Consider the following 57,671-nt stretch of genomic DNA (forward strand, 5'->3'; position numbering starts at 1 on the left):
GAATGTTTTGGCAGGCAGCGGTTCTAAGTCGGTGCTGTATGCCACGGTGCTTGCGACCACTGTGGCGTTTTTGATGTTAGTGACGCAAGCTCGGTTTACCCATAAGCAGGTGCTAGATGAAGGGTTCAAAGGCATGGGCGAGTTATTGCCCTTGGTGACTATTTTACTGTTGTCCATCGCGTTAGGCGCCAGTGTTAAACAGCTTGGAACCGGCGTGTTTATTTCGGGTTTGGTAGCAGACTACCTGCCGTTATTCATGGTGCCGGCGATCGTTTTTATTGCTGGTGCGTTTGCGTCATTCACCACTGGTACTTCGTGGGGCACGTTTGCGTTACTCGTGCCGATTGCCATGCCCATTGCATTGAACCTAGGTTTGCCACCATCCTTAATGTTGGCCGCAGTGCTCGGTGGTGGTATTTTTGGGGATCATTGTTCGCCGGTCTCCGATACCACAGCGGTATCGTCTTTGGCGGCAGGCTGCGACATTCTTGAGCATGTCAAAACGCAGTTGCCGTATGCGCTGGTGGCGGGAGCCATCACTGTTGCGGCGTATTTAATTATTGGCTTATTAGTTGTTTGAAAATATGAAATATAGGCAGCAGTCAGTTGGTTTTTCTTTGCTTGAATTGATGGTGGTGATTGCAATTATCGCGATTCTAGCAACCTTAGCGATGCCGTCGAATGTTGGGCGAATTACGCAAAAGCGCATGGTCGAAACTATTGAGCTAGTCGAGCCCTACAAAGCCTATGTCGCGGCCTCCTATTTAGCCAATAGCGGGACGTTCCCCGCAGATAATGCGGCGGCGGGCATGCCCGATCCAGACAAAATCAAAGGCAATTACTTGCGCAAACTTGAAATCCGAGATGGCGTAATGCACCTAACATTAGGTCAAAAATTACCGGCCAGCTTGCATGATAAAATTTTATCTATTCGGCCAGTCTACGTTAAGGACGAACCCAGCGCGCCGATCTCTTGGATTTGTGGCAACGAAAAAGTTCCGCAAGGGATGTTTGCGGCAGGTACTAATCTAACCGACCTTGACGTGAGCTTTCTGCCAGGGCGTTGTCGCTAACGTTTCGCACTAAGCCGGGTTGCGGTGATAATTGACACACTGTCGATTACTCTGTTTGTTAAGATTAATGCTACGACTTATTTTTTCCAGAGCTGTTATGTTTAGAATTGTACTAATTTGCCTTACGCTGGCCACGACCTTGGTCACATCAGCGGTGGTTTATGCCGTCGACGATGCGCCGTCTGCTCGTCATGTTGAATACCCAACCTACACTGCACACGCAAACGGTATTAGTCTCGCGTATCAAGATTTCGGCGAACCACGCGAGGGTACAGTTTTGTTAGTCATGGGCTTGGGCGCTCAGCTGGTTGCGTGGAACGATGAGTTGGTATTTAGCTTAGTTGATGCGGGATATCGGGTGATACGCTTTGATAACCGTGACACGGGCTGGTCTGAGAAATTCTATGACGCGCCCACACCTAACTGGCTGACTGGTATCCGCTTTAAGTTCGGCTGGTCGATGAATCCGCCGTATTTACTTAGCGACATGGCGGCCGATGCCAACGCTTTGCTTGAGCACCTCGGAGTTGAACAGGCTCATGTAGTGGGCGCTTCGATGGGCGGAATGATTGCGCAAATTATGGCGGCTGAATACCCGCAGCGAGTCGCCTCATTAACCTCGATTATGTCTACTAGTGGCGCCGCAGAGTTACCGCAAGGCAAGGTGCAGCTGGATTTTTCATCGGATGCTACAACACGTGATGAAGCGATACAGGCCACGGTGCAGCTGGTGAAACAGTTTGGCGGGCGTACCGCTGACATCGGCGACGAGGCGTGGACTAAACGGTTATCTCGATTTTACGATCGCTCACATTATGCGCCAGGCACTGCGCGTCAGATATGGGCTATTATTGCATCAGGCGACCGTGTTGAATTACTGCAAACCATAGAGCAGCCGACGGTTGTCATTCATGGTTCTGATGACGCTTTAATACCATATCAAGCTGGCGAGCACACAGCACAACTAGTGCCGGGCGCTAAATTCGTGTTGCTCGATGGCATGGGGCATCATATTGATGCCGAGAGCTTGCCGATTATTGTTGACGAAATTCTATCCGTCGCGCAGCGAGCCAAGTAAGTCAGAGCTAAACCTAGCAGAACTTACTTGGCTTGTTAGGGACTAGGCCTTAACTGTCTTCCAGTTCTTCCCAGCGTGAATAGGCTTGCTCGAGTTGGTCTTGCATTTCTTTGAGTTCGCCACCGACCTTGGCGATTGTTTGTGCGTCCTGCTGATAGAATTCAGGAGCGGCCATCGATAGTGTGAGTTTCTCTATTTTTTCTTCTAGTCCGCTAATCACGGCCGGTAGTTGGTCGAGTTCGCGTTGCAATTTATAACTGAGTTTCTTGGGCTTGACGATCGGCGTAGGAGCGCTAGGTTCTTTTTTATCTGACTTAGTTTGTTGCTCTTTGGCATCGCTGCGTTTTTGTCGTAACCAGTCGTCATAACCGCCAATATATTCAAATACTTTGCCATCACCTTCAAACGCAATGGTGGAGGTCACCACATTGTCGAGGAAAGTTCGGTCATGGCTAACCAGCAACAAAGTGCCCGAATAATCCATTAGTAACTGCTCGAGTAGCTCGAGGGTTTCGTAGTCTAGATCATTAGTCGGTTCGTCTAAAACTAAGAAGTTGAATGGTTGAGTGAACAGCTTGGCTAGCATTAAGCGATTACGTTCTCCGCCGGATAACTTGGCTGCCGGTGCGCGTGCTCTGGCAGGACTGAACAAGAAATCTTGTAAGTAACCCATGATGTGTTTGCGCTGACCGTTAATCTCAATCTCGGTATTGCCGGAGACGTTGTCTTGCACGCTTAGGTCGTCGCGGATGGCTGACCGATGTTGGTCCAAGTAAGCGATCTCTAAGTTGGTGCCAATCTTGATCTTGCCGGACTGAGGCGGATTCTCGCCCGTGAGCATCTTGATCAAAGTTGACTTGCCGCAACCGTTAGGGCCGATAATTCCAACTTTGTCGCCGCGTAAAATACGGCAGCTAAAGTCGTGCATAATCACTTTGTCGTCGAATTTGGCTGATAAGTGCTCCGCCTCGATGACGATCTTGCCCGATTTGCCACCTTGGTTTAGGTTTATTGATGCGGTGCCTTGGCGTTCGCGTCGTTGTCGACGTTCTTCACGCATTTTTTTAAGGGCTCGCACTCGACCTTCATTACGCGTACGTCGTGCTTGAATGCCCTGACGAATCCAAACTTCTTCTTGTGCTAGGCGTTTATCGAACTTTGCGTGATGCTTTTCTTCGTCTTCTAGTGCTTTGGCTTTGGTGGTTAAATAGCTGGTAAAGCTGCCTGGATACGACGTGATGATGCCGCGGTCGAGTTCGATAATGCGAGTACACAAGGAATCAATAAAACTACGGTCGTGCGACACAATAATAAGCGTGACGTTTAATCCGAGTAATAAGTTCTCAAGCCAGATGATGGTGTCGATGTCCAAATGGTTGGTCGGCTCGTCGAGTAATACGATATCCGGTTCATCTACTAAGGCGCGGGCCATCAATACCCTTCGCTTCATACCGCCAGATAAGTCAGAGAATGACATCTCTGGGGTTAAATCAAATTTTGAGCAGAGTGTTTGCACGCGTCGATCCAATGACCAACCGTCGAGCTCGGTGAGCGCTTGTTGTACGTCGAGGTCTTCTTCGCCATCTAAGTAAAACTTAGCCAGTGTTTGACCGCTTTCGGTATTACCGAGCGCAATCACGCTACGGATATCGTAGTCCAGATCATTCGGCACTTCTTGGATTAGCCGACCAGTACGCGTGCCCTGCTGGATCATCAGCTCGCCTTCATCCGGTAAAATTTCTCCGTCGATGAGTTTGAGTAAGGTGGATTTGCCGGCCCCATTTCGGCCAATTAAGCCAATACGCTCGTTTGGTTCGATTACCAGATCGGCTTGGTCTAGAATGGCATCAGCACCAAAACTGATGCTCACCTGCTTTAATGAAATTAACGACATGGCGGATGTGAGGGATGAAAAAACGGTGTGCAGTGTATCATCAATAACCTTAATTTGTGCCGAGAGAAACCATGTTAGTCGAACAGATAGCCGTCAACAATAGCCTTAGAAACTACATGTACTTGCTTGCGTGTCCGGAGACTCGTGAAGCGGTGGCCATTGATCCGCTGGATCATGCTGTCTTATTGCAGCGTGCTAACGAGTTAGGCTGGTCGATTCGAGGCGTTATTAATAGCCATGAACATCACGATCATATTGGCGGTAATGGGCCGGTTATTTCGGCTACCGGTGCGACGCTCTACGCTCATCATCAAGCGGTAGATAAGATCCCAAATGTAGACGTAGCATTACGCGCAGGTGATGCCATTCAAGTTGGAACCTCCGTCGAGTTGATTGCACTGGATACGCCTGGCCATACCTTTTGCCACTCGTGCTTCTATTTTCTTGGTAATGACCAGCAGGCACCAGCGTTATTTAGTGGTGACACATTATTTAATGCAGGGGTTGGTAATTGTCATAATGGCGGTAATCCTCAAACCTTGTATCAAACTTTTGTTCAGCAAATATTTGTGTTGCCGGATGAAACTATGGTGTATCCAGGCCACGATTATATTGAGAATAATCTCGAGTTCACTCTCGATCGAGAGCCCAATAATGCCGCAGCCCAAAGCCTATTAGCAGCGATTAAACAGTGGCCAGGCGATAAACACTTTATTTCCAATATTGGCATGGAGCGTCTGGTAAACACTTTTTTCCGATTACAGAGCGAAGAATTGATCGCTCGATTGCGCAGCCAATTTCCTAATCTACCAAATGATGATCCGGAGGCGGTATTTGTTGGGTTACGCGAATTGCGGAATAAGTGGTAGGTATGAAGTATTGTCAGAGATTTGCCTTGTTGTTCGCGCTGGTGATGGCGGCTTCGGGCGTAGTCTTTGGGCAGAACAACATTGCTAGCATTCCGGTGCCGACTGGTTATCAACGTGTTCCGGTTGCCGCAAATAGCTATGCTGAGTATCTTCAGCAGCTTCCACTCAAGCCCAGTCACAGTATCGATTTGTGGAATGGCGATGTGCTGAGCGATGACGCATATGAAATACTAGCCGTAGTTGATGTGCCGTTGTTGTTTAAACAAGATTTAGAACAATGTGCGGATTTTGCTATGCGCTTTTGGGCTGAGTATCTCAATCACAACGATGCGCTTAGTGAGCTCAGTTTGTATGATTTTAATGGTCGAAAGAAATCATTTACGACGTCGCAGAAAACCTTCCGCGAGTACTTAAAGTGGCATATGGCCTATTCGAATTCATACTCAATAAAACGTGGCGGAGCAAAAGTCCATATGCTGAGCGAATTGGAGTCAGGCGATATGATTGTTCAGAATAATGGGCAAGGTGGCATTGGCCATGTCTCAGTGGTGGTCGATGAGGCTGCGAGTGACTCGGGGCTTAAGGTGTTTCTAGTTGGCTATAGTTATATGCCTGCGCAGCAGTTTCATATTGAGCAAGCGAGCGATGAATTTGGTGCGTCTGGTTGGTTTACCGCAGAGGGATATATGCGGTACGCACAACGCGTGTTTGGCACGTTTGGAAAGCCGGTAATTCGACGATTTGAGCGTGTAAGAGCGGACTAATTTTTTAGACTCCCAGCAAAAGCGAAGCTTTAAAGTTGACTAATATTACCCGCCTCATACGACTCGAGTCGGTTCTCGCCCCAATAGTTCTTTGAGCCGATTTGGTTTGGGTATATTGTCGCGACAGAGTAATTCCCAATGACCAAACGAGAACGGGCTGAAATGCAACACATCACAGATATGCGCACCTAAGCGCGCTAGTGTTCCAGGAATCGGCACACACCAAGCTCGCTTGTCGGTATGACGTAGGCGCAGGCCTCGAATGTATGCTTCAAACCCCAAAGGCTGTTCTCCGCCCAACTCAAACACTCGATTTTCTGCCAGTTGTAAGGTTTGCTCGGAGCCGACGCACAACTGACTCAAAGCCATGCCTGCATCGTCAGCAGTGAGTGCCGCAATCTTCCCTTTTGCAGAGGTCGGAATAATAAACAAGGGGAGTTTTGCCACGCCCCTCAGCCACGTTGCGCCGTACCCGCCTTCGCCGTCCAGCAGAGATATTTTGGCGATGATCCAATCTGAGCCAGAACTTGAAATTGCCTCTTCGCCACGATGTTTAGAGCTAAGAAAGCGGCTCTTCGCATTTGCCGATAGCCCGAGCGCAGATACATGCACAAAACGAGTGCCGGCGCGTTGGCAAGCCGCGGCAATTGCCATCGGTGCTAAATGGTGTACTGCTTCATAGCTTTCGCCAATGCGCTGCCGCAGAATGCCAACGCAGTTCAGCACCGCGTCGTATTGCTGAGCTGTTTCTAACCATTCGTCTGCGGTTGTTGCGCGATGCAGAAGATGTTGTTCTTCAGTAATTGACGGCTGACTAACTTTGACTGTGTCTTGGCGTTTGTCGTTCTTGGGGGAGCGTGTGCCCACCGTAACATCGCAACCGAGTGCCGTTAAACTCGCAACAGCATGGCGACCAATAAATCCTTTGCCACCGAGTACCAATACCTTTTTGTTAACCATTGTTGCTGTCAGCTCTATAATTTTTGTCTGCGCTTAGTATGACATTATGGGCGGTTATCTGGGTTAGGTTATTTATGCTGGCGCTGGCAAGATATGGTGAACTAGACATATCTAAAGTTAGCCAATAATTCTCACTCATGTTTAGCTGAGAAACTTAAAAGGGTAACGATACCAAGTGTTATCAAGCCGGATGAAGATAAAACATCGAGGCTTTATAATGGGTTTAAAATCATGAGGGCTGGTCAACTATAGGAATAAACTTTACACAATGAACTACACGTATTATATCTGCGACGTTTTTACAACTAAGCGTTTTAGTGGGAACCAATTGGCGGTTTTCCCTAGCGCGGATGGGCTGACCGACAAACAAATGCAGAGCATTGCGCGCGAGTTCAATTTCTCCGAGAGTACTTTTGTGTTTTCACCGAGCAAGGACAATACGCGAAAGGTTAGGATCTTTACACCATCCATCGAGGTGCCTTTTGCTGGGCATCCAAATATTGGCACTGCATTCGTATTGGCCGTTACAGGTGAAATTGAAGAGTTTGAAAGTTCTACAGAGATTACGTTTGAGGAAAAGGCTGGATTAGTTCCTATCGTCATACGTAAGCAAGACCATCAAATATGGTGTGAATTCCGAGCGCCAGAAAAGCTTTCATTTGGTGAGCTCGTGACAACTAACTCAATGGCCGCAGTGCTGTCACTTAAAGAAAATGAGATCGTTACGAGTACGCATTATCCGCAAGTCGCCTCGGTGGGATTGCCTTTTCTGATTGTCGAGCTACGTGATCGAGCAGCGTTAGCGCGCGCTAAAATAAACCTGCGTAAGTTGGAAAAACTCGCTGAGCGAGGTGTGACCCCAGATATTCATGTTTATATAAAAAGTGACGACGAGTTTGATATTCGTGCGCGTATGTTCGCGCCGCTTGATGGCGTACCTGAAGATCCAGCCACTGGAAGCGCAAATTGCGCTTTAGCAGCATTGCTCGCACATCATGACTCATCCAATTCCTCGATTTTGGAGTGGCGAATTGCTCAAGGTTGTGAGATGGGGCGCCCAAGCATACTTAATGCGCGCACAGAAAAAATAGCGGGGAAAGGCACGTTCACTTACATTGGTGGTGAGAGTGTGATGGTTAGCCAAGGTACTCTGTATTGTGGTTAGTCTTGTGCTCAGCAGGCGTTCTCTATTTCGTCTAAAAATCGTTTGGCGAGGTCTATTGCATTTGCTCGATGATGATTTTTGGTGTTTCCCCATTCTCTACAATACCAACAAATCCGCGCGGCAACCGTGCCTTCAGACGGTTCATCTAGTTTTAGTTTGAGCGATAAAATTTGTGCTCCGAGTTCAATTAACTCTTCCGTGCGGCTATCGGTTTTATGTTTCAATTGGCGAAACGGGTTAAATGCTGTTACACAGAACACCAAGTCATTCCCTCCATTCGCGGCTAGAGTTAAGTGAGGGACGAGACCTTCTAATAACTGAGCTTCGAGCGAGTCGAGCTGAGCATAGAGTTTGGCTTTTGATACCATAGTTATTAGCTATTGAGCTCGTTTCTCAAGTCAGTTTAAATGCCGCCTAGAAAGTAGTTTGTTGGCACATTTTATTGTTTAGATTGCGTTACCCATTGTGATCATAGGGCCGTAGATAAAACCAATCAAAAACACTAAGCAGATCAGTGATGTTACTAGGCTAAGGTATTGATATTTGCCACGCAGAAAAAGTGGTGCGTAACCCACAGCCATGCAGAATTGCAAGCCAAGCCACCAATACTGAGCCGATTCGAAAAGCCAATTGCTGATGGCCGGCGGTGTAGCGCCAAAGCTGCTGTAGGTTTGTTGGAATTGGCCTGCGCCACCGTTATCAAGCGCGTACAGCAATAACCCGCAAAACGTCAAAATGATGGTTGTGGCTATAAAAAGAAGCATGGTTTTCATGGTGAATATGCCTTTAGTCGCTCACTATGGCGCTATGTGCTAAATGGGTTGCTGGTCAAGTGTTTGGAGTCTAAAGCGGAGCGCCTTGGCGGCTATATCTTAGCAATTAGATGCTTTGCTAAATTATCACAGACATCTCTCTACGGCGCCATTCTAATCGATTTGCCTTATCGATTGGTAAGCTATTCGCTTTGACAGGTAGTACCGTGGTTATGATGTGCTTCTACTGAACTAATGGAAAAAACTAGGCTTAACGTATGACTTCGTATTGGCTCCGACGACTACTATTGACGCTCTGCGGCTGTGTGTTTTGGGGCAGCGGTGTCTGTCAGAGTATTCAGACCTCAATTATTAAGTCTGACGATGGTGGTTGGAGCATTACCTATAGTGCGAGTAAGCCGGTCCAGCGAATCGCGTTTAGCCGCAACCCAGATGATTCTCGAACACGACGTTGGCGGCCGGTTGATAGTGGTTTTGAGGTGCGCTACGCCAACGGCGAAGAGTTTGTGGTGAGGGCAGATAAACAATCTTTTTCAAGAGTTACGCTTGCGCTAACGCCAAGTTATCGGCATTTAGTCAAAGATTACGCGCCATTTTCACCGTTTTCAGATGGTGGAATGTTAATCCATAGCGGGCGATTTTTTGCCTGTGCGGAAGTGTGTAATGACGATTTAAATCAGTGGGCATTCAAGCTTTCGGTGCCTGAGCAAGATCATATTTTATTGCATGGCGGCAAGCATTTATCGACAGTGCAGTGGGTCGATTCCAATGACGGCACTAATGTCTATGTTGGACAGCAAGAGCCAATACGATCGAATGGATTCTTGGTGATGATCGATGCTGGTTTGCCGGCCGCGATTCATGATTCTCTGCTGACGGATATTCCTAAACTTACCGCGTATTTTGAGATGAAAATGGGTGCTATCGGTGCTCCCACGGCACCGAGCTTGTTTGCCTCGTATGCCAATGTGCCGGGAACCTCGGTACAGGGCGGTGTATTGCCCAACCAAATATTTATTCATTGGAATAAAGACAACTTGGAGCAAGTTGCCGACAATGACAGGTTTAAGTTTGACCTGCTGTGGACCTTTGCTCATGAAGTTGGGCATTACTACCAGGACGTCGGTTCGCAGCGGATTAAGCCCGGTGAGTCATGGATCCACGAAGGGCATGCCGAGTTTCTTGCTTATGACGCACTAACGGTGTTGTATCCAGCTGCTGGTTCATACCTCAAAAATAAGGTGGCGGGTTTTAGTACCGAGTGTTCTGAGTCATTGGCAACCACATCGTTGGATCATGCGCATGAGAATTCCCAGTTTGGTGCCTATTACTCGTGTGGATTTTTGATATATCAGGCAATTACGCGAAGTACTCCCTCAAACAGTCAATCGGTAACGAGTGTCTATACAGTTTGGGATCTGTTTAAGGCGGCGGTGCGAAATGACAACATCTCTGCGACAGCTGCATTTATGTCGGTTATTACGCAGCGGGTCAGTGATACAACTGTCGAATCCATTAGTAACCTTGTGTACGCTGATTGTTCGACGTCAAAATGCGCATTAGCGCCGTTATTGAAACCTTGACTCGTGTCAAATTAGAACGTGGCTTTAGATTGGTTTAGCGCTAGAATAATAATGCAACTAATTTAGCATAGAGCGAAAAAATCGCCGTTACACAGCATGGATGGATCGTTACAGAGGCTCAAAGCAGATTTTGAGAGAGAGGGTTTTGTGATTCTCGACTCGGGGATTGATGAGTCGATTCTGGACGCGACAGTCGGCGATTTGCAGAAGCATTTTGGCAATGACAGGGATATACCCGTTCATGTACCTTACTCCGACCCTTGGCGAATTCAAGACGCATGGCATATCAACCAAAGTGTATTAGCTATTGCCACGGCGCCGTCTGTTTTAGAAGTTTTGCAGTCGCTGTATCAAAAGCCTCCGCAGCCATTTCAAACGCTTAATTTCTACAAGGGCACGCAACAGCCGGTGCACTCTGACAGCATTCATTTCAACTCGGAGCCGTTTGGTGCTATGTGCGGTGTGTGGATGGCGCTTGAGGATATTGGGCCAGATCAAGGCCCGTTAATTTACTATCCGGGAAGTCACAAACTAGCTGAGATGAACTACGCCGACTTAGATTTAGAAGCCTGTGAAGCATCATATCCGCAGTACCTTGAAAAAATTCAAGGTTTGATCAATGAGCATAAATTTCAACCGGAATATGGGTTGCTGAAAAAAGGGCAATGTTTGATTTGGTCCGCGAATATTCTGCATGGTGGGGCGGTTCAACACGACCGTGAGTTAACGCGCAAATCTCAAGTGACGCATTATTACCTTGGTAAACCTAAAGCGTGGCGACCGGTGCAAAGCGCCGCAGGTCGCTTTTACTTCGAGCCGGAAGTGGTGAGAGATGTTAGCGGGGAATCGTACAAATATCCCGAGGCGGTACCGACAGTGACGTTTGTTGATCGTGTGAAAAGTGCGATTAGGCGTCGTGTTTTGAGGCTGAGCGAGTAGGTGTTTAGTGCTTGTGATGGCATGGTTGTGCGGCGGCATGCTCTTTTCATTCAAGCTGTTTGTAACTAGGTACTGCCATTGACGGTTTTACATTGCTTGGTTTGCCAGGCAATTTTGAGCGAGATCGATTCTATTTGGGGTTTTTAATCTTAATGATAATGATTCGCATTTACATCAGTAGAAAACTCTGTTAGTTTCTCCACTTCTCCAGTGGGCAGCGTTGTGCGCTTGCTGTTTTTTATGGTTCGTAAGCAACTAAGTGAAGAAGGTAAACAATGAGTATTGAAACGGGTAAGCAGAATAAGCCGTTGAGTTTGAGAGCGCGGAACACAGGTTCAAGTTTCGCCCAAAGTGCCGTGGCACTGGCGATCGGTGTGGCTGGTTCAGGTGTGGGCAGCGTGTCTGCGCAAGAAAATCAAGACGACAGCAGTGTGTCTGATACTAACGCGATTGAGTTAATCGAGGTTTACGGACAGCGAACAGCCCCTTATAAAGCTTTACGCTCCGGTGATGAGCGTCGCGGTGCTGCATTAGCAGATACTCCGCAAACGTTAACTATTCTTACTCAGACCCAAATCGAAGACTCGGGTAAAACGGATCTTAAGGAAATTCTCGCTGCTCAATCTGGCATTACTTTGGGTACCGGTGAAAATGGGAACGCATTTGGTGATCGATACATCATTCGTGGCCATGAAGCCCGCAGCGATGTGTTTGTTGATGGTGTGCGTGATCCAGGCATGACGACTCGTGAGAGCTTCGCCACTGAACAAATTGAAATTACCAAAGGCCCGAGTTCAACCTTTGCTGGCAGGGGTTCGAGCGGTGGTGCGGTGAATGGCATCAGTAAGCAAGCTAATGCGCAGCAAGATTTTTCTATGGTTAAAGGTGGTGTGGGGTCAGATGGTTATCATCGTGTCACGCTCGATTCGAATCATGTCATTAATGACCGAGTAGCCGTGCGCGCAAACCTTTTGCATGCAGAAGAAGAGGTGCCTGATCGCGACCCAGCAAGTAAAGAGCGCATCGGTGGATTGTTATCAGCAAAGTTCCAAGTTACCGATCAGTTTAGCCTGCTTGCCGACTACTATCATTTGGAAGCCAATGATGTTCCTGACTTAGGTAGTTACTTTGATCAGGCAACACGTAAGCCTGTTTCAGATATCGCTGCGTATTCACAAGATAGTGATTTTCTTGAGACGCAAGTCGACGCGTTTACATTTAAAGCGGATTATCAGTTTACCGATAATTTGCGGCTACAAAATGCCACTCGCTTTGGTAAAACCGACAACGGTTATATCGTAACCGGTCTGCGTGGTACTGCGCGTTCAGAAGGGGATCCAGTTGCGCCTGGTGTCGCGACCGCAAGTTTGAGTACTCATCAGGGCTGGCAAGAGGTTGATTACACGGTCAATCAAACCAACTTGTTTTGGGATCTTGCGCAAGGCGATGTCGAGCATAAATTGGTTTTCGGTTTCGAGTATTCAGATGAGCAGGTTGCTAACGGCGTATTCAATACCGAAAATACCGGCGCCACTAACTGTGTGGTTAGCGGGCGTGGTGGTGATTCAGAGGGCTATTGTGCAATCGACGCAAACGGCAATTATGTGACCAACTTAAATAGTCTGCTTGGGCGTACCTTTGAGCGCGGCAGTCAAGATTCTGATTTTAACGTAGAAACTATCTCAGCCTATGTGATGGACAGTGTCATGTTGAACGACCGATGGTCTGGTTTCTTCGGCGTGCGCTACGACGACTTCGATTACAGCAATCGCGTGGTCAGTCGAGGCAATGAAACAGAGTATGACTATTCAGACGGTATGTGGAACGGTCATGCGGGCATCGTGCGTGCTTTAGGTGATAACGGGAACGTGTATTTGACATACAGTACGGCGACTAACATCAATGGTGGTGAGTCGGATGTAGGCGGCAGTTGCGGCTACGGTGGGCTGTGTGGTGATCCCGATCAAGTCGGGTTATCGGATCCAGAGCAAGTGACTAACTTTGAGCTCGGCACCAAATGGGAGTTATTCGACGATCGTTTGTTAGCCACCGCGGCTTTGTTTAGCATTACCAAAGATGATGTAATGGAAAGCGTTGGTGACTCGTATTCCACACTGGGTACGCTGAATACTGGTAAAAATCGCGTGCAAGGTATCGAGCTGTCGTTAACCGGTGCGATTACCGAAAAGCTAAGCGCTCAGTTCAATGCTGCGTTTATGGACTCTGAGGTGCTCGAGGCGTTTAACCCAGAGCAGGTTGGTCTAGCGTTAAGTAACTTCGCTGATAATCACGCGTACCTGCAACTACGTTATGATGCGACTACGCAATTTTCATTTGGCGGCGCAATTACGTACAAGAGTGAAATGTATGGTGGTCAACCTGACACCGCTGCCGGCTTCAATCAAGAGATCGGCGATTACTCTATCGTGGTACCGTCTTATCAAGTGGTAGATTTGTTTGTGAATTACTACCCAAGTGAGAAAGTTAATCTAAAATTGAGTCTCAACAATGTGACCGATGAAGAGTACTGGACCGCGGCCTACCGTTCGGGTGCGTTTATGTATCTCGGTGAAGCGCAAAGTGTACGTGCTACATTGACTTACAATTTTTAAATCACACTCGACTTAATTGCTGCCCTTGGGCGGTGTCTAATCGCCATCAGTACCCTTCAAACGGGTGCTGGTGGCTTTCGCATATTTGAAACGCTATGTTAGTAACCATTGATAAATTTCTAAACGCTGACGAACTAAGTCAAATGCATGCTCATCTCGAAAGTGGTGAATGGAACGATGGACGACTAACCGCTGGCGGTTTAGCGGGTAGCAAGAAGAATAATCAGCAGCTTGATGATCATTCTGATCTGGCGATTAGCTTAGCCAATTTTCTGTTAGAAAGGCTTGGTAACCATCCTCAATTTGTATCAGCGGCGATTCCGCATCGAATTCATCCGCCAAGATTCAATCGCTATGCTGGTGGAGAGTCATATGGTGTGCATGTGGATGCGCCGATCATGTCGATGCCACACTCCAATGAAGTGCTCCGTAGTGACGTGTCGGCCACGCTTTTTCTGAATAATCCAGAAGACTATGATGGTGGTGAGTTGGTGGTCGAAACCGAATTTGGTAGTCAGCAGGTCAAGCTTAATGCTGGTGATATGGTGTTGTACCCGTCGAGCAGCTTGCATCAAGTATTGCCAGTGACTCGCGGTGAGCGTGTGTGCGCTATCTTGTGGGCGCAGAGTATGGTGCCGGATGTGAGCGCGCGTGCCATATTATTCGATTTAGACCAGTCGATTCAGGCTCTTACTGCCGAGCAGCGGGTTGATCAAGACGAGCTGATGCGCTTAACCGCGGTGTACCACAACTTGGTACGTCGCTGGGCGCAGGTGTAGGCAGCGACTAGGTGGCGTCAGTCGAATTATCTTGATGATTAAAAGTGTGATTCTGCGGGGCTATTGCTGGATTAAATAAGTCGCGAGATTTTCGACACTTTTGTAAAAAAAAACGGTCATATTTTGAGCAAAGCCTTATAATTGCCGACCACGCGCTGTTTATGGCGCTTTTTTATGGCGGTAATTCCGCACAGAAACTGAAATTTCGGAGATAAGGCAATGTCGTTTGATGATCGTGATGGTTTCATCTGGATGGATGGAGAATTTGTAGATTGGCGCGAGGCGAAAGTCCACGTGTTAACACACACATTGCATTACGGGGTTGGCGTCTTCGAAGGTGTCCGAGCCTATGCAACAGACCGCGGTCCAGCGATTTTTCGGCTTAATCGTCATACTGAACGTTTGCTGCAGTCAGCCAAGATAATGGGCATGAATATTCCATTTTCAGCCGACGAGATCAGCGCTGCGCAGTGCGAAATTGTGCGTAAGAATGGTTTGAAATCTGCCTATCTGCGTCCGATGGCGTTTTATGGGTCGGAAGCCATGGGTTTGCACGCTAAGGGGTTAAAGGTTCACCTGAGCATCGCGGCTTGGGAATGGGGCGCCTACTTGGGCGACGAAGCGCTTGAAAAAGGCATTCGAGTTAAAACCTCATCGTTCAATCGTCATCATGTCAACAGCACCATGGCGAAGTCAAAAACCAATGGGCATTACACTAACTCTATTATGGCCTTGCAAGAAGCTGAGAACGCAGGTTATGACGAAGCATTGATGCTCGACACTACGGGTTATGTGGCTGAAGGTAGCGGTGAAAATATCTTTATTGTGCGACGTGGCAAAGTGTATACGCCGTCGCTCACGTCAGCACTGGAAGGCATTACGCGCGATACCATTGTGCAATTGTTGCAAGAAGATATGGGGTTGGAAATTGTCGAGAAGCAAATTACGCGCGACGAGGTCTACACTGCCGATGAAGCCTTTTTCACTGGCACGGCGGCTGAAGTGACACCGATTAACTCATTAGACGATCGAATCATTGGCGACGGTAAGCGTGGCCCCGTGACAACCGATATTCAACGTCGTTATTTTGATGTGGTTAATGGCCGTAACCCAGATCGTTTAGACTGGCTGACGGTAGTTTAACTAACTCGGTGTTCGCGCCGATTTCTCGGCATGTCCGATTCGATTAAAAAGTATCTGATCATCGGCCCATCGTGGGTCGGTGATATGGTAATGGCTCAGAGTCTGTTTATTGATATTAAGCAGCGTGAGCCACATGCGCATATTGATGTGTTGGCACCGGCATGGACGGCGGCTATCGTCGACCGTATGCCGCAAGTTAGTGAGTTGGTGGCGGCGAACTTTAATCACGGTAAGCTAAGTTTGGCGGAACGCTTTTGTCTCGGTAAAGCGTTACGCAGTAAAGGCTACACGCATGCTATTCTGCTGCCCAATTCCCTCAAGTCGGCGATTGTGCCTGCGGTTGCTAGAATTCCTGTACGAACCGGTTGGTTGGGCGAGCAACGTTGGGGCTTGCTGAATGATATTCGACGTTTAGATAAGCAGCGCTGGCCTATGACCGTGCAACGCTTTATCGCGCTTGGGCTGGCCAAAGACGATCCGGTTCGGCCGATTTCTGAGGTGCCGGCCCCATTACTCGAAGTCGATGCTGAATCGGTAGCGCAGGTCTTAAAAGCGAATGCCTTGCATCGTGACAAGCGGATCTTGGTTTTATGCCCAGGCGCTGAGTTTGGGCCCTCTAAGCAATGGCCCGCAGAGCATTATGCTAGCTTGGCCAGACACTATTTAGGTGAAGGTTGGCAGGTATGGTTAATGGGCTCTGATAAGGACCTGCCGACGTGCCAGCAGATATCGCTCGCGAATGAGAATCAATGTGAAGTGTTAGCCGGCAAGACTACCTTGCCTCAGGCCGTAGATTTGATGTCATTGGCATCATTGGTTGTGAGTAATGATTCGGGCTTGATGCATATAGCGGCGGCGTTGCAGAGGCCGTTAGTGGCGATTTATGGCTCAACTGACCCAGGGCATACTCCACCGCTCAGCGCTAACCATGTGGTGGCACGCCTCGGTTTGGATTGCAGCCCTTGTTTTAAGCGCGAGTGTCCATTGCAGCATTTAAATTGTTTAGTGCAACTATCTCCTGAGCATGTGATAAAGCTCAGTGCGGCGGTATAATGCGCGTTCTGGTAGTTAAGCTCACGTCGATGGGAGATGCCTTGCATTTGCTGCCGGCGTTGACTGATTTGCAATCGCATCACGCTGATGTGACGGTCGACTGGATGATCGAAGACAGTTTTTCCGAAATTCCACGATGGCATGCAGCCGTGGATCGAGTTATTCCGGTAGCAACGCGTCGTTGGCGCAAATTTAATTTAGCTTCGGTGCGTGAGTTTTTGTCGTTTTGGCGTGTCTTGCGTGGGCAACACTACGATGTCGTTATTGACGCTCAAGGCTTAATGAAGAGTGCCGTATTTGCGCGCTTTGCCAAGCTTGCTAAAGGCGGTGTGCGAGCGGGTTTTAGCGGTGATTCTATCAAGGAATCGCCGGCCGCTAAGTTGTATCAAAAACGCATTGCAGTGAAGCGTGAGCAGCACGCGATTGATCGCTTGCGAGCGTTATTTGCTGGCGTGTTCGGGTACACCGTTAAGTCTGCTCATCTCGATTATCAACTTGAGCTTGGGAGTCCGCCTGCTGCACCGCGGCAATCAGTGATGCTGCTGCATGGCACCACGTGGTCGACCAAGCATCTACCTGATGCTGTGTGGCGAGAGCTGGCGGATCTTGCGGCCGATGACGGTTACCAAGTGCAGCTTGCTTGGGGCAATGAAGTTGAGCGCCAACGGGCAGAATGGATCGCCAAAGGTAAATCGAACGTTACCGTGTTAGAAAAATCGAATTTAACCGAGCTGGCACAGGTATTGCGTACCGCGAGTGGTGCGATCGCGGTCGACACTGGCTTAGGTCATCTCGCCGCAGCGTTGGGGGTTCCATGTGTATCGGCTTATGGCGCCACTGATGCAAATCTAACGGGTACACGCGGTCAGCATCAAGTTCAATTGCAAAGTAGTTACCCTTGCTCTCCTTGTTTATTAAAAACCTGCCCCAAACTAACTGCTCAGGTACTGACTCCTCCTTGCTACCAGCAACTGGATGCTGACCGGTTGTGGCAGGCCCTCTATCAGCAAATTGTCTAATCTGCTTAATAATTAAGCGTATAATTCGTCTAACAGACTATTGAAAAACACTATGCACTTCGCGTTTTGCCTATATAAACACTTCCCATACTCTGGGCTTTCTCTGGATATGCTGCGTATCGCTAATGAGTGTACCCAGCGTGGTCACAAAGCGACAGTGTTTACTGGCAGCTGGGAGGGCGATGTTCCCGACGGTCTAGAAGTCGTGATCATTAAGCATTTTGGCTTGACCAATCACACGCGCGCGCACACCTTCCACCGTAAGCTTAAACGCTTACTTGCCGAGTACGAGTTTGATGTGGTGGTTGGTTTCAACAAAATCCCCGGTATGGATATCTATTACTGCGGTGATTATTGCTATGTCGGGCGATCCTTTTTAAGGCACTCATTTTTTTATCGATTTACGCCGCGTTTTCTGTATTTTTCCAGTTTCGAGCGCGGTGTGTTTGATGCGTCGTCTAAGACTAATATATTGTCGTTGTCGAATCGTGAGAAGCTGATTTACCAGCAGTATTATCTGACTCAGGATTCCCGCTTCTTGTGCTTGCCGCCAACCCTTGAGAAAGAGCGTTGGGCGAACCTGGCGGACTTGCCTGACCGTCAATCTTTGCGTACCTCGCTGGGTATTAAACAAGACGAAAACTTGGTGTTGCTGATCGGCTCCGGCTTTGCCACCAAGGGTCTTGACCGCGCTATTATTGCGCTGGCAGCACTGCCGGAAGACTTACTTGCTAAAACTAAATTATTTGTGGTTGGGCAAGACAAGATCGATTCGTTCCAGCGTTCCGCTAAACGTCTTGATGTGGCTGACCATATTCACTTTTTAGGTGGCCGTAAAGACGTACCAGCGTTAATGAAAGCCGGCGATATGCTATTGCATCCAGCTTATGCTGAAACCACCGGTGGTGTCTTGCTAGAAGCAATTGTTTCTGGTCTGCCTGTGCTTGCTACACCGGTATGTGGGTATGCCCCGCATATAAAGACCGCGAATGCTGGCTACGTGCTGCGTAAACGTTTCTCACAGGATGAGTTAAACGATAAGTTACAGAAGATGTTGTTGTCGGAACGTAAGGAAGAATGGCGACAAAATGGGTTGAAATACGGTCAGAACCCGAGTTTGTACGTGATGCCTCAGCGCGCGGTCGACTTTATCGAGCAGACGTGCGCTCAGCAGCGCTTGTACCTGCCGAGTCATGAGCGTCAAAAGCGGGACGAGTCGTTGTATATCACGAATGAGTTACGTCAGGCGCTTAAAGGTGAGGACTCGTTTTACCAGATGATGAATATCGATGGTAAGGTCTACCGAGAAGCGTTAGGTCGACGTACGCTTCGTTTTACCCGCGGCGACAAAGACTATTTCTTGAAGATGCACACTGGTGTTGGCTGGGGAGAGATCATCAAGAATATTACTTATCTGCGAGCACCGGTGGTTGGCGCGTTGAATGAATGGCATGGCGTGCATCGCTTAAAAGATTTGGAGATCGACACCATGACGGTCGCGGCCTACGGTATACGCGGTCGTAATCCGGCAACCAAGCATTCGTTTATTGTCACTGAAGCGTTACCAACCGAAACCAGTTTGGAAGATTTTTGTGCCGATTGGAAGTCCAATCCGCCTCGGACCCTCAAGCAAATACGACTCAAGCGCTGGATTCTTAATAAGGTGGTTGAGACTGCGCGCGTGATCCATGAGAACGGGGCTAATCACCGTGATTTCTACTTATGTCATTTTTTGTTGGATGCGCATTTTCAGGCGGATGACATGGTCTCGCCTGAGAGTAAGCTGTATTTAATTGACTTGCATCGTATTCAAATGCGTCGTAAAACGCCTGAACGTTGGGCGGTTAAGGATATTGCTGGCTTGTATTACTCCAGCAAGGATATTGGTTTGACTAAGCGTGACTTGTTGCGGTTTATGAAGCTGTATCGAGGTAAGCCTCTGCGCGAAATATTGCGCACTGAGACGGGGTTTTGGCGCAAGGTAGTAAGTCGTGGCAATAAGCTGTATGAGTCCGAGAAGCGTAAGGCCTTGGTGATGGAGAAGGTGTTGCGACAAAAAGCAAAAGAGCGCCTGTTGGATTCGCTACCTGATGAAACAACTTCTACAAAAACAGCTGACCAGCCTCGTTCGGTTGTCGGTAAGTAAGCTTGATGAACGATCAGGCATGGGCCGAGCAAACGGTGTTGCGATCGGTCGATTGGTTTTCACGTGTTTATGTGAGTCAATCCGACGCGGCGAACTTTCCTACCGACATTGCGGCACTTGAGAGACTGCTCGCGGATACGGCTGATGCTTTAAAGCATGATCGAACCACGACAGTGATGCGAGTGCCTGTGCGTGATGATTGGCTGATACTAAAGCGGTATAACCCACGTAATGCTTGGCATAAAGTGAAGCGTGCACTCCGTCGCTCGCGAGCCCGACGTTGTTGGAATATGAGCTATGCGTTTCAACAGGCTGGTTTAAATGTGGCTCGACCGATCATGATGTGTGAACATCGCTTTGGCCCATTTCGTGGCAATGCCTACTTTGCGAGTGAACTGCTCGACGGTTCGGAGTTGCTGACTGCGCTTCCGCAAATGGATGAAGCCAATCAAGCAAAGGTGAAGCAAGCGCTAGATGATGCCTTCCAGCGGATGCGTTCAGCCAAAATCTCGCACGGTGATTTGAAGGCGAGTAATTTGATTTGGTCGAACAATGCTTTGTATTTTATTGATTTGGACGCGGCCAAGCAGCACTGGACGCTATTTGGCTGGCACCGCAGTCACCGTAAAGATCGACGACGATTTCTAAAGAATTGGCAAGATTCGCCAATGCTGAGTTCGCTCTTCAATAAGTTTTAGGTAATTTTAGTAGTAGCGATATAGTTGAGCTTGAAGTATGCATGATACTGGGATGATCATTCGTTGGAATGCCGATAAGGGATATGGGTTTATTCAAGCCGCAGGCGGCGGCACTCAGGTGTTTGCGCATATCAGTTCATTCACGCATAAACCAGTCTCCCCCGCGATAGGTGATGTGGTGAAGTATCGACTTGGTAAAGATCGTCAAGGCCGAGTATGTGCCAAGAAAATCCAATACGCGAATCGCACCGAGGTTACTTCAAAAAAATCTAAGCGCACAGCTAAGCCAACATCGGGCTCGTTCAAGTATGGTGTATGGATTTGGTTGGTTTTGGGCTATTTCACCGCTGTTATTGGTGCAAATTTGCTTGGTCGTTTGCCGACCCCAGTGCTGCTTTGGATTGTGCTGTTGAGTGTTATTTCGCTGCTATTCTATTGGTCGGATAAGCGTGCGGCAGAGCAAGGTCATTGGCGGACCACAGAGCGCAGTTTGCATGTGCTTTCCCTATTAGGTGGATGGCCTGGGGCATTGCTTGCGCAAAAGATAATTCGTCACAAATCTAGCAAGAAATCATTTCAGTGGGTATTTTGGCTGACGGTTTTAGTCAATGTTGGCGCCGTTGTTTGGATACTGACGGCCTCAGGAAATGCAGTCGTTAAGCAACTCATTACGCAGCTGAGTCGCGTGCTATTTTGATCAATAGCGTGCCGCAAACAGCACGCTATTTTTCTAGAAACTCGATAATTTCGTCGCGTTGCGCCATGGCATCGTTGTAGCCTAGTTCTATTAACTCTTGGCAGAATGTTTTAGTAAACATGAGGTAGCTAATCAGTCTGCGACTGTTTGCCTTCGCCATACCTAGGAAACGTAGCGCGATGCGAAAGCTCTTAGGCAGTTCAAGGAAGTGGTTCATCGCAATATTGGCGATGTCGAGCGAGGGACTGATCACAAGGTGTTCGATTACCTTGAGTGAATCGCCATTCGACGCAGTGCCATCAATTAGCGTGCGATTCATGCGCTCCATTCGTTCTATATCTGACTGCAAGCTATTTAAGAATAAGGTATCGAGTACGTAGCCGGATATTTGACCCAAAGTAGGGCGATATAGTGGCGGTTCGAACTCATTTGAGATGGCCTTGGTGCGCAAACCGATAATCAATATTTTCTCGGCGCCTAAATGCAACGCTGGGCTAATCGGAGAAATTTGTCGCATCGAGCCGTCGCCGAAGTGCTCGTCGCCGAGTTTGACCGATGGAAATAGCACTGGAATCGCTGACGATGCCATTAAGTGCTCGATATTCATCTTTTCTCGCTGGCCTTCTCGGTGATTTCTTAGCCAATTGCTTATCTCAGGTACACCATCATAGAAAGTGGTGGATTCACCGGAGGTGTAGCTACAGGCCGTTAGCGCGTATCCGTGCAAATGGCCACTTTCAATCGCATTGTCGATCCGTTCAAAACTAATGTATTTATTGAGCAGTTCGCGTAGCGGTTGGTTGTCGAGTATTGAGCTAGGGCCTTTATGCCAGGTTCCGGGGCCCAAATTTGACCAAGCCCATTGTGCAATTCGTTTAAATAAGCTCTTTCCATCAGCATAAAAGACTTGGTTTAACTCGAAGTTTGACCAAACTGATATGATCTGATCGACACCGTGATGAAAGTCCTCGGCATTCGAGGCCAGCGCAACCGTATTGATAGAGCCGGCTGATGTGCCACAGATTATTGGGAACGGATTGGGGGCGCCCTCGGGTACTAGCTCGGCAATTGCCTTGAGTACTCCAACTTGATAAGCGGCACGCGCGCCACCGCCGCCCAGAAGTAATGCTGAGCGGCTTTTTTTGACCTCGGTGGTCGGTTCTGAGCTTGCCACCATAACCTTTGATTTACCTAAATTAACTAGCCAATCGCAGGGATTTCATTCCCACGGCGGCCGCGAAGTGGAATGCGCGGGGTTTTTTGTGGTTCGCTTTTACGTTTTTCCAAAGCGACTAATTTAGCAGCCTCGCGTTCCTCTGGGGTTTGCGTCGGCTCAGCTACTTCGGTGGTCTTGCGCGCTTCTTTTGGCACTCGGTTCGGGTTGCCCTTCTCTCGACGTACTCGCTCTTCCGACGTTTCGCTTCGGTTTGAATGCGGTTTGCTCGGACGCGCGCTGCTGTCTTTCTTTGCGCCTCGGCCTTGTCCACCTTTATTGGCGCCGCCTTTGCGATCATCGCGCTTGCGATTCGATCGCAATTTCGACAGGTCTGGTTTTATCGCATCTTTGAACATCAGGTCGGCAATGTCGCGTTCAACCGGGATCGCGTGTTCGATGTATTCCTCAATGTCTACTATGTTCATCGCATAGGTTTCACAGATTAGACTAATCGCAGTGCCGCTGGCACCTGCGCGAGCAGTACGCCCGATGCGGTGGACATAGTCTTCGGCGTCTGTCGGTAAGTCGAAGTTAACAACAAAGTTGACGTCAGGAATATGTAAGCCGCGTGCCGCTACATCGGTAGCGATTAATATATTGCACTCGCCTTCCTTAAAGTTATTCAGTAATTTCTCACGCTTCTTTTGAGGTACATCGCCAGACAGCAGTGCGCATTTAATGTCATTGGCATTGAGCCAGGCTTCGATTTTTTCCGCCATGTGCTTGGTATTAATAAATACCAGGCCTTTGTCATTTGCGGCACGCGCGATAATGCCCATCAATAGCGGGATTTTTTCCTCATTAGATGGCATGTAAGCGATTTCTTCGATACGGTCGGCGGTCATTTCCGATTCAATCTTGACCACTTCAGGTTCGCTCATGTGCTCATAAGCCAATTCAGCAACTCGGTGCGACAAGGTGGCGGAAAATAGCATGTTAAGGCGTTCTTCCGGTGGCGGCATGGCGCGGAATAAGTATCGAATGTCGGCAATAAAGCCTAAATCGAACATGCGATCTGCTTCGTCAAGGATAATGACTTCCAAGGCATCCATCGAAAATACGCCTTGTTTAAAATAGTCGATAATTCGCCCTGGTGTACCAATCAATACATCGACACCGGCTTCGATGTGTGTGCGTTGCTTATCGTAATCAGTGCCGCCGTAGGCAATGCCGAGTTTCAGGTCGGTAAACTTCACCAGTGGCTTGCCATCTTCAAGAATTTGAATAGCTAGTTCGCGCGTGGGAGCCACAATGAGCGCCCGAATTGGATTTTTCTTCTTGGTCTCTTTGCGTTCTGAAGTCAGTAGTTTGTGCAAGCAAGCGATTAGGAACGCGGCGGTTTTGCCGGTGCCCGTCTGCGCTTGTCCGCTAATGTCCTTGCCCTGTAATGCCAGCGGTAGTGTCATCGCCTGAATCGGCGTGCAAAATTCAAAGCCAGTGGAATCAATTCCTTTCTGGACATCAGGGTGAATGGCGAGCTCAGTAAATCGAGTGTCGCTTAAGTGTGTATCAGTCATAGTTGTCAGGTTGTATTCTTGCCTGAGATCGTCGCAGAAGCGCGATCGTTATGTGTATCGTGGCCGAATTTCTCAGTGTTTTCCGCTGTCAGTCATTCACAACCATGTGTGGTGCCTGCATCAGAATAGTTCAAGAGCTTGGATTCACTGTGTTTTCGACAGGAAACCGCGCGGAGGCGAATTCGGAAGTTTTTGTACTTGCAATATACAAAATAATCCGCACACTATACCTCAAGGAAGCTCTGATTTAATCATGAATCGTTAATGCTAGCCGAAAATAATTGATTTCAACGTATTTCCCGCCATTATTTGCTAATGATAGGCTAGGGAACTAAGGGCTGAGGTCGAGTTACGTGGCTGATTAGCAATGATTTTAGGTTAAATCAGAGCTTTCTTTTTTAAATTTAAACAAACAGGCGAATTACATATGTCTCAAAATACTGTAGAAATCACCGATGCGAGCTTCGAATCGGATGTATTACAAGCTGATAAGCCAGTCTTGGTTGACTATTGGGCAGAGTGGTGCGGTCCCTGCAAAATGCTTGCGCCGATTCTAGAAGAAGTGGCAGCTGAGTACGGCGGCAAGTTGACCGTGGCTAAGCTCGATATTGATAGCAATCCAAATACGCCACCAAAATTTGGTATTCGTGGCATTCCTACCTTGATGCTTTTTAAGGAAGGTGATGTGGCGGCGACCAAAGTTGGTGCGATGTCAAAATCTCAACTGACTGCATTTATCGACGAAAATATCTAACACGCGCTGAGTGCACACTGGTCCATTGGGATTTGGTCAGTGTGCGATCATGCTAGATACATGTTGTAGAGCGTTATTCAGGGCGAGTTTTATAGTTAGCTTGCTGCTGGATCCACAACCAAATTTCTAGCGCTGGACACGGTAGTCAATGGCATGATATCGTCTCAGTCGAAGTAAAGGAGATTCGCGACCGTCGGATCCTATTCCCGAAAAAGAATTCCATTATAAACTCGCCGTCGAACACGTCACTCTTGTGGTACTGAGTAGGCGTTGCAGAGATTCGTCAGTGCTTACATTTGTAGACCGGCAATTGCCGAACACTAATGTTTGATTCGGCGGCTTCGTAAGTTACGTTCAATTAACTAAATTTCGTCTGGATTAGCCATTAACTAAACCATCGACCACAACCAACCACCACTCGTGTCTATTCCGTTTCAAGTGCCCTCACAATGCACCACACCAGTGTTAACCTAAGCAATTTTTCCTCATCATGTCAGCATCCTTAACCGATCTAAAGAAAAAAACCGCAACCGAACTCACCGAAATTGGTCGCTCCATGGAGCTTGACGGCCTTGGCCGTATGCGTAAACAAGACCAAATTTTCACTATCCTTAAATCCTTAGCTAAAAAAGGCGAAGATATAGAAGGTGAAGGTGTGGTCGAAATCTTGCAAGATGGCTTCGGCTTCTTGCGTTCAGCGGACAGTTCATACCTGGCTGGTCCCGATGACATCTATGTGAGCCCGAGTCAGATCCGGCGCTTCAATTTGCGCACCGGTGACACAGTGGCTGGCTTAGTTCGACCGCCAAAAGACTCCGAGCGTTATTTTGCGTTACTAAAAGTTGAAACTATTAATGGTTCAACGCCAGAAGAAGCGCGTAATAAAATCTTGTTTGAAAACCTGACCCCATTGCATCCGAATAAGCGCATGAAGCTTGAGCAGGAAAATGGTACGTCAGAAGATTTGACCGGGCGTGTTATCGACTTAATTGCACCGCTTGGCAAGGGTCAGCGTGGCTTAATCGTATCGTCTCCGAAAAGCGGTAAGACGGTAATGTTGCAGCAAATTGCACAAGCGATTACGACCAATAATCCTGATGTCGAGCTCATGGTGTTGTTGATCGATGAGCGGCCAGAGGAAGTGACAGAAATGCAGCGCTCTGTGCGCGGTGAAGTGATTTCTTCAACTTTTGATGAACCAGCAGCGCGCCACGTGCAAGTCGCTGAAATGGTAATCGAGAAAGCCAAACGTTTAGTTGAGCATAAGAAAGATGTAGTCATTTTACTCGACTCAATTACTCGTCTGGCGCGCGCTTACAATACCGTTGCTCCCGCTTCGGGTAAGGTCTTGACTGGTGGTGTAGATGCTAACGCCCTACAACGGCCGAAGCGTTTTTTCGGTGCCGCGCGAAATATCGAAGAAGGTGGAAGTTTAACTATTCTTGCGACTGCGCTGATCGAAACTGGTTCCAAAATGGACGAAGTTATTTACGAAGAGTTTAAAGGCACAGGCAATATGGAAGTGCATTTGGATCGTAAGATTGCTGAAAAGCGTGTCTACCCTTCAATCATTGTTAACCGTTCATCGACGCGTCGAGAAGAGCTGTTGATGGACCCAGAAGAGCTTCAAAAAGTGTGGATTTTGCGTAAGCTATTGCATCCAATGAATGAAATTGAAGCAATCGAATTTTTGCTAGATAAGCTTAAAGCGACTAAAGCAAATTCGGAGTTCTTTGGGTCAATGAAGCGCTAGAACGCGATTTATTCTCGGCTAGCGTTATCCTGCTTGGAGAGCGCTAGCGGCAGCCAGTTCGGTGAATGATTTAGCGAGCTGGCTTGATCGGGTGGTGTTCCGCGTTAGGCTTCTAGGTATCGCAGGCTTGTTCGACCATTTGTAGCATCGACTGATGTGCTGGATCGCTTAAGCTTTGCTTAACTGGATTGGATCGCGGATGACAATGCATCTCCATTGGCATGGATAATGGCTCGATTGAGATCGTAACCCGACCACTTGCATCTACGTCGCCGACGGCGATTTTGGAATAGTCGCTGTTGGTTATCAGGTCTTGGTGCCCGAGTCCTTGGCCGACGATTATATTGTCGATGCCATCAATATTTCGTTGATCGTAAATATGGATATGACCGCTCAACAGCGTGTCGATATTTAACTCTTTGAGTTGCTCGATTAGCCACTGCTTTTCACCTTCGCTACCCATGTCATGATGACGTTCGGGGTCTGGGTCATATAACGGGCAATGTGTATAGGCGATAGTGTTCTCGACTGTCGCTGAATTCTTTAGCCGCTCAAACGTTTTTCCGCGCGCACCTGAACCATACGGTAGAAAATTTGCGGCGGTGTCGATATTGACAAAGCGGGTATTGCCCAGCGTAAAGGCATGATTGAGTGGGCCGATTTCACGAGTGAAGGTGTCGTAAATAGCACCATCTTCGTGGAAGTCATGATTGCCAATGCTCACGTAAATTGGAATTTCACTATTGCTGAATTGATCTATCGAGCTTTGGTAGTCGCCTGCTTGGTAATTGAAGTCGCCTAAATGCAGGAGGAATAGCGCATCAAGTTGTTTAGCGCGATCTAAGCACCAAGCGAGTTCTTGGCCGCCGCCAGTGTCGCCAATGCAGGCAAACCGATATGTGTCGATGTTAGGCATTTGCCAGGCCAAAGTCAGTGGTTCATTAGCGATCAAATCGAGTTCAAGGACACGCGTTATTTTGCTAACGGCTTCAGTCAGTATGCGGCTCGGATCGTTGCTGCTGAGCGTGGCTTCGAAAGCGATATTGTTAACTTCGAGGCTGATTTTCTGATTAGTGCTAGGCTGAATAGTGAGCGTCGGCTCTGGTGCATAAGCACGCAGTCTTACGTCGGTGCTACTTTGTGCTTTAGTCTGAATAAAATTGTTGCCCTGCGCGGTGATCTGGTCAGAGAAGTCAAAGCTGGTGCTTGGCTCTTGTGGATCCCAGTGTAATGTCGGCAGGCGGATCCCGCGATAGACGCTGTACCCCATAAAGCCACCGCCTACGGCCATGATGCCAAGCAAAAAGTTTCGTCGAGTTTTTTCCATGATCACATTCTATGGTCAGTCACGTGAAGTTTTGAAGATATAGACCGCGCGGCCCTCAACGCCTTTAAATATCTTAATAGGCCTACCGTATTGATAGGCTAGCGTTTGTCGGAAGTCGTCTTCGAGCTTGCTTTTAGGGTTAACCGACAAGGCTACGTACTTATATTGGCGCAGTTGATTTGAGTCCATTAGGGCGCGTAGATGGACGTTGCTGTAATTGGTCATCATGTTGGCCATGACATCGTCTTTGGCGTAATAGACCATTAGGCGATCATTGCTAAAGTAGCTATCGTCGTTAGGAAATTCAGTTTTAAGCCAGGCGGCTGCTTCCTTAATATGAATTTTCTTGGTGGAAACGTTTAGGCCTTCCAGCGACACCGCGGCAAGCAGCCCTAATACCAGCACGACGGCAGCGCGCTTTGCTAGTGATGTGGTACTAAATGAGCCAATGAGCCGGTCAATTACGAATGGGGCTAGAATCAGTAGAGTCAGTGCGGTCGCCATGGTGTAGCGGCTGACTAAGAAGTTGTTGTAGACGCTGAAACAAACTAGTACGAGAAAATTAGTAGCAACATAGACAATCCAAATGCGCTTCACAAAGCGGTTGTTGAAACCAATGTTTTTCCAATATGCATACACCGCGAATATGAAAAAGAACACGGCCATACGGCGCACTAATTCATAGCCAACTATGCCGACATTTGCTGCAAACACGCCAGCGTAGTTGGCCAGGGTCAGCTGTTCGCCCCCGAGTTGATTCTTGGTGTTGGCTAGAAAGAGATCCAATACGTTGTGAATATCTTTGCCTGAATTCTGAGCTACTTCGATCATTGCAGCGTATTTGTCATTGACGTACCAAGTCATTAAAACGCCGCAGAGCGACACAATAACAACTGACAAGACCCAAAGTAATACGCGACGGTGCGGTACACGCTCTGTGCTGAATAGTAGTAAAAAATAAGGCGCGATTAATAGGAAAGCGATGCCTTCAAACCGGAATAGGCAACTCAGGCCGGCAAATGCCAGCCAGCCAATTAAGTGACCTTTATTGAGTGTGCTGCAAAATCGAAAAATGAAGAAGAGAGACCACAAATAGCAGCTTAAATAGCCGAAGTCTCGAATTATAAAAGAACGGTATTTGGTAATGCTGGGGAAGAATAGAATCACCACCATAGCAATGATAATCACGCGACGGTTGTTGTGTGACAGTTCGCCAACAATACAAACAAACGCTAGCGTGAGTGAGGTGATTAGTAGGGTATTGAGTAAGTATGCTGCGGATTCGATACCTAGGTGGAATGTCTTGGCCAAGCCGGCAATAAACGCGGAATAGTAAGGCCAGCTGTAATAGTCGAAAGCATGCGACCATTCACCGTTCAGCATTAATTTGGCAATCGCTAAATAGGTAATGCCATCATTGTTGATTACTGGATCTAGATACACGCACCACGCTGACAGCGCAATATTTGCTAGCACCATGAAGAGCACTAAAAGCGGTCGGTCGCGATATAGCTGATACATTTATTTACTATTTAGCGGTGGTGAGTGCGGGGCGGCTGGTAACGCAAAATACGGCTAACCGCGAGTTCGGCTGGCGGCTTGGTGATTGACGGGTGCTTCTTGGCTTAGCGTGTGCATTGAAGGTTTGTCTCACCGAAATTTATTTAATAGTTATTGTATTGAATTGGCGCTTGCCAACTCTTAAATAGCGCTCAAAAATCGATTTTTGAGCAATTTGGGCTCGTCGAAGATTGTGTTTTTGGCTTAGGTCATGACCGACCTATACAGTCGCCGCGATCAGCAATAAATAGTATCATAGAACGGCAATTTACAACCAGTATCCAGTATGTGGTTTTGGTATCAAAGGTAGATGGATTTATGAAACAAATTCTTGTGACAGGCGGTGCAGGCTATATCGGAAGTCATACCGTAGTTGCTTTGTATGAGGCCGGTTTTCAGCCGATTATTGTCGACAATCTTTCGAACAGTAAGGTTGTGGTGATTGATCGCATTGAGCAAATAACTGGGCAGCGACCGATTTTCTATCAGTTTGATCTGCGTGATGGTGCGCAGCTCGATCAATTGTTTAAGCGACATAATATTGATGCTGTTATTCATTTTGCCGGTCTGAAAGCGGTGGGCGAGTCAGTCGAGCAACCGCTGCGGTACTATCAGTGCAATCTGGAAGGCGCGCTAAGCCTGTTTCACGTGATGGCTAAGCATGCGTGTCATCGCCTGGTGTTCAGTTCTTCGGCATCGGTCTACGGTGACCCAGTCGCTGTGCCGATACCTGAAACCGCACCGTTGCAGCCCACCAATCCCTACGCGCGTAGTAAGCGTATGATTGAAGAGTTTCTCGGAGATTTGTGTGTGGCTAGCCCTGAATGGAGTGTGTCGCTACTTCGGTATTTTAATCCGGTTGCAGCGCATCCGAGTGGCCTGATTGGCGAGGACCCGAACGGGCCGCCGAACAATCTATTGCCCTATATCGCGCAGGTTGGTGTGGGTCGCCGCGAGTTTGTTTCGGTATTCGGTGACGACTATGACACGCGTGACGGGACTGGCGTTAGGGATTATATTCATGTGCTTGACTTGGTCGAAGCTCATATTAAAGCGCTTGCCTTTATTAAGCATGAGCCCGGTTGCCATATCCATAATGTTGGTACCGGAATTGGGTATTCTGTGCTGGAAATGATTGCGGCGTTTGAAATTGCTAGTGGCGTTGCTATTCCGTATCGAATGGAGTCGCGTAGAGCGGGCGATGTGGCAACTTGCTTTGCTGACCCGAGCCTAAGTAAGACGCAATTAGCTTGGGAGGCCCGACACGATTTGGCTGCGATGATGCGTGATCATTGGCGTTGGCAGTCAGAAAATCCAGCAGGCTATGTTTAGAGTTATTGCGAGCGAGGCTGTATGCTCGTTTTACTGTGATTGCTGTTAGCGTTTCAGGGTGAATTTGCCACAGCCAATTGCGTGTGGATTGATATGCCGATATCAGACTTTAGTCTGAACAAAAAAATAAACGCCAGACTGGTCTGGCGTTTACAATAAAACGTAGGGTGTAGGGTAATTCAAAGAGTGGTGAGAAAGGCCATAATGCGCATGTCCTTAAAACTCTTTAATACAGAATTAAACTTGATTCTGGTTAAGCAAATAAATCATCATAAGATACTGTTTATGATGATTTAATTCCCAATTATTACTTTAAGAATAAGCGATGACAAGGGTTCGTCGAGGCGACAATAATGCTCAAGAATATAATTGAGAGATGAAAAAATTGAACAAAGAAGTCGCGTAGAAACCGCGGTTGGGTTTTGGGTTGGGTAGGGGCCGCGGTTACTGCGCAACCTCAATGTTCAGACTTTAGTCTAACTGAGAGAGGGAATTGGAATCAAGCGTTAAAGTGAAAAAAACCAATTGGGATTACAGTTTTTTATGCATATTGTTGATATGCACTATTAGTGGCTGGTTATTCCTCGAAACTGAGCTTTGTTATTCGTTCACATTGATGATTTGAGTAGAACGCTCTAGGCAAAATAGCGCTAGTAGCGTCTTAACTGTCATCATGCGGGATAGTGTTGTTTTGTATAGGGTCTGAGTCAGAATTCTCTGCTCGACTATTGAAAAACCAATGCGATACCCAGCCAAGTAAAAAGGCAAGTAAAAGCCAAAGCCATATTTGAAAGAATAGATATTCCATAAGGTTTTCCTCGTTTTCTTCGCTAGTTAACTAAACGTAGTTCGATGCGACGATTCTTAGCACGACCGGCTTCGCTGGTGTTGTCGCTTATCGGTTCGTTGGGGCCGGCTCCGACCGCTGAGAAGCGTGCGACATCCAGGCCTTGCTCGACTAAGAAATCAATGACTGCTTGTGCGCGATCTTTGCTCAGCAACATATTAGTTTCCAAATTGCCCTTGGAATCAGTATGTCCGACGACTTGAAGCTTAGCGTTTTGGCAACGCTCAACTTTGCGGCTGAGTGTTTTTAGCAGTTCGAAACTCGATTCCTCAATGACGGTGCTACCGCTATTGAATCCGATATTTTGTTCTTCAGAGAGTGTGTTTATGAGTTCTTGGCAAAAGTCCCTTGGTGTCACCACGGTAAGTTGGTTCGCCACTGGGCCGTTAAACGCCGTTTTGAGTGTGGCAAACAGGGTGTTTTTGCTGGGTTGGTCATCGACGTGCCCACGCATAAGTAATTTTGAATCGGCTAACTCGATGGTGACGTGGTCAAGTTTGTTTGAGTAGTCAGCCAGTGCGGCCAGCAGGTCTTTGAGCTTCACTAATTGCCCGACGTGTTCCGAACTCAGTAGCTCTGAGCTGATTTTTCTTGATGGAAAGAGCTCCTTAGCTGTCGCTATCGCGTGTTTAATTTCGGTTTGGCTGGCTAAGGTGCCGCGCAGTTCGACACCTTGGTCTGAGAAGGTGAGTCGCAAATCGGGTGCGGCCTTGGCAACGCTTACTTCAGCACTCAACGTGAGCGACTCTACGCCTCGAACTGACTTGATGATTTGTGTGGCGCGGTCGACCTCGGTCTGATTGTTTGGTTCGCCAGTCAATAAAACATTTCGTCCGCGACTGTAGGTTTCGACATGCGCCCAATTTAGTCCTTCCGATGCCAGTCGAGTGTTGGCTCGGTTTGCGATATCGGTTTCGATGTCCCGCCATTCAACGCCAGCAACCAATACGAGGAGCACGAGTGGTACACCGATGACTGCCCAAATGCCTGTCGGATAAAACAAAGAGCGGTAATTGATACGTTCCTCCTCGCGAATATTGACGACTAAAAAAGTGCTGCGTTCAGTAACTCAACGTTTAAGGCTTGATGGTTTCGAACTCAGTTAGGACTATGCAGTATCGCAAACGCAGGATTAAAATTCTAGCGCTGAAATGCCGTGAAAACGCGCAGTGTTGCAAGTCTAAGATGAGTGGCAGTCGAGCCGTACTGAATCGGTGTTTTAGATTGAACCGAAATTGAGTCAGCGCTTGGATCTACTTGACCAAAGTTTTCTCGAAAAACACGCTGCCATTCAAACTGCCGGTTAGTCGATCGCCAGCGCTGAGTGGACCAACCCCCGCGGGAGTGCCGGTTAGCACTACGTCGCCTGGTTCCAATGTGAAGACATTGGCAATCTCTTCTAATAGAGCTGGGATCGGCGACAGCATTAGCGCGCTATTGCTAAACTGTTGCTGCTTTCCGTTGAGCTGCAGTTCTAAGGTCAAATCGTCATAAGCAAGCGACGGGTCTGGGCGAACAAAAGCGGATAAAGCGCAGCTGCCATCAAATGCTTTGGCACGCTCCCACGGTAAACCTGCTTGTTTGAGTGAGGATTGGAGATCGCGTAATGTCAGGTCTATACCGAGGCCGATGCCGACAATCGCGTTCATTGGGTCGGGCGTCTGGCTGGTTACTTGTGTGCCAATCAATAATGCTATTTCAAGCTCGTGATGGAGGCTGCCCAAGTGTGTTAAATGACTCACTGCGATGGTTTCACCGGCATCACACAATGCAGTGCTCGGCTTGATAAACAACACTGGCTGGCTAGGCGTTGACGAGTTCATTTCTTTGATGTGGTCTGCGTAGTTTTTACCGATACAGACTACTTTGCCGTTGGGTAAGCCGCAGGCAGTTCCTTCTTTCCATTTGTGGGAGTAAGTGCTCATTGGCTTATACGTCGACTTGTGCGGGTAGTAATTGTTTGAAAAAGGCCGTTAGAGATGCCTCACCACCGTGTTCCCAGGCTTTCAATGCGGCAGTGCCGATTACCGCAATATCAGCATGAGCGCCAATAAATTCCACGTCCGCTGCGGTGCTTACGCCAAAGCCAACTGCGAGCGGTAGCGTGGTGAATTGGCGGCAACGATCAATGAAATCAGAAACAGAGTGATTCATGTCGGTATTGGAGCCTGTTACGCCTTTGCGTGCGACTGTGTAAATAAACCCGTCTGCGCTTTGCGCCAGTTCATCAAGGCGTGCGTCGCTATTGGTCGGTGTCATGAGCAGAATTGGAGCTAAGCCTAATTGTTTGGCGATGCTATGCAGTTCGCCAGCCTCGTCGACGGGTAAATCAGGCAAGATAAAGCCAACCGCGCCAGCTGCTTTTAGGCGTTCTAAAAATTGCTGCTGGCCAGTTTTGAATACTGTGTTGTAGTACCCCATCATCACCACTTTAAATGAAAAGTGGGCGGTTACCTTTTGCATGAATTCAAAGCAATCGTCAACGTGTACTCCGTTGAGAATTGCCTCTTGATTGGCTTTAACAAACAGTGGGCCATCTGCCGATGGTTCGGAAAACGGAAACTGTAGTTCAACTAAGTCCACTCCGAACGACTGCATGACTTCTAATGCTTTCCAGTTGTCTTCGAACGATGGGTAGCCACACACGACGTGTGTCATGATCATCGCTGGACGATCACTGTTAGCCAGCGCTGACTTGCGCTCTAATAAATAATTATTCAGGTCCATATTCGTCGGATTTTTGTCTAATAAATGATTTCCAGTGCTCGTCGCCTAGGGCATCAGCAATGGTGAAAATGTCTTTGTCGCCGCGACCAGACATATTGATTAGGATTACCTCGTCTTTGGCCATTTGTTCCGCTTCGAGAATGGCCTGAGCAAATCCGTGTGAGCTTTCTAAGGCTGGAATCAGGCCCTCGGTGCGCATCGTCAGCTTTAAGGCCTCGGTGACTTGGGCGTCGGTAACGGCTTCGAAGCGCACTCTATTTTGTTCCCACAGATGCACCAAGACTGGGTTGACCCCAATGTAGTCGAGGCCGGCAGCCACAGAATGCGTGTGCAACATATTGCCATCGTCGTTTTGTAAGAAATAGGTCTTCATGCCTTGTGCTACGCCGACTGTTGCATCTTTATAGGCTAGGCGTGCTGCGTGATTACCTTTGCCTGGGCCAAAGCCGCCAGCTTCACAGCCGATTAATTGCGTATCTTGGTCATCCATAAAGCCTTGAAATAATCCGATCGCGTTAGAGCCGCCACCAACACAGGCGAAGATTCGGTCGGGAAGTTTGCCAGCCGCTTGAATGATTTGCTCGCGGGCTTCTCGACCAATGATCGATTGAAACCAGCTGACCATCTCTGGGAACGGATGCGGGCCGCATGCAGTGCCAAGCACATAATGGGTATCGTCCATATTGGTGACCCAGTCACGCAAGCATTCGTTGATGGCATCTTTAAGTGTTTGTTGCCCATCCGTGACCGCAACCACCTCGGACCCCATGTTTTCCATCCAGAACACATTGGGCCGCTGGCGAGCGACATCTACTGCGCCCATATATATCTTGCTCTTGAAGCCAAAGCGGGCCGCCATAGTTGCGGTCGCATAGCCATGCTGTCCGGCGCCGGTCTCGGCTATCACACGGGTTTTCCCCATCCGTTTTACTAGCAATCCTTGGCCCATCACGTTATTGATTTTGTGCGAACCGGTATGATTCAGGTCTTCGCGCTTTACGTAGATCTGTGCACCACCGAGCTGGTTCGAAAGATTGGCTAAGTGGGTTACCGGAGTGGGCCGACCAGAGTAGGACTGCATTAGCTCGATGAATTCTTGCCAGAACGTTGGGTCATCTTTGGCTTTACGAAACTCAATTTTGAGTTCTTCGATTGTGCTATGCAGTATTTCTGGCAAGAACGTGCCGCCATACTCGCCGTAGTAGCCTTCGCGGCCCGCGCTGAAATTAAATAAATCCATGCTAATGAGTGACTGGTAGGTAGGCAGGTATCGTATCATCCAGCGTACGGTGAAACCAGTTAAACACTAGTGTTCGCCGCGCATTGTATAATTCAATTTGCCAAGCCTAATTAGGTTGGTTAGAGCGCTAATATTATCGCACTGGTTAGAAATTCACGTGGACACAATTACCCTTACTAAGATTATTTCAGCATTAATTTATCCTACAGGGTTGATGGCGACATCATTTGTCGGGTGGGCGCTTTCGAGGAAGTTGGGTTGGCGGCGGATGGCGCGGGTATTCGGTGTGCTGTGTGTCACGGTCTTTTTGTTGGCGTCTAATCCGCGTGTCGCGGCATGGCTCGCCTCCAGTTTAGAGCAGCAGTACCCGCAGAATCGGCTCGAAGATATCGCAGAACACGACGCTATTATTGTGCTTGGAGGTGGTTTAAGGATCCCGTTGCCACCAGCGCAGCATACGCAGTTGGGGCATGGGAGCGATCGGTTTTGGTATGCTGCTCGTTTGTATAAGGCGAATAAGGCGCGCTACATTATTGTAGCTGGAGGTAACGTTTTTGAGCAGCCGGGTATGCATGGCGAGGCGTATTATGCCAAGCAGCTGTTTACAGAATGGGGCGTGCCTGGCGAGGCTATATTGCTCGAGGATCAGAGTCGCACGACCGCGGAAAATAGTCAGGCTATGAGAACGCTGCTCGACGATCAGAAGGTTGAATCGGCGTTATTAGTGACCTCGGCTTTACACATGCCGCGTGCGTACGACTTATTTAAACCGCTTGATATTGCGATCACGCCGGCTTCGGCAGATGTACTAATTCGTGATGCGCAATGGCCTGGCGTGCTGGATTGGATTCCGTCGGCGTCGGCGCTACAGCTTTCGACTGTGGCGTTACATGAGTACTACGGCGCATGGTTTAATCACATTTCAAGCGCGTTAAAGGCTTTGATCGCTAAAGGTTCGTGAGTCTCGTGTACTACGCTGGCGATTAAGGTATCGCTCAGCGCCAATTGGTATTGTCGCCATGCGCGATCATCGGGGCCAAAAAATAATAACTCTGGGTGATCTCCGCTGCATAGGTCCTGTTCATTCATTTTAAAGTTGATGCCCTTGCCAGTGGCTTTGCCAAAGGCTTCTTTGCGGGTCCATATGGCTAAAAATCTGCGCACACAAAATGAACCATTAGAATTCACGTACTCGAGTTCTGGCGCAGTAAAGCGGCTTTGTGCAATGGCTTGAAAGTTGTTGCGACGATTGGTGTTCTCGATGTCGATGCCTACCGCGTGTTGTCGACTAAAGGCGAAGACGCCGTGCCGGCGTTTGATGTCTCGCGTATCGGTAAAGTTAAAATGCAGGTCGTTGTGTCGATTACTTAGGTACGGTTTGTTGAGGCGGGTATAGCTTAATTGTACCGCGTGGGCTTCGATGCCAGTATACGCGCCAAGTAAGGTCAATAAATAGTAGCGCCCAGCAAGGTAGGCATGTTGTGCATCAGCGCCTTGGCGGCGCAAATATCGATCACGTTGAATGTCGCTTAACAGCGTCTTGGCCGCCGTTTGCTGCGCCTCGGTTAACTCGAGCGGTAGCCACCATACGTGTAACTCCCCGAGGTCGAGTGTCGGCATCGATACCAATGACGCCGTTTGCCAAGCTGGGGTAAAGCCGATTGATTCTGTCATTAGGTGAAAATCTATAAGTTTTCTAGCAAGAAAACGCTGCTATGGTGGGTCTTGTACATTGATCTGATCGAAGCGGTGTAAACTAAGCTTAGATCAACACTAAGATAAGCTTCGAGCTTACGTCACGTCAAACCGATATGACTAACCATTAACTACGTAGTTCAACCAGATACTAATATGAATAGCAAACTTATCCTAGCGGCCATCGTGGTGGCCCTAATTGGAGCGTTTTTTGCGTTTGACTTAGGCCAGTACTTTTCGCTGGCTAATTTAAAAGAACAACAAGAGGCACTGAATGCTTATTTCCAGCAACATAAGCTGTTAGTGATCGTGGTGTTTTTTATCGGTTATGTCGCTGTTGCCGGTTTGGGATTGCCTGCCGCGGCCATTATGACCCTGGCTGCCGGTGCGATATTTGGTTTTTGGACCGGCCTTATTTTGGTGTCCTTTGCTAGCACCATTGGTGCAACTATCGCATTTTTATTGACTCGGTATTTATTCCACGATGCGGTTGAGGCTAAATTCGGTGATAAGCTAAAGAAGCTCAATCAAGGTATTGAGCGCGAAGGTGCGATGTATATCTTCAGTATTCGACTAGTGCCGTTTATTCCGTTTTTTGTGATCAATTCGGTAATGGGTCTGACTAGTCTAAAGACAGTTACATTCTACTGGGCTAGCCAGTTAGGAATGCTGTTGGGTACCGCTGTGTATGTGAATGCAGGAACCCAATTAGCGACTATTGAAACCATGGGCGATATTGTGGATATTCGCATCGTTCTGTCGTTCTTGTTGTTGGCTGTATTCCCGTTTATTGCTAAAAAATTACTGACCTTAGTTAAAGGTAAAGACGCACTTCCTGGAGAGAATCAATAATATGGCTAAGTATGATGCAAATTTAGTGGTAATCGGTGCTGGTTCCGGTGGCTTAGTCAGCGCTTACATCGCGGCCGCAGTGAAGGCTAAGGTGTTCTTGGTTGAGCGACACAAAATGGGTGGTGATTGTTTAAATACCGGCTGTGTTCCAAGTAAAGCGATACTGCGTTCTGCCAAAGTCGCAAGCATGATGCGACGTGCCGAGGAGTTTGGCTTAGAGTCGGTTGAGGTCAAGCCTATATTTAAGCGCGTAATGCAGCGTGTGCACAATGTAATCGCCGAAATTGAACCGCATGATTCAGTCGAGCGCTACACTGAGTTGGGGGTTGATTGTGTGTCTGGCGAAGCTGAGATTGTGGATCCTCATACGGTTAAAGTCGGGGATCGTACGATCACCACAAAAAGTATTGTGATTGCAGCTGGCGCTAGCCCGTTTGTGCCGCCAATACCGGGGATCGATCAAATAGACTATTTAACGTCCGACAACGTTTGGCAGCTGGAAGACTTACCTAAGCGACTGGTAGTGTTGGGCGGTGGGCCAATTGGCTGTGAGTTAAGTCAGGCTTTCGCTAAGTTAGGGTCAGAAGTCACCATTGTTGAAATGGCCGACCAATTAATGGGGCGTGAAGATCCTGATGTCGTTGAGATCATTGAGAAGAATTTTGGTGCAGACGGCATTCAGGTGCTAACCAAGCACAAGGCGGTTCGTTTTAGTCACGAAGGCGAGAAGGTGTTGCATTGCGAGTCCGATGATGGCCCCGTTGATATACCGTTTGATCAGGTGTTGGTGGCAGTCGGGCGTAAAGCTAATACTGCCGGAATGAATCTCGAGAAGCTTGGTATCAAGCTTAATAAGAACGGCACAATTGAGACGGATGAATACCTGCGAACTGCGGTTCCCAATATTTTTGCGTGCGGAGACATTGCCGGCCCGTATCAATTTACGCATACGGCATCGCACCAGGCTTGGTATGTAGCGGTTAACGCACTTTTTGGTTTTGTTAAAAAGTTCAAGGTAGATTATCGGGTCATTCCTTGGGCGACGTTTACCGCGCCTGAAGTGGCTCGCGTTGGACTGAGTGAAGGCGACGCCAAAAAACAAAATATTGCGTACGAAGTGACTCGCTACGGTATTGATGATCTCGATCGCGCGATCGCTGATGGTGAAGCGCATGGCTTTGTGAAAATAATTACGCCGAAAGGTAAAGATAAAATTCTTGGCGTGACTATTGTTGGACCACATGCCGGCGAGTTAATCGCAGAGTACGTGTTGGCAATGAAGCACAACTTAGGTTTGAATAAAATTCTCGGTACAATTCACTTGTATCCGAGCTTTTCTGAGGCGAATAAATACGTTGCTGGCAACTGGAAGCGTGCCCATCAGCCACACACCCTTTTAAAATGGGTAGAAAAGTTTCATAATTGGCGCAGGCGATAAAAGCAAACGACTGTTGACGGTTTGTCAGACAGCGAAATACGGTCAAGATATTGATTCGTTTGCTAATTAGAATAAGAACCATGCCCAGCTGGTTGTCGGTGCCACAATGGCCCGCGATGACAGCGCTAACGGAGTAAGAGGTATACATCTATGTTTTACCGGGTTGAGACGTCGCGAAGCAAAGGCGCGACCGCAAGAGAACGTCGTACATTGGCTGGCGTGATAGCGATGTTTGCACTGTGTGCAAGCGCAATACTGAATGCCGCGCCAGGTCCCGCAAGTATTAGTATCGAGTTTTGGGATGACTACGAAGAAGAAAGTCTGATGAATATAAACCATCAGCCTTGGCAAGCCATTCTCGATAAATATTTGGATGATGAACATCCGAGTGGGATTAATCGATTTGACTATGCTGGGGTATCCGAAGTTGATTCGCAACGCTTAAGTGACTACCTTGATTATTTACAAAAAATGGAGCCGCGCCAGCTAAGTAAGCCAGAGCAAATGGCTTATTGGATCAACCTATATAATGCCAAGACCGTTGATTTGGTGGTTAAGGCGTATCTCGATGGCGATGATGTTAGTAGCATCCGACAAATACGTTCAGGCGTGTTTACGCCGGGTCCCTGGGAGCGTAAAGGTTTGGAAATTGCGACTCAAGAGTTAAGTTTAGACGATATTGAACACGGAATTTTGCGCCCTCATTGGCGCGATCACCGAATTCATTTTGTGCTTAATTGTGCCAGCTTAGGTTGCCCAAATTTACTTAAAACCGCATTCACAGGGCAGAATAACGAGGCGCTATTGAATGGTGCGGAGCAGGCATTTATGCAGCATCCACGTGCTGCGCGTATTGATGCCGGTGAGCTAGTGTTATCGTCACTGTTTGATTGGTATGGAACCGATTTTGCCTCCTCCGAAGATGAGTTATGGGAGTACCTACGTAAGCATGTTAATCCTCAAGTGAGCTCCGCAATCGGCATGCTTAACGAGCCAGTCTTTGAGTACGATTGGTCATTAAATAAGCCTGAATAGGCGGTGTTTCCATTGTTGGTCTCATCACGTGCTCGATGTAAATGCGACTATGTCCTTGCATAGCACCTCGGTAGCGTGATGTCAGGCTCTACAGAACATGATCCGATTCAACTTGCCGCTGCCATTATGCGTGATGGTGGCGTGGTTGCGTATCCGACTGAATACTGTTTTGGCTTGGGCTGCGACCCGCGTAATCAAGCTGCAGTAATGCGTCTACTGGCAATAAAACATCGACAGCCAGAGCAAGGAGTTATCTTGATTGCGGCGAACACTCAGCAGGTAGAGTGCTATGCTGATTTAGATGCATTAATTAGCAAGCAGCAGATTTTAGACTCTTGGCCAGGCCCGAATACTTGGTTATTGCCAGCTAGGTCAAGCGTGCCGAACTGGGTCAAGGGCCGACACACTTCAATTGCTATGCGTATTCCAGGTCACGATTTAAGTCTAAAACTGTGCCAAGAATTCGGTTTTCCAATTGTTTCGACAAGTGCTAATCGACACGGTTCTCCTGCATTATTAAGCGCAGATGCGGTATTGCACGAATTGGGGGCCGAACTAGACTACATAATTGACGCACCAGTTGGTGGTGCAACGGCTGCATCGACAATTCGGGATGCCATCAGTGGCCAAATCCTGCGATAATCAGGTCTTTCTAACCCCCACTTTACCGAATCGATATTATGCGAGATCAAGTCGCAAACTACCTACGATCATTGCAGGATTCTATTTGTTCTGGATTGAGTCAGCTTGATGGACAAGTATTTGAGGAAGATGCATGGACCCATACCAGCGGTGCTGGTGGTGGTCGCACGCGCGTTTTGTCCAATGGGAATGTGATCGAAAAAGGTGGGGTACTGTTTTCACATGTGCATGGAGACAAATTGCCGGCTAGTGCCACGCAAAAACGTCCGGAGCTGGCTGGTAAGCGCTTTGAGGCGATGGGGGTTTCATTAGTGATTCATCCGCGTAACCCGTTTGCACCAACGTCGCATATGAATGTGCGTTTCTTTATTGCTGGCGCCGATACGGATAATCCGATCTGGTGGTTTGGCGGTGGCTTTGACTTAACGCCCTATTATGGTTTTAGCGAGGACGCCGTGCACTGGCACAAAACGGCTAAGCAAGCCTGTGAAATGCTTAGTGATGAACGCTACGCGGAATATAAAAAGTGGTGCGATGACTATTTTTATCTTCCACACCGGCAGGAACAACGAGGGGTCGGCGGATTGTTCTTTGATGATTTAAATGCGCCCGACTTCGATACCTGTTTTAGCTTCATGCAGAGTGTGGGGGACCATTATTTACCAGCGTATCTGCCGATTCTCGAAAAACGTCATAATACACCGTATGAAGATCGTCATCGCGATTGGCAGTTGCTGCGTCGCGGACGCTATGTTGAATTTAATTTGGTGTACGACCGCGGAACGCTATTTGGCTTGCAGTCTGGCGGACGCACGGAGTCTATCTTAATGTCGATGCCGCCAATGGTGGCTTGGGCTTATCAAGCGCAGCCTCAAGAGGGCAGTGCTGAACACGCGTTATTGCAAGATTTCTTGGTTGCTAAGGATTGGTTGGGATGATTTGGCTGTATCGGCTCGCGTTGAACCTGGCTATTCCGTTTGGATTGATTGGTTTAGCAGTTAGAGGGTTTAAAAATTCGGCATATTGGTCACGCTGGCCTGAGCGATTTGGCTTTGCAAATTCCGAGGTGCTCGATGGCGCACCGTTTGATCTCTGGCTCCATGCGGTCTCGGTCGGCGAAGCGCGGGCCGCGGCGCCGCTAGTTAAGCGTTTGCTACAAGACCAGCCAGATATCAATATTTTGGTGACCACGACTACGCCTACGGGATCTGCAATGGTGCGCATGATGTTGCAAGACAAGGTGTCTCATTGCTACTTTCCATACGATCTAGCTTGGGCGATGCGCCGCTTTGTTAGATTGGTATCAGCTCGCACAGTGCTGATCATGGAGACCGAGATTTGGCCGAATATGATTGGCGCGGTGCGGCGCAGCGGTGCGAAGTTGATTTATACGAACGTGCGATTATCGGAACGTTCTTATCGCGGATATGCTCGATTTTCCAATTGGGTTGCTGCGACGCTGGCTCAGATTGATCATTTTGCTGTTCAAGGCCCGCTTGATAGAAAGCACTTAGAATTGCTTGGCGTGCCAAGTGACAAAATTTCGGAGACTGGCAGTATTAAGTTCGATATTAATGTGCCGCCTAGCTTGTTCGAATCCGCTGAAGTGATGCGGCGCCAACTTGGTCAAGACCGGCTCATCTGGATCGCCGGTAGCACACGCGAAGGCGAAGAAGGTAAAGTGCTTGCGGTGTACAAGCGCTTGAAGCAGTCGTTTCCATCGCTGTTATTGATACTGGTTCCGCGTCATCCGGAGCGATTCGATTATATGGCGCGCAAAGTTCAACGGCGCGGCCTTGTCTGTGTGCGTCGTACGGATGGTCCGGTTGAGTTAACGTCGGACGTTGACGTCTATCTAGGCGATACCATGGGCGAGTTATCGCTGCTGTATGCTAGCTCCGACGTCGCTTTTGTCGGCGGTAGTCTAGAACCACTTGGTGGGCAGAATATATTAGAGCCATGCGCCCTGGGTATCCCGGTGGTGTTTGGACCGCATATGTTTAATTTTCCAGATATTAGTCGTTGGACGATTAAAGAAGGTGCTGGGCGCATGGTGCAAGATGAGCTCGAGTTGGAGGCTGTCGTTGCCGAGTTGTTATCCAATCCAACCATGCGCGATGACATGGGGCGCCGAGGTCGAGCGTTTATTGCGGCGCATCGAGGTGCGCTAGAGAAGAATTACCAGTTGATAAAAAGTCTAACGTAAACAATCGGTTATGGTTTCTGTCGTGTTTCTGTCATAGGTCAATAAAGCGACAGGCGGTATAGTGTCGTCGTCAAGTCTCGCTCGGACTGCTGAAATGGCATCTCCATTAACCAGTCGAGGTAACAACCATGACACATTTAACTTCCGATTCAGCTTTCAACAATGACAATAACGACAACCTGTTCTCTAGCACTATGAAATCAATTGGCGAACTACTTGGCTATGACCTTCATACCTCTCGAGTCGTGTTTGAACACGAAGGTAACGAGGTGGTGCTGGTGCACAATATGCTGTCTGGTATTCGTCGAGTCTATATAAATGGCGACGAGGTGTTTGATCACTTTTCACCAATCTCTACTTTTGCTTCAAATACCGAAATTGTGTGCAATGGCGTGCATTATCGAATTGTCACACGCGTGCTAAATCTGGCGACTATGTCACAAGACGTGACGCTGATTGCTAACGGCGTTGTAGCTGGCCGGACTACCGCCCCAGTCTATGGCGCGCTACGTGGTCGCCATTTTGTTCATGCACTGTTTGGGCTATTGGTAGTTGGGTTTTCGTTCGGTTTTGCCGTGTCGTGGATTCTGTAAGTCGCATCATAAATGTTAGTCGACGCCAAAAAAATGAAGGTGCTGCGCCAGTCTCGTAACTGGACGCAGCAACACCTAGCTGACGTGTGTAGTTTGAGCATGCGAACCATTCAGCGTGTTGAGAAAGATGGTGTCGCGTCCAATGAAACGGTGGCCGCGTATGCTGCGGTTTTCGAGCTCGACAGCGCGGATTTATTAATTACCACTGAGCAGTTCGATCATCATCGTTTTTCGGGTGATTCTAAGAGCATTCAGTCGCCATGGATGGCGCTAATATTTGTTGCCGGTTTCGCCTTAGGCGTGGCATTAACTAACTGGTTTGGCTGAGCATTGGCCGCTTAATTTATGTTGTCACTGCTCTAATCGAAGCAATAATGCCAAAGTCTTGGCATCAACAATTTCCCCAGACAAACACCAGTCTTTAACCGTTTGTATTGGCAGCCAGTGTGCTTCTAGCTGTTCGGCCTCGTCAAGGTTCACTGTGCCTGCAGAGAGTCCTCGCGCTTCATACAAGTACAGGACTTCATTGCTGAAGCCTGGACTGCAATAGATTTGACCGAGGTCTCGCCATTGGCTCGCAAGAACACCGGTTTCTTCTTCGAGTTCTCGTTGTGCGGTGAGTAGAGGTGGTTCGTCGGGTTCTAGGCAGCCGGCCGGAAACTCCCAGATAAATGCGCCCACGGCATGTCGCCACTGCTTCAATAAGCACACTTCATTTTGTTCGTTGATGGCGGCAATTACGGCACCGCCAGGATGTTTAACGATATCAAAATGAGCGTGGCCGCCATTAGGGAAGTCAACGCGTTCTAGGTGTAACTCTATCAAATGGCCAGCATGTATCAATTTGTTAGTCATTGGGCGTGTGACCTCCAGTGCAAGATAGTCGAGCCGTTAAGAAAAACGAAGTAAGCTGGGTTGGTAGTCTTCCGGTGCTTCAAACCCAAGTAAGTTGATGGTAGTTGCCGCAATGTGCGTTAGGCCAGCATCTGTTGGTGGGCTTAGTTGATATTCGCCAGCGTACAGCGGGTCAACTATGGCAAACGGCACGGGGCTCAAGGTGTGACTGGTTTTGGGATGTCTGACGCCGTCTTTTTCGGTGTACATAATATCGGCATTCCCGTGGTCGGCGGTATACAACAGCACACCACCTTGGCGTTCGATTGCGCGGATAATTTTAGCCACGCATTCGTCGACTACTTCCATCGCTTTAATGGCGGCGGCTAAGTCGCCGGTGTGTCCAACCATGTCGCCATTGGCGAGATTCAATCTGCCAAAGCGAAACTTACCGCTTTCAATTAGTTCCACAGTCTTTTCGGTGATTTCGTAAGCTTTCATCGCTGGAGCTTGGTTGAATTCAATGTTATCCGATGGAATTTCGATATATGTTTCGAGTGATTTGTCCAGATATCCCGAGCGATTGCCGTTCCAGAAAAACGTAACATGACCGTATTTTTGCGTTTCGGATATAGCAAATGAGGTTATCTTCTCCGCACATAAAAATTCGCCCATAGTGCGATCAATCTGTGGTGGGTTGACCAGATATTGTTGTGGCACCATTTCGTCGCCGTCATACTGCAACATGCCGGCGTAAAACAGGCTTGGATGCGCGCGGTGTTCGTTACGATCAAATTTCGCGAAGTCATCACGCTCATAGGCGAGCGATATCTCGATGGCGCGATCCCCGCGGAAGTTGAACAGAATGACGGCATCACCATCGTTCATTCGACCGACAGGATCGCCGTTTTTTTCGATGACAAAAGCCGGTAAATATTGGTCACCTTTGCTGCTGGCTTCATACATGGCTTCCACGGCTTGCGCGGCTGATTCAAAGCCAACGCCAACACCATGGGTGTGACAATGGTAGCCACGACGGACCATGTCCCAGTCGGCCTCGTAGCGATCCATGGTGATTTCCATGCGACCGCCACCACTGGCGATGCGAAAGTTAGCCGCGTATTGCGCATTGATTTTAGAAATAAGCGATTCGGTTTGCTCTATATAAGTGAGCGCTGAGCGAGCCGCAACATCTCGACCATCGAGCAAAATATGTATGCAGCACTCGGTTACCCCTTGGTCGGCTGCTTTCTGCATCAGCGCATATAAGTGTTGAGTGTGCGAATGGACATTGCCATCGGAATGCAGGCCGAGTAGATGCAGGGTATTGGCTTTGCCATGTTGAATGGCTTGTTGCCATACCTCGGTGTCATATACCTCACCACTCGCAATCGCTTGGTTTACCAGCTTAGCGCCTTGTGCAAAGATTCGCCCAGCGCCGATTGCATTGTGTCCAACCTCGCTGTTGCCCATATCGTCATCGCTTGGTAGGCCAACCGCTGTGCCATGAGCCGCTAATTCGGTGTATAGCGTTTGCTTGGCTAATTTATCTAAGGTTGGCGTGTTGGCTTCAGTGACCGCATTGCTGGGGCCGGCAGGTGCAACGCCTACGCCGTCTGCGACTAAAATCACGACTGGGCCTGGTCGGCCGGCAAAACTATGGTGTTTTTTTAAGGAGAGGCTCATAAGAATAGAGAATTTTCAGAGGTAAGTGACAATTTGAGTTGAGCCAACGCTTGACCGCGATGGCTGAGTGTTTTCTTCTGATCGGCCGCCAATTGTGCGGCGTGGCAGCCTAATTCGGGAATATAAAATAGAGGGTCGTAGCCGAAACCATGATCGCCGGCGGCGCTGTTGGCGATCTCGCCTTCCCAAGTGCCTTGGCAAATAATTGGCGTTGGGTCTAGTGCATGTTGGAGGTAAACGATGACACACTGAAAGCGCGCTGCGCGGTTTGTGACGCCGGTTAATTCATGCAATAGCTTTGTGTTATTGGCATCACTGCCTTGGCCATCAGCATAGCGAGAGGAGTAGATGCCAGGCGCGCCATTTAATGCATCTACCTCTAACCCAGAATCGTCGGCAATGGCTGGCAGGCCGGTAAGTCGACAGGCATGGCGGGCTTTAATAATGGCATTTTCGATAAAACTTAAGCCGTCTTCGACGGCTTCGGGGATATCAAACTCGCTTTGTGGCAATACGCTAAAACCAAATTCACGCAAGACCTCTTGCATTTCGAGGACTTTACCTTGGTTGCCAGTGGCGAGTACGACTTTGGTCATAGTTGTTCAAGTAAGTTGATCAAGTAAGCTGTTTTAATAAGTTGCTTAGCCTTCCAGTGCCGAGTTTTGGTGATCCATTAGTTCGCGAATACCTTTGCCGGCTAAGGCCAGCATGGACTGCATTTCGTCAGGAGTAAACGGCGCTCCTTCAGCGGTGCCTTGAACCTCTATGTAGTTACCTTGCTCATCCATAATCACATTCATGTCTGTATGCGCATTGCTATCTTCCGGGTAGTCGAGATCCAATACTGCGTTGCCTTCAAATATGCCAACCGATACCGATGCGATTTGCCGAGTAATCGGGGACGTCGTTAGAATCTTTTTATCAATCATGTATTGCACAGCGTCACACAATGCCACGTAGGCGCCAGTGATAGCCGCTGTTCGCGTACCGCCATCGGCTTGAATAACGTCGCAGTCGAGTGTGATAGAATTTTCGCCAAGCTTGTTTAAATCAACGGCAGCGCGTAATGACCGACCTATTAGGCGTTGGATTTCTTGAGTACGCCCAGACTGCTTGCCCCGAGCTGCTTCGCGGTTCATTCTTGACCCTGTTGAGCGCGGCAGCATGCCATATTCGGCGGTAATCCAACCTTGGCCTTTGCCCTTGAGAAAGTGTGGAATGCGAGTTTCAACACTGGCGGTACAGAGCACCTTGGTGTTGCCACAGGAAATCAATACGGAACCTTCCGCGTGCGCGGTGTAATTCCGTTCAATGGTGATCTGGCGAAGCTCGTCAGGCTGGCGACCGCTAGGCCGAGTGATATTTGTCATTGTTTGTGATTTCTATCTGGGCGGGATCTAGCCGCGTGATTTGTGTGTCGAGAAGGATTTTCTCGACACTGGGTTAAAGCTTGTCGTCTAGTTCAGAAATAAAGCTTTCGATCTCAAAAATAGCATTGTCCAGATCCTTCATATCGAACTTTTCTTTCGGTGCAGCGTCTTTTTCTTCAGATGCTTTACTTTGAACACGTGATGCGGTGATTGAGTCATCTAATAATTGAATTGTATCGGGCTCGTGAAATTCATCATAGTTTGGTGATTCCATTTGCTTAATACCCCAAAACATCACTACCACGGACAAATTGTCGCTCGGTGCTTTATTTCGGTTCTCGAGCTTTTGCAGCAGACTATCTAATCCAAGGCTCGGGTGTTCAGGGTCAACATAATCGGTCAAATCTTGTGGCTTAAATGCGGCCCAGGCGCCATCGGAAGCCAAAAAGAAAATATCGCCATCGCGCATTTCGTGAGGCTCGCTGATTTCCGGTTTTGGTCCTTCTAAGCCTCCAACGCAGCGGTTGATTGGGCTGTTATGTTCACGGCCTTCTTTTTTAGATACGTGGTCCGTGGTTACGAATTTTACTGATCGCTTGCGAATTAAGTAGAGTCGACTGTCACCTGAATGCGCCCAGCGGGCAACGCCTTTGTAGATCAGGCAGACCACGCAGGTGGTTTTGGGAGATTCGACGTTAAAGCCTTGGCTCACCGCACGTCGGTGAATGGTGTGGTGTGCGTAGTTTATCGACAACGTCAAAAAGCTCTCGGCTTTTTCCAACTGTTGAGGCGTCGCTTTGCGAAAGGAATCGCCCATCGCGTCGACAAAGGCTTGCGACGCGACGTCACCGCCAGCGTGCCCACCTAGGCCGTCGGCAACCACCAACAAGACGCAATCGTCGCGCTCGTAAATAGCTGTGCGGTCTTCGTTGTAATCGCGTCCGCCTTGATGGCTTTGTTGTGCAAGAGAGTAATCCATAACTAATAATCGACTCGCGTGTTAGCGCGTGGTCATGATCTCCACGAATTCATCAACCGATTGTGGTCGCAAGCTAGGCTCAAGCTGACTGGCTTTATCGATCGCTAAGATAAGATTCTTGCGATAGTGTTTGCCGTGCGTTTCTCGTAGCGGTCTCAATGTGTCTTTTTTCAAGCGCTTTACCGCTGACGGTGGAGATTTGTGCGTGATGCAGGCACGCATCGTCATGGCGATTGCGTACAGATCTGAGCATAAATCTAGATTTTGTTTCTCATGCTGTTCCGGAGCCGAATAACCGTGCGTTAAGGTATGCACCTTGTGACGCTCTTTTTGCGGAAACTTATAGGCGGCACCTAAGTCAAGGATCAGTGGAACACCACTGGCACGTAATAATATGTTGCTGGGCTTGATATCCAAATGCAAAAAGTGGTTCTTGTGCACTTCTTTTAAACCCGCTAGCACCATACTAAATACGCTCAGTATGAATTCTTCGTCAGGCACGTATTCGGTGTTTTTAATAAACCACCGCAAGTCTTTACCGTGCTCAAAGCGCATCACCAAATACGCGGTATTATTGCAGCGGAAAAAATTTGATACGTTGACGATATTGGGATGATCGATTTGCGATAGGGTTAAGCCTTCGTCAAAGAATCGTTTTAAACCAATATGGTACTTATGTTCCTGATCTTTCGGGAACACGTGTAGCGATGCATCACGCGCGCGGCGCATGCAGTTGGTAGCATAAAATTCTTTGATAGCCACCACAGTGTTGGTTTTTGTGTCGAGTGCGCTATACACCACGCTAAAGCCACCGACGCCGATCACTTTACCAATTTTATAGTGCTCGACCATTGTGTCGGGCCGTAGCGGCATCGCCGGGATGTTTTGCGGTTTAGGTTTCAGGATGCTCATTCAGGTATTATAGTCGCTCGCTGGGAAAATCATCAATTTTTGTTTACTCCGACCTTCTTTATATACAAAAGGTCGATAATTTGCGCGTAAAACCGACCTAAAAGGAGACTTTATGACACACAGTATGACCGCCTATGCTCAAGCCGTCGTTGATACCGACCTAGGAGAATTAAGTTGCGAACTTCGTAGTGTTAATCACCGTTATCTCGAGGTCGCGCCGCGTATGCCAGAAGAGCTGCGGGTTTATGAAGGAGATTTGCGTGAGGCGATATCAGCCAAATTGTCGCGCGGTCGCGTTGATTGCTTTATTCGATTAAAAGAAAGTCAGTCGGCCAGCTTGGAACCCAACCCTGAAGCGGCGGCGAATCTACAAGCGTTATTGGATGCGGTGCGCGTAGACGTGCCGAGCATGCAAGCGATTCAAGCGATTGATGTATTGCGCTGGCCGGGTATTCTACAAGCCAAGAAAATTGATCCGGCGCTGATGAAGCAACATTTGATGTCCGTGGTCAATCAGGCCGTCGAAGGCTTGTTAGAGTCACGCGCGACAGAAGGCGGCAAAATGGCCGAGTTGATTCAGCAACGACTTGACGGTATTCGACAAGTAGTGACAGACGTAGCCGCCTTTGTGCCAGAGATCGCAGTCAATTATCGAGCCCGTTTAGACGAAAAAATGGCCGACATCCGAGACCAGCTTGACCCGTCCCGATTAGAGCAAGAAATGGTGATGTTTCTACAAAAAACCGATGTCGCTGAAGAATTGGACCGTTTGGTCGTGCACATTGATGAAGTGTCCGCGGTTCTCAATAAGCCCGAACCGGCTGGGCGTCGTTTAGATTTTTTGATGCAAGAACTCAACCGAGAAGCAAATACGTTGGGCTCTAAATCACAAGACCCAAGGCTCACCAAGGCATCAGTGGATCTCAAGGTGTTCATTGAGCAAATGCGTGAGCAGGTTCAGAATATTGAGTAGCATGTTTATATGCTCGTTTTGGCCTACAGCGAAGGATATTGTTTGCTGGAGCAATTGAGATGTGGGTGAGCTTGCTACTCCAAGCTTCAGGTCTTACAAAAAGGTTATTTCGAGTCTGATCAGGTGCGCCGAGACTAACGCACCTGAATCATTTGAGGTGTCTATTTTCACGTCATGTGAAAATTTGAATCGAGCAGAACGGCTCTCTCGTTGTTAAGTTCACATAATGATGAGTTCAAAACATGTACTTGATCGTCACCGAGTAGTTTCGTCCGGGTTCACTAAGTCTATCGAAGTTGGTGCTTAATGGGTGTTGTACAAACTCTTCACTCCATCGATAGTTTTGTTTGTCAGTTACGTTAAATACTCCCCAGTTGATTCGAGCTTGATCATTTAGCTGATAATGGCCGATTAAGTCTAAGGTCGTAAAACCTGGCGTTTCAAACGGTGTGATAGCGGGTTCCCCAGCTGCTTGTAATGAGCTGGCGTCGATATTCGAAGCGTCTTTGCGGTCGGTTGCTGTTATTACGGTTTCGATGCTCCATTTCTCGTTACTAGGCGTAAAGCTGAGCCCGAGTACTAATTGTTGTGGGTCGATCGAGTTTAATGGCAGATCATTTTCCTTATTGTTACCGTCGGTATAAGCATAAGCAGCGCGAACTTGAACGCCTTTGAGTGCGTCGGAAAGCGCGATGAGCTGGTATTGGGCTTTGAGTTCGAAGCCAATGATTTCGGCTTCATCTACGTTGCGCGCTTGGAATTCAAGTAAACGAGTTTGTGGGTTGAACCCCTTTACGGCTAAGCTCTCAATAAAGTCTTCGTATGTATTTTTATATGCCGCCACTTCAATATTACCGTAGTTGCTGACACGGCGAAGTCCGAACTCAACACTTTCTCCACGCTCGGGCCGTAGATTTGGGTTTGGTAGGGCTGTATATCCGCCGGCAAAGTTGGTAAATCCTGTATTGACGGCGTCGGTAGGCGGCGCACGAAACCCCTCGGCATATTGACCAAACAATGACCATTGGTCATTTAAGTTGTAGATCATGCCGAATTTTGCTGACACCTGTGACTCGTCGTAGCCTTCGGGGGTTGGTGATCCAGTATTGCCTGATAGGTAGATGGGGTCGGCTGTGGGAGTGAGCTTAAAGCTGTCGTAACGGAGTGCTGGAATGAGTCTAATTCGACCCGCAAGTAGTTCGATCTCGTCCTGTAAAAATATACCAAGACTGGTGGATTCTGAGTTAGGGAAGTCGCGTGTCGGGAAGTTGCTCGTTTCAGCAATTAAAGACCCGTCGGCACGATTGATAGTTTGGCCTGAGCGTATAGTGCTTGTGTCACTTTGATCGTAGTCGATGCCATACGCAAGGGTATGCGACGCCGCCAACGTGTCAAATGTTTTGCTTAGTTGGGCACGCAAACCAATATTGTCTTGTGCATAGTTAGACGATCGAATGCGATCTTCGATGGTCTCTAGTGAGAGACGCTCAGTGAGTGTGTTTTGTGTGGCTTTGCTATTTTGTGCGTATACCAATACAGCTAGCGAATCAGTTAGTGTGCTGTCTATAGTTAGGTCATAATCAATGCTGAAGCGCTCGCGCGCCCGCTCGTCGACCCCTTTTTGCGCGGTGGTTAGCACTCCGCGTGACACCGTCCCTACATCTGATAATACGTCGGTGATGGACTCGGCCTCGTAACGTTCAGCGGTAAACGAGAGAGAGTGATCATCATTAGGTGCATAAACAACCTTGGCATAAATATTTTTGTTTTCGTTATCCTGTGGGTTTTCTGAACGGCGTTGTTCGCCCGTAGTATTGCCACTAAAAAATGTGCTCGTTTCGGCGCTATCTCGTAGAGTGGCTATAATCATGCCTGAGAGTGCCTCATTGCCGAATGCCGCGAGTGCTGTGGCGGTGGTGCTCGAGTCAACCGAACTGGTGCCTAGCTTTACTGAGCCAGCAAATGACTGATCATCGAGGTAGTCGAATGGATCTTTGGTGATAAAGTTCACAACGCCACCTATCGCATTGCTACCATAAACACTAGAGCCGGGGCCACGGACAATTTCAACAGACTTAAGTGCATCGAGATCAACAAAATCTCGACGTGAAGATAAGAAAGGACCAAATGAAAACTCATCTGCCGTGGGGGTGTGGTCAACTAAGGTGAGAACTCGGTCACCTCCTATGCCGCGGATAGAGAAGCTATTTAAGCCGAAACGCCCGCTGCCAGAGACTGATACGCCGGGCTCGTAACGAACTAAATCATCAATACCATTTGCGATCTCTCGTTGAATTTGTTCCGCATCAATAACACTTACCGTGTTAGCAACCTCTGAGAGGGGTCTCTCGGTACGAGTTGCCGTTACGGTAATGATCTCTTGCGACTGACTTTCTGCCCAGGCATTAGCTTGATTCACTACAAGTGACGCGCAAAGTATTCCTTGGATAGTGAATTTCCGTAATTGGATGCTGTTGGGTAAATGAACATTACTGGATGTGGTCGCGATCAGTTTACGCATGTCAAACCTGCCTTTCTAAATTGGGTGATTGTTGAAGATGATTAGCGGACGCTGTTTGACATCTGTCTGAACAACGAGTGGGCAGAAATATATCATTTCTATTTGCAAATGCAAATGATTCGCATTAACATTCGCAAATAGAGTTTCTAATCAAATCATAAATCGTTATGAAAAATCGAGTAATGAATGTCGCGTTGCTGATCCTTGCGCTTGCTCTTAGTGTCAGCATTGAGAGTTATGCCGGTGAGAGGTCTTCAGATCGAATCGTAAGTGCTGGCGGTAGTATTACCGAGATAATGTATGAGCTGGGTCTGGGTGAGAATATTATTGCTGTCGATACATCAAGCTCATTTCCACCGCAGGTAACAGCTCTCCCTGATGTTGGTTATTTCCGTAGTTTGGCGGCAGAAGGCTTAATGTCGTTGAATCCTCAAATGTTGGTCGCTGCTCGAGGAGCTGGTCCAGCAGTTGTTTTAGATCAAATTAGAGCGCTTGGAGTCGATGTTAGGCTTTATGATCAATCGGTCTATACGTTGGCAGGTTGGAAGGAGCTCATCAGTGACGTTGGCAAAGATTTCGATAAAGAGCATGCGGCACAAGAGCTAGTAGAGCGAGTAGCTAGCAATATTTCGAGATCGCAAGAAACTCGGGCTTACCGGCGGGCAGAAATCAACGCGATTACAGTGCTGAGTATCGGCCAGCGTGGGCCAGTCGCTGCTGGAAGAAATACGGTGCCTGATCTACTTATGACCTTGGCGGGGATCAATAACGTTGCGGGAAACTTAGACGGTTACAAACCGTTTAGCAGTGAACTATTTGCGCAAGAGAGGATTGATATTTTATTGGTTCCTTCACACGTAGTTGATGGTTTGGGTGGCGAAGCAGCTATTTGTGAAAACCAGATAGTTAAAATGGCGACATCGAATGATTGCAACCTTGTAGTCATGGATGGCCTGCTACTTATGGGGCTCGGTACGCGTTTAGATCAAGCGGTTAGCGACATAATTGACGCCGCTAACGGAGTGTAAGGTTATATCATGCGAGCTTCAGCGTCTGGGTTGGTAGTTGCGTCGTCTGTGAGTGATCTAGCAGCCGAAAAATACGGCCGAATAGTGAGAAACCGAAGGCGTTTAATTGAGTTTATTGTTCTAGCTTCTGGCGTGCTAGTGGTGGCTTGGCTAGGCGTGGCAATAGGGGCATCTAAAGTTGACGTAATGTTACCTATTCATGCTTTTCGCGACTTTTTTCTCGGAAATTTGGAAGCTAGTGTTACCCATAATATCGTTGCGAATATACGAGCTCCGCGCGTGATTATGGCTTTGCTGGTCGGGGCGTCTTTAGCGATCAGCGGCGCAAGCTTGCAGGGAGTGTGCCGTAACCCCTTAGCAGACCCTGGCTTATTGGGTATTTCATCGGGCGCAGCTGTTGGTGCGGTGGCGATGATTTTATTTGCCAAGCATCTTCGGTTTGAAGAGTTTTTGCCGCTTTTTAGCTTTGCGGGTCCTTACTTAGTCTCCCTGTCAGCCTTTGCTGGCGCCGCGATTGCTACATTTTCGGTTTACCGTTTGGCGCAAGTGAATGGTGATATTCAAATATCAACATTCTTGCTTGCGGGCGTTGCGATCAATGCATTATCAGGTGCAATTATCGGTGGTTTGAGTTTTGTTGCTGATGATCAAGCGTTGCGTTTAATCACGTTTTGGATGATGGGCAGTTTGGCTAGTGCCACGTGGTTAACTGTTGCGATTAGCATGCCTGTGCTTATGTTTGTGTTGTGGGCGATATACAACAAACGGCATGCTTTAAACTTGATTCTTTTGGGTGAGGCGAATGCACGGTTCAGCGGTGTCGATGTTGACAAAGTTAAAAGCCAAATACTCTGGTTGACCGCATTAGCCGTTGGCGTGTCTGTAGCATTTAGTGGAATAATCGGTTTCATAGGATTGGTTGTTCCTCATATTTTACGCGCCGCGTCAGACACCAATTATCGTTATTTAGTGATAAATAGCGCGTTGCTGGGAGGTGGGCTGTTGGCATTGGCAGATATCGCATCGCGAATGCTTATTGCTCCCACCGAACTACCTATCGGAATCCTCACGTCACTAATTGGAGCGCCGTTTTTTATCGGGCTGCTTATACAACAAAAGCGCCGACTAGGATTTAGCTTATGAGTATTCGTGTTGAGAATTTGCTGGTGCGCCTGCGAAATAAGGTGGTCTTAGATACGCTAAATTTTAGTTGCCAGCCAGGCGAGATCAACGCAATTGTGGGAGAAAACGGCGCCGGTAAGTCCACATTGATGAATTGCTTGTCAGGAAGCCTGAAGTACAGCGGTAATGTTTACATTAATGCTCATTCATTGCGTGATATGAGTGTTAAACAGCAAGCTAAGTGTCGCGCTGTCTTGCCGCAGAATTCAACGTTAAATTTTCCTTTGGACGTGCGAGAGATTGTGAGATTGGCTTTGTCTTTGACCTCAATCAGTGATGATGATCAGGAGCGCATTATTCGTGAATGCTTAGATTTAGTTGACGCGCTACCTTTTATCGATCGAGACTATTTGAGTTTATCTGGCGGCGAGAAGCAGCGAGTGCAAATCGCTCGAGTTATCTGCCAGCTAAGTGCTTACTCAACTCAGGGAAGCCGATTTTTACTGCTCGATGAACCAACCTCGGCGCTGGATTTAAAGCATCAATACTCGACACTTAAGATGTTACGTAAGCTTTGCGGTATTGGGCTTGGACGTAATATTGGTGTGTTAGTAATACTCCATGACCTCAATTTAGCTTCGCTCTACTGTGACAAGGTTTTGCTCCTTAAAGCTGGGAAGCTCATAAAGCATGACGTGCCAAATGCTGTATTTGAAGAGCGGCGTATCGCCCGAACCTTTGGTGTAGAGGTATCTATTGGGGCTCATCCTGATACGCAGCAGCCGTTTATGGTGCCAAGGTTATAGGCTTTCCTCATCTGTTTAAAATTCACTTGCCCTTATTCACTAAAAAATTATGAAAAAAGAACAATCTATTGCTAACGCGCGCCGTTTGTTGAGAGAGAGCGAACTCGGTGTTTTGTCCACGCACTCCAAAGCCAATGAAGGTTACCCATTCGGCTCAGTGTCAACCTATCTAAGCACTGTGAATGGCGATGTCGTTTTTTATATCAGTGATTTAGCTCAGCACACCAAGAATATAAATCATAATGATAAAATGTGTTTTACGGTGTTTGCTAACTCGGAATCGACGAGCGTAGATGGTGGGGGAGACCCGAATGCTGGTGCAAGACTTAGTATTCTCGGTAGTGCAGAAGTGTTGACTGGTGATGATGTCTGCGCAGTAAAGGACAGATTTTTTACACTCTATCCAGACTCTCGAAAGTATCAAGGTATGCACGACTTTAAGTTTTATAGACTGCGGTGCGAGCGGGTTCGTTTTATCGGTGGATTCGGCGATATTCACTGGATCAGTCAGAGCGATTGGTGCTTAGCGACGCCTGAATGGCTTGAATCGGAGGCCAATATGATAACGCACATGAATGACGATCATGCCGATGCGATGCAGCTGATGTGTCGCCACCGTTTTGGCTTAGAAGCCGAGAAAGTGAGAATGTTGTTGGTCAATCCAGATGGCTGTTTTGTTACAGCTGACAATAGTAAACCGCTGTATCTTGCTTTCAATAAGCTAGCACACACTGGTCAGGAGGTTCGGCAAGAGTTGGTTGCGTTGACTCATGCCGCGCGCTCGGCGTTGAAGCTAGCTAATGCAGAGCAAGACGCTGGAGCGGCCACGCAAACCGTAAGGCACTAGTTCAGGCCGACATGATCGCCAACTCTAGCTAACTTCATGATACATCTTGGGTTCTATCACTTGTTTGGTCAGTCCAGCGCTAAAATGACGCGCTGGCTGCTCTTTTGATCACGCTCGCTTCAAACCATACCCTCGCCGCTATTTAAGGCGGTGGCGGCGAATCACTCTCGAGTTAAAAAGGCGGTGTTGGTATGGATAGAAAAAAGGCGAATAGTTAATGTAGCCAAAGCGACTGTAGTAGTCGTAGCCGATGTATCCATGATGTAATCGTAGCCCAAACCCCAGTCCGTTATAGGGTAGGCGATAACGTTCGCGGGCATACCGCTGATCGTTTGCGGACCACTCTTTTATGGCAAGCGCGGTTACGACTGGAATTGTTTTTGTTAATTTGCCGTTGGTTAAGACCTCTGCATCGGAGATAGGCCCATATACGGTTAAAAAGCGGCGTTTCTTTTGTGCGTTGAATGAGTTGGTTTCAACAATAAATCGACCACCGACAAAGCCTTTTACTTGGTCTAGTTCTGGCTGGCCTTTGCGATTTAGCGGATAAGCTAATACGGTTAAGCGGGTTGTTTCTTCGGCATCCTCGACCGCAATGATCTGGCCGCCCCAAC

Annotated in this window: 52 protein-coding genes and 2 pseudogenes (2 of these 54 cut by a window edge); 32 read left to right on the top strand and 22 right to left on the bottom strand. The window is 48.1% G+C overall.

Annotated features, from left to right (window positions below; all coding sequences use genetic code 11):
* The 3 genes from DFR28_RS16350 to DFR28_RS16360 form a co-directional block, all read left to right on the top strand.
* Positions 1–580: the 3' portion of a Na+/H+ antiporter NhaC family protein gene (locus DFR28_RS16350; protein WP_113955457.1), read on the top strand. It extends 806 nt beyond the left edge of the window; 580 of the gene's 1,386 nt are visible here — the last part of the coding sequence; its start codon lies beyond the left edge, outside the window; it ends in the stop codon at positions 578–580.
* A gap of 4 nt (positions 581–584) precedes the next feature.
* On the top strand, positions 585–1,073 hold the full coding sequence (locus DFR28_RS16355; RefSeq protein ID WP_147251041.1) for a pilin: 489 nt from the start codon (positions 585–587) through the stop codon (positions 1,071–1,073).
* 97 nt (positions 1,074–1,170) lie between these two features.
* On the top strand, positions 1,171–2,151 hold the full coding sequence (locus DFR28_RS16360; protein ID WP_170132146.1) for an alpha/beta fold hydrolase: 981 nt from the start codon (positions 1,171–1,173) through the stop codon (positions 2,149–2,151).
* A gap of 49 nt (positions 2,152–2,200) precedes the next feature.
* Here the strand turns inward: DFR28_RS16360 and DFR28_RS16365 are convergent, their stop codons facing one another.
* Positions 2,201–4,045, bottom strand: coding sequence for an ATP-binding cassette domain-containing protein (locus tag DFR28_RS16365; RefSeq protein WP_113955460.1), 1,845 nt, complete (start codon positions 4,043–4,045; stop codon positions 2,201–2,203).
* A gap of 71 nt (positions 4,046–4,116) precedes the next feature.
* Here DFR28_RS16365 and DFR28_RS16370 point away from each other — a divergent pair, with 71 nt between their 5' ends.
* On the top strand, positions 4,117–4,914 hold the full coding sequence (locus DFR28_RS16370) for a hydroxyacylglutathione hydrolase (protein ID WP_113955461.1): 798 nt from the start codon (positions 4,117–4,119) through the stop codon (positions 4,912–4,914).
* Between the two features lie 2 nt (positions 4,915–4,916).
* On the top strand, positions 4,917–5,678 hold the full coding sequence (locus DFR28_RS16375) for a DUF4846 domain-containing protein (RefSeq protein ID WP_113955462.1): 762 nt from the start codon (positions 4,917–4,919) through the stop codon (positions 5,676–5,678).
* Positions 5,679–5,732: 54 nt separating this feature from the next.
* On the opposite strand, the gene DFR28_RS16380 is transcribed toward DFR28_RS16375, so the two are convergent.
* The gene (locus tag DFR28_RS16380; protein ID WP_113955463.1) at positions 5,733–6,638 is read right to left on the bottom strand and encodes an NAD-dependent epimerase/dehydratase family protein; all 906 of its coding nucleotides are present in this window, start codon (positions 6,636–6,638) and stop codon (positions 5,733–5,735) included.
* A 268-nt stretch (positions 6,639–6,906) separates the two neighbouring features.
* On the opposite strand from DFR28_RS16380, the gene DFR28_RS16385 reads away from it, so the two are divergent.
* Positions 6,907–7,803, top strand: a complete 897-nt coding sequence (locus tag DFR28_RS16385) for a PhzF family phenazine biosynthesis protein (protein WP_113955464.1) — start codon at positions 6,907–6,909, stop codon at positions 7,801–7,803.
* Positions 7,804–7,811: 8 nt separating this feature from the next.
* Here the strand turns inward: DFR28_RS16385 and DFR28_RS16390 are convergent, their stop codons facing one another.
* Positions 7,812–8,171, bottom strand: coding sequence for a hypothetical protein (locus DFR28_RS16390; protein ID WP_113955465.1), 360 nt, complete (start codon positions 8,169–8,171; stop codon positions 7,812–7,814).
* 78 nt (positions 8,172–8,249) lie between these two features.
* The gene (locus DFR28_RS16395; protein ID WP_113955466.1) at positions 8,250–8,576 is read right to left on the bottom strand and encodes a hypothetical protein; all 327 of its coding nucleotides are present in this window, start codon (positions 8,574–8,576) and stop codon (positions 8,250–8,252) included.
* 257 nt (positions 8,577–8,833) lie between these two features.
* Here DFR28_RS16395 and DFR28_RS16400 point away from each other — a divergent pair, with 257 nt between their 5' ends.
* The 10 genes from DFR28_RS16400 (at position 8,834) to DFR28_RS16445 (ending at position 21,245) form a co-directional block, all read left to right on the top strand.
* Positions 8,834–10,159: a gluzincin family metallopeptidase gene (locus DFR28_RS16400; RefSeq protein ID WP_113955467.1), complete on the top strand. Its 1,326-nt coding sequence runs from the start codon at positions 8,834–8,836 to the stop codon at positions 10,157–10,159.
* A 96-nt stretch (positions 10,160–10,255) separates the two neighbouring features.
* Positions 10,256–11,098, top strand: a complete 843-nt coding sequence (locus tag DFR28_RS16405; protein WP_113955468.1) for a phytanoyl-CoA dioxygenase family protein — start codon at positions 10,256–10,258, stop codon at positions 11,096–11,098.
* Between the two features lie 275 nt (positions 11,099–11,373).
* On the top strand, positions 11,374–13,710 hold the full coding sequence (locus tag DFR28_RS16410; protein ID WP_113955469.1) for a TonB-dependent receptor: 2,337 nt from the start codon (positions 11,374–11,376) through the stop codon (positions 13,708–13,710).
* Between the two features lie 95 nt (positions 13,711–13,805).
* On the top strand, positions 13,806–14,489 hold the full coding sequence (locus DFR28_RS16415; RefSeq protein ID WP_113955470.1) for a Fe2+-dependent dioxygenase: 684 nt from the start codon (positions 13,806–13,808) through the stop codon (positions 14,487–14,489).
* Between the two features lie 219 nt (positions 14,490–14,708).
* Positions 14,709–15,632, top strand: coding sequence for a branched-chain amino acid transaminase (locus DFR28_RS16420; RefSeq protein WP_113955471.1), 924 nt, complete (start codon positions 14,709–14,711; stop codon positions 15,630–15,632).
* Between the two features lie 30 nt (positions 15,633–15,662).
* A complete protein-coding gene (waaF, locus tag DFR28_RS16425; RefSeq protein ID WP_113955472.1) occupies positions 15,663–16,685 on the top strand; it encodes a lipopolysaccharide heptosyltransferase II in 1,023 nt (340 codons plus the stop codon).
* Positions 16,685–17,704, top strand: coding sequence for a lipopolysaccharide heptosyltransferase I (gene waaC, locus DFR28_RS16430; RefSeq protein WP_113955473.1), 1,020 nt, complete (start codon positions 16,685–16,687; stop codon positions 17,702–17,704). Before waaF ends, waaC begins: the two co-directional genes overlap by 1 nt.
* 52 nt (positions 17,705–17,756) lie before the next feature.
* A complete protein-coding gene (gene rfaP, locus DFR28_RS16435; RefSeq protein ID WP_113955474.1) occupies positions 17,757–19,850 on the top strand; it encodes a lipopolysaccharide core heptose(I) kinase RfaP in 2,094 nt (697 codons plus the stop codon).
* 5 nt (positions 19,851–19,855) lie between these two features.
* Positions 19,856–20,548: a lipopolysaccharide kinase InaA family protein gene (locus DFR28_RS16440; RefSeq protein WP_113955475.1), complete on the top strand. Its 693-nt coding sequence runs from the start codon at positions 19,856–19,858 to the stop codon at positions 20,546–20,548.
* A 37-nt stretch (positions 20,549–20,585) separates the two neighbouring features.
* Positions 20,586–21,245: a DUF1294 domain-containing protein gene (locus DFR28_RS16445; RefSeq protein ID WP_113955476.1), complete on the top strand. Its 660-nt coding sequence runs from the start codon at positions 20,586–20,588 to the stop codon at positions 21,243–21,245.
* Positions 21,246–21,270: 25 nt separating this feature from the next.
* Here the strand turns inward: DFR28_RS16445 and DFR28_RS16450 are convergent, their stop codons facing one another.
* Together DFR28_RS16450 and rhlB are read right to left on the bottom strand one after the other, a co-directional pair.
* The gene (locus DFR28_RS16450; protein ID WP_113955477.1) at positions 21,271–22,422 is read right to left on the bottom strand and encodes a patatin-like phospholipase family protein; all 1,152 of its coding nucleotides are present in this window, start codon (positions 22,420–22,422) and stop codon (positions 21,271–21,273) included.
* 248 nt (positions 22,423–22,670) lie between these two features.
* Positions 22,671–23,978 (bottom strand): annotated as a pseudogene (gene rhlB / locus DFR28_RS16455) (ATP-dependent RNA helicase RhlB); the annotation flags it as partial.
* 427 nt (positions 23,979–24,405) lie between these two features.
* Here rhlB and trxA point away from each other — a divergent pair.
* Both trxA and rho read left to right on the top strand, forming a co-directional pair.
* The gene (gene trxA / locus DFR28_RS16460; protein ID WP_113955479.1) at positions 24,406–24,732 is read left to right on the top strand and encodes a thioredoxin TrxA; all 327 of its coding nucleotides are present in this window, start codon (positions 24,406–24,408) and stop codon (positions 24,730–24,732) included.
* A gap of 490 nt (positions 24,733–25,222) precedes the next feature.
* The gene (gene rho / locus DFR28_RS16465) at positions 25,223–26,485 is read left to right on the top strand and encodes a transcription termination factor Rho (RefSeq protein ID WP_113955480.1); all 1,263 of its coding nucleotides are present in this window, start codon (positions 25,223–25,225) and stop codon (positions 26,483–26,485) included.
* A 112-nt stretch (positions 26,486–26,597) separates the two neighbouring features.
* On the opposite strand, the gene DFR28_RS16470 is transcribed toward rho, so the two are convergent.
* Positions 26,598–27,812, bottom strand: a complete 1,215-nt coding sequence (locus tag DFR28_RS16470; protein ID WP_113955481.1) for a metallophosphoesterase family protein — start codon at positions 27,810–27,812, stop codon at positions 26,598–26,600.
* 15 nt (positions 27,813–27,827) lie between these two features.
* A complete protein-coding gene (locus DFR28_RS16475; protein WP_113955482.1) occupies positions 27,828–29,333 on the bottom strand; it encodes a hypothetical protein in 1,506 nt (501 codons plus the stop codon).
* 357 nt (positions 29,334–29,690) lie between these two features.
* On the opposite strand from DFR28_RS16475, the gene galE reads away from it, so the two are divergent.
* Positions 29,691–30,704, top strand: a complete 1,014-nt coding sequence (gene galE / locus DFR28_RS16480; protein WP_113955483.1) for a UDP-glucose 4-epimerase GalE — start codon at positions 29,691–29,693, stop codon at positions 30,702–30,704.
* Positions 30,705–31,365: 661 nt separating this feature from the next.
* Here the strand turns inward: galE and DFR28_RS19745 are convergent.
* The 5 genes from DFR28_RS19745 to trpB form a co-directional block, all read right to left on the bottom strand.
* The gene (locus tag DFR28_RS19745; RefSeq protein WP_170132149.1) at positions 31,366–31,512 is read right to left on the bottom strand and encodes a hypothetical protein; all 147 of its coding nucleotides are present in this window, start codon (positions 31,510–31,512) and stop codon (positions 31,366–31,368) included.
* 22 nt (positions 31,513–31,534) lie between these two features.
* Positions 31,535–32,509: an OmpA family protein gene (locus DFR28_RS16485; protein WP_147251039.1), complete on the bottom strand. Its 975-nt coding sequence runs from the start codon at positions 32,507–32,509 to the stop codon at positions 31,535–31,537.
* A gap of 295 nt (positions 32,510–32,804) precedes the next feature.
* Positions 32,805–33,476: a fumarylacetoacetate hydrolase family protein gene (locus tag DFR28_RS16490; protein WP_113955485.1), complete on the bottom strand. Its 672-nt coding sequence runs from the start codon at positions 33,474–33,476 to the stop codon at positions 32,805–32,807.
* Between the two features lie 4 nt (positions 33,477–33,480).
* Positions 33,481–34,278, bottom strand: a complete 798-nt coding sequence (gene trpA / locus DFR28_RS16495) for a tryptophan synthase subunit alpha (protein WP_113955486.1) — start codon at positions 34,276–34,278, stop codon at positions 33,481–33,483.
* Positions 34,265–35,518 (bottom strand): tryptophan synthase subunit beta, encoded by a 1,254-nt coding sequence (trpB, locus tag DFR28_RS16500; protein ID WP_113955487.1) that lies wholly within the window; start codon positions 35,516–35,518, stop codon positions 34,265–34,267. Before trpB ends, trpA begins: the two co-directional genes overlap by 14 nt.
* A 157-nt stretch (positions 35,519–35,675) precedes the next feature.
* Here trpB and DFR28_RS16505 point away from each other — a divergent pair, with 157 nt between their 5' ends.
* Positions 35,676–36,479: a YdcF family protein gene (locus DFR28_RS16505; RefSeq protein ID WP_147251040.1), complete on the top strand. Its 804-nt coding sequence runs from the start codon at positions 35,676–35,678 to the stop codon at positions 36,477–36,479.
* Here the strand turns inward: DFR28_RS16505 and DFR28_RS16510 are convergent.
* Entirely contained in the window at positions 36,434–37,192 is a 759-nt protein-coding gene (locus DFR28_RS16510; RefSeq protein WP_113955489.1) for a 4'-phosphopantetheinyl transferase family protein, read from the bottom strand. The two genes, DFR28_RS16505 and DFR28_RS16510, sit on opposite strands and share 46 nt — an antisense overlap.
* 177 nt (positions 37,193–37,369) lie before the next feature.
* On the opposite strand from DFR28_RS16510, the pseudogene lpdA reads away from it, so the two are divergent.
* From lpdA to DFR28_RS16545, 7 genes and pseudogenes are all read left to right on the top strand, one after another.
* Positions 37,370–39,503 (top strand): annotated as a pseudogene (gene lpdA / locus DFR28_RS16515) (dihydrolipoyl dehydrogenase).
* A gap of 150 nt (positions 39,504–39,653) precedes the next feature.
* On the top strand, positions 39,654–40,538 hold the full coding sequence (locus DFR28_RS16520; protein ID WP_113955490.1) for a DUF547 domain-containing protein: 885 nt from the start codon (positions 39,654–39,656) through the stop codon (positions 40,536–40,538).
* Between the two features lie 78 nt (positions 40,539–40,616).
* A complete protein-coding gene (tsaC, locus tag DFR28_RS16525) occupies positions 40,617–41,180 on the top strand; it encodes an L-threonylcarbamoyladenylate synthase type 1 TsaC (protein WP_113955491.1) in 564 nt (187 codons plus the stop codon).
* A 38-nt stretch (positions 41,181–41,218) separates the two neighbouring features.
* The gene (gene hemF / locus DFR28_RS16530) at positions 41,219–42,118 is read left to right on the top strand and encodes an oxygen-dependent coproporphyrinogen oxidase (protein WP_113955492.1); all 900 of its coding nucleotides are present in this window, start codon (positions 41,219–41,221) and stop codon (positions 42,116–42,118) included.
* Positions 42,115–43,386: a lipid IV(A) 3-deoxy-D-manno-octulosonic acid transferase gene (waaA, locus tag DFR28_RS16535; protein ID WP_113955493.1), complete on the top strand. Its 1,272-nt coding sequence runs from the start codon at positions 42,115–42,117 to the stop codon at positions 43,384–43,386. Before hemF ends, waaA begins: the two co-directional genes overlap by 4 nt.
* Before the next feature lie 128 nt (positions 43,387–43,514).
* Positions 43,515–43,979 carry a hypothetical protein gene (locus DFR28_RS16540; protein ID WP_113955494.1) on the top strand — a complete coding sequence of 155 codons (465 nt, stop codon included), beginning with the start codon at positions 43,515–43,517 and terminating at the stop codon, positions 43,977–43,979.
* A gap of 12 nt (positions 43,980–43,991) precedes the next feature.
* Positions 43,992–44,306, top strand: a complete 315-nt coding sequence (locus DFR28_RS16545; RefSeq protein ID WP_113955495.1) for a helix-turn-helix domain-containing protein — start codon at positions 43,992–43,994, stop codon at positions 44,304–44,306.
* 24 nt (positions 44,307–44,330) lie between these two features.
* Here DFR28_RS16545 and DFR28_RS16550 read toward each other — a convergent pair whose 3' ends face one another.
* From DFR28_RS16550 to DFR28_RS16575, 6 genes are all read right to left on the bottom strand, one after another.
* Positions 44,331–44,834 carry an NUDIX hydrolase gene (locus tag DFR28_RS16550; RefSeq protein ID WP_113955496.1) on the bottom strand — a complete coding sequence of 168 codons (504 nt, stop codon included), beginning with the start codon at positions 44,832–44,834 and terminating at the stop codon, positions 44,331–44,333.
* Between the two features lie 36 nt (positions 44,835–44,870).
* Complete coding sequence (gpmI, locus tag DFR28_RS16555; RefSeq protein WP_113955497.1) at positions 44,871–46,499, bottom strand: 2,3-bisphosphoglycerate-independent phosphoglycerate mutase; 1,629 nt, start codon at positions 46,497–46,499, stop codon at positions 44,871–44,873.
* Positions 46,496–47,095, bottom strand: coding sequence for an RdgB/HAM1 family non-canonical purine NTP pyrophosphatase (rdgB, locus tag DFR28_RS16560; protein ID WP_113955498.1), 600 nt, complete (start codon positions 47,093–47,095; stop codon positions 46,496–46,498). Before rdgB ends, gpmI begins: the two co-directional genes overlap by 4 nt.
* A 45-nt stretch (positions 47,096–47,140) precedes the next feature.
* The gene (gene rph, locus DFR28_RS16565; protein WP_113955499.1) at positions 47,141–47,869 is read right to left on the bottom strand and encodes a ribonuclease PH; all 729 of its coding nucleotides are present in this window, start codon (positions 47,867–47,869) and stop codon (positions 47,141–47,143) included.
* Between the two features lie 73 nt (positions 47,870–47,942).
* A complete protein-coding gene (locus DFR28_RS16570) occupies positions 47,943–48,848 on the bottom strand; it encodes a PP2C family protein-serine/threonine phosphatase (RefSeq protein ID WP_113955500.1) in 906 nt (301 codons plus the stop codon).
* 21 nt (positions 48,849–48,869) lie between these two features.
* A complete protein-coding gene (locus DFR28_RS16575; RefSeq protein WP_113955501.1) occupies positions 48,870–49,760 on the bottom strand; it encodes a serine/threonine protein kinase in 891 nt (296 codons plus the stop codon).
* A gap of 112 nt (positions 49,761–49,872) precedes the next feature.
* Between DFR28_RS16575 and DFR28_RS16580 the strand changes: the two genes are divergently transcribed.
* Complete coding sequence (locus tag DFR28_RS16580; protein ID WP_113955502.1) at positions 49,873–50,733, top strand: YicC/YloC family endoribonuclease; 861 nt, start codon at positions 49,873–49,875, stop codon at positions 50,731–50,733.
* Between the two features lie 235 nt (positions 50,734–50,968).
* On the opposite strand, the gene DFR28_RS16585 is transcribed toward DFR28_RS16580, so the two are convergent.
* Complete coding sequence (locus DFR28_RS16585) at positions 50,969–53,254, bottom strand: TonB-dependent hemoglobin/transferrin/lactoferrin family receptor (protein WP_113955503.1); 2,286 nt, start codon at positions 53,252–53,254, stop codon at positions 50,969–50,971.
* 167 nt (positions 53,255–53,421) lie between these two features.
* Between DFR28_RS16585 and DFR28_RS16590 the strand changes: the two genes are divergently transcribed.
* The 4 genes from DFR28_RS16590 to DFR28_RS16605 are packed head-to-tail and all read left to right on the top strand — an operon-like array spanning position 53,422 to position 57,057.
* Entirely contained in the window at positions 53,422–54,282 is an 861-nt protein-coding gene (locus DFR28_RS16590) for a heme/hemin ABC transporter substrate-binding protein (protein ID WP_113955504.1), read from the top strand.
* Positions 54,283–54,291: 9 nt separating this feature from the next.
* Complete coding sequence (locus tag DFR28_RS16595; RefSeq protein WP_113955505.1) at positions 54,292–55,425, top strand: FecCD family ABC transporter permease; 1,134 nt, start codon at positions 54,292–54,294, stop codon at positions 55,423–55,425.
* Positions 55,422–56,210: a heme ABC transporter ATP-binding protein gene (locus DFR28_RS16600; RefSeq protein WP_113955506.1), complete on the top strand. Its 789-nt coding sequence runs from the start codon at positions 55,422–55,424 to the stop codon at positions 56,208–56,210. The genes DFR28_RS16595 and DFR28_RS16600 overlap by 4 nt, the downstream gene beginning before the upstream one ends.
* Before the next feature lie 49 nt (positions 56,211–56,259).
* On the top strand, positions 56,260–57,057 hold the full coding sequence (locus DFR28_RS16605) for a HugZ family pyridoxamine 5'-phosphate oxidase (RefSeq protein WP_113955507.1): 798 nt from the start codon (positions 56,260–56,262) through the stop codon (positions 57,055–57,057).
* Between the two features lie 138 nt (positions 57,058–57,195).
* Here DFR28_RS16605 and DFR28_RS16610 read toward each other — a convergent pair whose 3' ends face one another.
* On the bottom strand, positions 57,196–57,671 hold the 3' portion of the coding sequence (locus DFR28_RS16610; RefSeq protein WP_113955508.1) for a Slp family lipoprotein. The gene runs 175 nt beyond the window's last position; only the last 476 of its 651 coding nucleotides appear in the window; the start codon falls outside the window, past its right edge; the stop codon is at positions 57,196–57,198.

The sequence above is a fragment of the Arenicella xantha genome (assembly GCF_003315245.1).
Lineage (GTDB): Bacteria > Pseudomonadota > Gammaproteobacteria > Arenicellales > Arenicellaceae > Arenicella > Arenicella xantha.

Excerpts from the sequence above, each read along its gene's own strand:
- DFR28_RS16440 (WP_113955475.1), top strand. The coding sequence starts at position 19,856 with ATGAACGATCAGGCATGGGCCGAGCAAACGGTGTTGCGATCGGTCGAT.
- DFR28_RS16390 (WP_113955465.1), bottom strand. The coding sequence starts at position 8,171 with ATGGTATCAAAAGCCAAACTCTATGCTCAGCTCGACTCGCTCGAAGCT.
- trpB (WP_113955487.1), bottom strand. The coding sequence starts at position 35,518 with ATGGATTTATTTAATTTCAGCGCGGGCCGCGAAGGCTACTACGGCGAG.
- DFR28_RS16585 (WP_113955503.1), bottom strand. The coding sequence starts at position 53,254 with ATGCGTAAACTGATCGCGACCACATCCAGTAATGTTCATTTACCCAAC.
- DFR28_RS16475 (WP_113955482.1), bottom strand. The coding sequence starts at position 29,333 with ATGTATCAGCTATATCGCGACCGACCGCTTTTAGTGCTCTTCATGGTG.
- DFR28_RS16420 (WP_113955471.1), top strand. The coding sequence starts at position 14,709 with ATGTCGTTTGATGATCGTGATGGTTTCATCTGGATGGATGGAGAATTT.
- DFR28_RS16520 (WP_113955490.1), top strand. The coding sequence starts at position 39,654 with ATGTTTTACCGGGTTGAGACGTCGCGAAGCAAAGGCGCGACCGCAAGA.
- DFR28_RS16490 (WP_113955485.1), bottom strand. The coding sequence starts at position 33,476 with ATGAGCACTTACTCCCACAAATGGAAAGAAGGAACTGCCTGCGGCTTA.
- DFR28_RS16360 (WP_170132146.1), top strand. The coding sequence starts at position 1,171 with ATGTTTAGAATTGTACTAATTTGCCTTACGCTGGCCACGACCTTGGTC.
- DFR28_RS16445 (WP_113955476.1), top strand. The coding sequence starts at position 20,586 with ATGCATGATACTGGGATGATCATTCGTTGGAATGCCGATAAGGGATAT.
- trxA (WP_113955479.1), top strand. The coding sequence starts at position 24,406 with ATGTCTCAAAATACTGTAGAAATCACCGATGCGAGCTTCGAATCGGAT.
- tsaC (WP_113955491.1), top strand. The coding sequence starts at position 40,617 with ATGTCAGGCTCTACAGAACATGATCCGATTCAACTTGCCGCTGCCATT.
- DFR28_RS16550 (WP_113955496.1), bottom strand. The coding sequence starts at position 44,834 with ATGACTAACAAATTGATACATGCTGGCCATTTGATAGAGTTACACCTA.
- DFR28_RS16355 (WP_147251041.1), top strand. The coding sequence starts at position 585 with ATGAAATATAGGCAGCAGTCAGTTGGTTTTTCTTTGCTTGAATTGATG.
- trpA (WP_113955486.1), bottom strand. The coding sequence starts at position 34,278 with ATGGACCTGAATAATTATTTATTAGAGCGCAAGTCAGCGCTGGCTAAC.
- DFR28_RS16590 (WP_113955504.1), top strand. The coding sequence starts at position 53,422 with ATGAAAAATCGAGTAATGAATGTCGCGTTGCTGATCCTTGCGCTTGCT.
- DFR28_RS19745 (WP_170132149.1), bottom strand. The coding sequence starts at position 31,512 with ATGGAATATCTATTCTTTCAAATATGGCTTTGGCTTTTACTTGCCTTT.
- DFR28_RS16595 (WP_113955505.1), top strand. The coding sequence starts at position 54,292 with ATGCGAGCTTCAGCGTCTGGGTTGGTAGTTGCGTCGTCTGTGAGTGAT.
- DFR28_RS16400 (WP_113955467.1), top strand. The coding sequence starts at position 8,834 with ATGACTTCGTATTGGCTCCGACGACTACTATTGACGCTCTGCGGCTGT.
- DFR28_RS16470 (WP_113955481.1), bottom strand. The coding sequence starts at position 27,812 with ATGGAAAAAACTCGACGAAACTTTTTGCTTGGCATCATGGCCGTAGGC.
- rdgB (WP_113955498.1), bottom strand. The coding sequence starts at position 47,095 with ATGACCAAAGTCGTACTCGCCACTGGCAACCAAGGTAAAGTCCTCGAA.
- gpmI (WP_113955497.1), bottom strand. The coding sequence starts at position 46,499 with ATGAGCCTCTCCTTAAAAAAACACCATAGTTTTGCCGGCCGACCAGGC.
- hemF (WP_113955492.1), top strand. The coding sequence starts at position 41,219 with ATGCGAGATCAAGTCGCAAACTACCTACGATCATTGCAGGATTCTATT.
- DFR28_RS16395 (WP_113955466.1), bottom strand. The coding sequence starts at position 8,576 with ATGAAAACCATGCTTCTTTTTATAGCCACAACCATCATTTTGACGTTT.
- rho (WP_113955480.1), top strand. The coding sequence starts at position 25,223 with ATGTCAGCATCCTTAACCGATCTAAAGAAAAAAACCGCAACCGAACTC.
- DFR28_RS16540 (WP_113955494.1), top strand. The coding sequence starts at position 43,515 with ATGACACATTTAACTTCCGATTCAGCTTTCAACAATGACAATAACGAC.
- DFR28_RS16405 (WP_113955468.1), top strand. The coding sequence starts at position 10,256 with ATGGATGGATCGTTACAGAGGCTCAAAGCAGATTTTGAGAGAGAGGGT.
- waaA (WP_113955493.1), top strand. The coding sequence starts at position 42,115 with ATGATTTGGCTGTATCGGCTCGCGTTGAACCTGGCTATTCCGTTTGGA.
- DFR28_RS16580 (WP_113955502.1), top strand. The coding sequence starts at position 49,873 with ATGACACACAGTATGACCGCCTATGCTCAAGCCGTCGTTGATACCGAC.
- galE (WP_113955483.1), top strand. The coding sequence starts at position 29,691 with ATGAAACAAATTCTTGTGACAGGCGGTGCAGGCTATATCGGAAGTCAT.
- DFR28_RS16570 (WP_113955500.1), bottom strand. The coding sequence starts at position 48,848 with ATGGATTACTCTCTTGCACAACAAAGCCATCAAGGCGGACGCGATTAC.
- DFR28_RS16410 (WP_113955469.1), top strand. The coding sequence starts at position 11,374 with ATGAGTATTGAAACGGGTAAGCAGAATAAGCCGTTGAGTTTGAGAGCG.
- DFR28_RS16375 (WP_113955462.1), top strand. The coding sequence starts at position 4,917 with ATGAAGTATTGTCAGAGATTTGCCTTGTTGTTCGCGCTGGTGATGGCG.
- DFR28_RS16510 (WP_113955489.1), bottom strand. The coding sequence starts at position 37,192 with ATGACAGAATCAATCGGCTTTACCCCAGCTTGGCAAACGGCGTCATTG.
- DFR28_RS16385 (WP_113955464.1), top strand. The coding sequence starts at position 6,907 with ATGAACTACACGTATTATATCTGCGACGTTTTTACAACTAAGCGTTTT.
- waaC (WP_113955473.1), top strand. The coding sequence starts at position 16,685 with ATGCGCGTTCTGGTAGTTAAGCTCACGTCGATGGGAGATGCCTTGCAT.
- DFR28_RS16365 (WP_113955460.1), bottom strand. The coding sequence starts at position 4,045 with ATGTCGTTAATTTCATTAAAGCAGGTGAGCATCAGTTTTGGTGCTGAT.
- DFR28_RS16575 (WP_113955501.1), bottom strand. The coding sequence starts at position 49,760 with ATGAGCATCCTGAAACCTAAACCGCAAAACATCCCGGCGATGCCGCTA.
- DFR28_RS16415 (WP_113955470.1), top strand. The coding sequence starts at position 13,806 with ATGTTAGTAACCATTGATAAATTTCTAAACGCTGACGAACTAAGTCAA.
- waaF (WP_113955472.1), top strand. The coding sequence starts at position 15,663 with ATGTCCGATTCGATTAAAAAGTATCTGATCATCGGCCCATCGTGGGTC.
- DFR28_RS16600 (WP_113955506.1), top strand. The coding sequence starts at position 55,422 with ATGAGTATTCGTGTTGAGAATTTGCTGGTGCGCCTGCGAAATAAGGTG.
- rph (WP_113955499.1), bottom strand. The coding sequence starts at position 47,869 with ATGACAAATATCACTCGGCCTAGCGGTCGCCAGCCTGACGAGCTTCGC.
- DFR28_RS16605 (WP_113955507.1), top strand. The coding sequence starts at position 56,260 with ATGAAAAAAGAACAATCTATTGCTAACGCGCGCCGTTTGTTGAGAGAG.
- DFR28_RS16380 (WP_113955463.1), bottom strand. The coding sequence starts at position 6,638 with ATGGTTAACAAAAAGGTATTGGTACTCGGTGGCAAAGGATTTATTGGT.
- DFR28_RS16450 (WP_113955477.1), bottom strand. The coding sequence starts at position 22,422 with ATGGTGGCAAGCTCAGAACCGACCACCGAGGTCAAAAAAAGCCGCTCA.
- DFR28_RS16370 (WP_113955461.1), top strand. The coding sequence starts at position 4,117 with ATGTTAGTCGAACAGATAGCCGTCAACAATAGCCTTAGAAACTACATG.
- rfaP (WP_113955474.1), top strand. The coding sequence starts at position 17,757 with ATGCACTTCGCGTTTTGCCTATATAAACACTTCCCATACTCTGGGCTT.
- DFR28_RS16545 (WP_113955495.1), top strand. The coding sequence starts at position 43,992 with ATGTTAGTCGACGCCAAAAAAATGAAGGTGCTGCGCCAGTCTCGTAAC.